Here is a 54,596-nt window from a genome sequence, read left to right as displayed (position 1 = left end):
CTGCCGGCGCGCGACCGTCTCCAACTGCCGGGGGTCAAACAGCGCGCGAGGCTCGGCGACCGCCAGCGCCGCAGCCGGGACGTCCTCGCTGACCAGCGCGGGCAGGTAGGTCGCCTGCTGGTCGGCGTCGCCCCAAAGCGCCAGCGCGGTCGCGACCGCCGCCGGCGCGAGCGCGCCGACGGTCAGACCGGCATCCCCGTGAGCCAGCGTCTCGGCGGCCAGCACCGCGGTCACGGCGGAGCGCTCGCTGATCGCCCCGCCCAGCTCCTCGGGGACGCCGAGCATCGTGAGGCCGAGCTTGTTGGCCTCGGCGAAGATCTCGGTGGCGCCCTCCCCGCGCTCAGCCGCCGCGGCCGCCGGCCGCAGCCGCGCGGACGCGAAGTCGCGCCACGCCTCGACCAGCATCTGCTGCTCGTCGTCGAGCGTGAGGTCGAAGAGCCCGGCACCCGACGACGGGCGCGGGCGGGCCGGACGACCGAGCCGCGTGCCGGCGGCGAAGGTGCGGCCGGCGCGGCCGGCGACCCGGAAGCCGTCACGCGTGGCGCGGTAGAGCACGCGCTCAGCGGGCTTGCGGACGCCGAGGCGGTCGACGACATCGGAGCCCGCGATGCGCGTCAGCGCGCGCAGGCCGAGGCCCATGGAGCGATCGGCGGCGGTCATCGACGGCTACCGTCTTTCTCGACAGCACCGGCCAGCAGCCCGGGCTCGACCGTCGCGATCAGCAGGTTGGCGGCGTCGCGCGCCGGCATCGCCCCCGTGCGCAGCCACCAGCGCGCCAGCGCCTCAGCGGCGGCCATCACCATGACCGAGGTGGCCTCGATGACCGCGCCCGAGCCGGTCCGGCGGTGCGGCGGCATCAGCGCGACGGTGGCCTGCGCCACCATCGCCAGCAGCCGCTCGCGGTAGACGGCCACGGCCGCGGCGATCTCCCCCGACTGCGGCACGGTCTCGTCGAACAACACGCGCCAGGCGTCACGGTCGCGATCGACGAAGTCATAGAAGGCGATGACGCCCAGACGCACGGCCTCGGCCGGCGTGCTCGCACGCTCGACGGCGGCGGCCACCGCGCCGATCAACGCCTCGCCGGCCGGCGCCATGCACGCCTCGTACAGCCGATCCTTGTTGCCGAAATAGGCATACAACAAGGGCTTCTTGACGCCGACCTCCAGCGCGATGTCCTCCATCGTCACCGCGGCGAAGCCACGGCGGGCGAACTGCTCATGGGCCACCCGCAGCACCTGCTCTTCGCGGTCGGCGCGGGATAGGCGACGGCGGGGAATCGCACCCGCGTCGGCCCTCGGTCGGTCATCGGCGCTCGTCATCGAGCCGCGGACCGTAGCGGTTTGTTTATACGTGGGTCAACTGGCCGTTGGCGTTCGGACGACGCCGACGGTCCGTGCGTCTGACTGCTATGGCGCCAGGCGCACCGGCAGCGTCTTGAGCTGGTTGATGAACGGCGACTCCGCGTAGAGCGGCTGGCCGTCGAGCGCCATCTGCGGGAAGCGCGCGAGCGTCTCCTCGATCAGGATCCGCAGCTCGAGCCGCGCCAGCGCGGTCCCGAGGCAGAAGTGCCGACCGCCGGCGCCGAAGGCCTGGTGCTCGGGGTTGCGCGTGACGTCGAAGTGGTCCGGATCCTCGTAGCGCGTCTCGTCGCGGTTGGACGAGACGTACCACATGACCACCTTGTCGCCCTCGCGAATCTCCGCGCCGTTGAGCTCGACATCGCGCGTCGCCGTGCGGCGGAAGTGCGCGAACGCGGGGAACATCCGCAGCGCCTCCTCGACCGCGCTGCCGACCAGCGACGGGTCGTCGAGCAGCAGTTGGCGCTGCGTCGGATCCTCCAGGATCGCGCGCATGCCGCTGCAGTACGTGGCTTTCGTGGAGTCGTTGCCCGCCGCCACGAGCAGGAAGAAGCCCATGACGATCTCGTGCTCTTCCAGCTTCTCGCCGTCGATGTCGGCATGGACGAGGACGCTCATCAGATCCTCGGTCGGGCGCTCGCGGCGCTCGGCGATCAACGCGGCGCAGCGCGCGAAGATCTCGGGCACGTCGCGCTCCATGACCGTCGTGACGCCCTCGGGGTTGAGGTCCGGATCACCCGCGCCCAGCGTCGAGTTCATCAGCCGTGCCCAGATCTCGTCGTCCTCGGGCGCGGTGCCCATGAAGCTGCCGATGACCCGCGCGACGACCGGCTGGGCGACGTCGGTGACGAGGTCGCACGTCTCGCGGCCTTCGAGACGATCAAGCACGTTCTTGGTGATCTCGCGGATCGCCGGCTCGTGCTCGCTGATGCGCTTGGGCGTGAAGCCGCGCTGGAAGAGCGCCTTGAGCCGGTCGTGCTTAGGCGGGTCCATCCCGATGAACATCGCCTGGCTGAGCTCCAGCGGGAGGATCGCGTTGGTCAGCGCCGTGAAGCCGGTCGCCGACGAATAGGTCTCCCAATCGCGGCTGACCGCGTGGACGTCGTCGGCGGTGGTGACCGACCAGAAGCCGGCCTCCTCGGGGTACTCGGTGATCTTCGAGGTCCAGTGCACCGGGCACTGGCCGCGCAGCTGGGAGAACAGCTCGTGGGGCGGCCCGTCCTGCCACTGCTCACGCTCGGTGACGAGCGTCGCTTCGAGGGGGGAAACGGGATCGGCGGACATAGGTTGACACTCTGTCAAATCTGGCGCTCGAACACCAACTCCAGGCCATCGATCTCGTCGTGCTGCTCGCCGATCTCCGTGAAGCCGTAGGCGCCGACCAGCGCCAGCGAGGCCGCGTTGTCGGGGCTGATCGACGCGCGGGCGATCGTGGCGCCATGCGCGCGGGCGTAGACCAGGAGCTCGCCCAGCGCGGCATGCGCGTGGCCGCGGCGCCGGTGTTCGGGAGTGATCCGATAGCCGACCTCGACCATCCCCCGCGGGTCGGGCGGACCGTGGAAGCCGGCGTGGCCGACGACCGTTCCGGCGGCCTCGCCCTCGGCGACGACGACCGCACGCACGAGCCACGGTGCGCAGTCGGGCTCACCGATCATCTGGCCCAGACGCAGCGTCCACAGCCAGGTCTCGGCGAGGAACTCCTCGGGCAGCGCGACGCCGGCAGCAGCGCGGGCACCGTCGAGGTCGCCGGCGATCAGCGGCTGCAGGACCGTCGCGTCCAGGAGCTGCAGGTTGACGGCGGGCGGGGCCATGGCCGCCATCCTCTCCTACCTCTAGGCTGCCGGTGTGGCCTCCGCCCCTGCCGAGACGTTCCTGCTCGTCGACGGGGAGAACATCGATGCGACGCTGGGCGGCAGCCTGCTCGGCCGGCGGCCGGCACCAGAGGAGCGGCCGCGGTGGGACCGCGTGCGCGACTACGGGCGCGCCGTGTGGGACCAACCGGTGCGCGGACTCTTCTTCCTCAACGGCTCCGGGCAGATCCCGATGCCGTTCGTCCAGGCGCTCGACGCGCTGGACTTCCGCCCGGTCCTGCTGAGCGGGCCGGCGGGCGTCAAGGTCGTCGACGTCGCGATTCAGAAGACGCTGGCCGCGCTCGCGCAGCGCGGCCGCGGCGACGTGCTGCTGGCCAGCCACGACGGCGACTTCGCCCCGCAGATCGCCGAGCTGCTGCGCGACGTGGACCGCCGCGTCGGCATCATGGGCTTCCGCGAGTTGATCAGCTCCTCCCTGCAGGAGCTGACCGACGACGGGCTGGAGATCTTCGACCTCGAGGACGACGTCGGGGCGTTCACGGTCGCGCTGCCGCGCCTGCGCGTGATCCCGATCGACCAGTTCGACCCCTGGTCGCTGCTGGCCTGAGGCGCGGCGCGCCCGTCCGCGCGCCGCGCCCCCTGCCGCTCGTTCAGCTTGCGCCGCGGGTGATCGCCTTGCCGCCCGGAGCGACGACGAGCCAGTCGGCGCCGAACGCGTCGCTGCCCTGGCCGTTGTGCTGGCCGACCTTCGTGTCGCCCTTGAACCGGTAGAGCGGGTGGCCGGCGTAGGTGACCTGCGTGGAGCCGTCTGACCGCTTCGTGGTGCCGAGCAGCGACGCCTTGGCCGCCCCGTGCGCCTTCGGCTTGCCCCCGGTGGTGACCGGCGGCCAGGCCGTGGCGCACGCGCCCGAGCACGTGCTCTTGTGGCCGGTGTCGGCCTTCCACAGGTAGACGGTGCGACCCTTGGCGTCGACGAGCATCGTGCCGAGGCCATGGCTGGCCGTGGAGATGGTGGCGGCGCTGGACGTCGCGTAGCCGGCTGACGTCGCCTTGCTGGCGCCTGAGTGGGCGACCGCGGCGACCGCCACCACTGCGAGGGCGAGGATCGCGATGGGGATGATGAGGATGGAGCGCTTCATGGGGACTCCTGGGGAGAGGGAGAGGACCGTCTCCTGCAGAGACCCCGAAGAGCGCCGGACCTTCCCGCTAGGCGCGCACCTCGCCCAGCCCCATGTCGCGCCCGATGATCTCCTTCATGATCTCGTTGGAGCCCGCCCAGATCTTGGTGACGCGCGCGTCCATCCACGCGTGGGCGACCTCGTACTCCTCCATGTAGCCGTAGCCGCCGTGGAGCTGGACGCAGGCGTCGATGACGAGGTTCTGGACCTCGGCGCTCCACCACTTGGCCTTGGCGGCGTCGACGGCCGAGAGCTCGTGCTTGGCGTGCGCGACGACGCACTGGTCGACGAAGGCCTGGGTGACGTCCAGGCGCGTCTGAAGATCGGCGGCGAGGAAGCGCGAGTTCTGGAAGGTGCCGATCGGCCGGCCGAAGGCCTTGCGTGACTTGATGTACTCCAACGTGACCGCAAAGATGTGCTGCGCATGCGCGGTGTTGGAGATCGACGAGCCCAGCCGCTCCTGGGCGAGGTGCTCCATCATGTGGTGAAAGCCGCGGTCGACCTCGCCGATCAGCTGGTCATCGGTCACGCGGACGTTCTCGAAGAAGAGCTCGGCGGTGTCGGCCTCGTGCTGGCCGACCTTGTGGAGCTTGCGCCCGCGCTGGAAGCCCTCCATCCCCTCCTCGATGGCGAAGAGCGAGATGCCGCGGCCCTTCGGGTCGGTCGCGGTGCGGGCTGCGACGATCACCAGACCGGCGTGCGCGCCGTTGGTGATGAAGGTCTTCGAGCCGTTGATGACCCACTCATCGGGGTGGGCGGGATCTCTTTTGGCGGTGGTCTTGAGGCCCTGAAGATCCGAGCCCGCCTCCGGCTCGGTCATGCCGATCGCGGTGATCATCTCGCCGCTGCAGAACTTCGGCAGCCAGCGCTGCTTCTGCTCCTCGGTCGTCAGGCGCGTGAGGTACGGCGCGCAGACGTCGGAGTGGATCGTGAACGACGAGGAGTACGCCATCCCCGCCCGCGAAAGTTCCTCGTTGAAGATCGTGTTGTAGCGGAAGTCAACGTCGCTGCCGCCGTACTGCTCCGGGATCGCCACGCCCAGGAAACCCGCATCACCCGCGGTCTTCCAGACCTCCGCCGGGATCCTCCGCGCCTCCCGAATCTCCTCGGCGCGCGGCAGGATCTCCCGATCCACAAACGCGGCGGCAGACTCGCGAAACAGCTTGTGGTCGTCGTCGAAGAGCGTGCGGGGCAGCGACATGCGGCCGGACTATACGCGCGCGTTCAGGAGATCGATGCGATCTCGTCCGCTAACTCGGCGACGGACTCGAGGATGCGAGAAGGCCGGAACGGGAAGCGCTCGGCGGACTCGCGGGTGGAGACGCCGGTGAGGACCAAGACGGTCTCCAGACCGGCTTCCAGGCCCGAGACGACGTCCGTATCCATGCGGTCGCCGATCATGGCGGTGGTCTCGGAGTGGGCGTCCAGCGCGTTGAGCGCGGAGCGCATCATCAGCGGGTTGGGCTTGCCGACGTAGTAGGGCTCGACGCCGGTGGCCTTGCTGATCAGCGCGGCGACCGAGCCCGTTGCCGGCACCAGGCCGTCGGGGCTCGGGCCCGACGGGTCCGGGTTGGTTGCGATGAAGCGCGCGCCGGCGGCGATCAAGCGGATCGCGTGGGTGATGCGCTCGAAGGAGTACGTGCGGGTCTCGCCGAGCACGACGTAATCGGGATCGCGCTCGGTGAGCGTGTAGCCCGACTGGTGCAGCGCGGTCGTCAGCCCGGCCTCGCCGATGACGTAGGCGGAGCCGCCGGGGCGCTGGTCAACGAGGAACCGCGCGGTCGCCAGCGCGCTGGTCCAGATCGCCTCCTCGGGCACGTCCAGCCCGCTGGCCCGCAGGCGGGCGCTCAGGTCGCGCTGGGTGTAGATGGAGTTGTTGGTCAACACAAGGAACGGAATCGCGCGGTCTCGCAGCGCCGCCAGGAAACGGTCCGCGCCCGGGATCGCGTCCTCCTCGTGGACGAGCACGCCGTCCATGTCCATCAACCAGGACTCGATCGCGCGCCGCGTCATCAAACCCGCTCGAGGAAGGAGCGCACAGCGGCCGAGCAGGCCTCCGGCTCGTCGTCGTAGACGAAGTGCTTGGCACCGCCGACGATCACGAGCTCGGTGTCGGGCAGCTCCTCGGCGAAGCGGTGCGCGCCCGCGACCGGGGCGAACGGATCGTCCTCGCCCCACAGGATCAGCGCGGGTGCGCCGACCGTCGCGAGGTCGTAGTCCTCCAACTCGGAGAACTCGCCGGAGCGGTAGAGCTCCAGCTGGCCGCGCCGCCGCTCGGGCGACCCATAGGCCTTGAAGTACTCGTCGAGGCTGCGGTCGTCCAGGCCCGAGCTCACCGCGCGCAGCATGGCGCCGAAGCCCTCGCGGTCGGTCCCGTCGACGATCTCCTCTCCCTGGCCAGGCGTGCGCATCGCCCGCGCCAGCCCGTGCCACCTGCCGTCAGAGAAGAACCCCGTGTTGCTGATGACCATCGCCCGGATCAGCTCCGGGTGCTCGCATGCCCAGCGCAGGCCGATCAGCCCGCCCCAGTCGTGGACGACCAGCACGACCTCGCCGAGCTCCTGCTCGCGGTGGAAGGCATCGACCGCGTCGACGTGCGCCTGCCACGTGCCCGAGCCGGCGTAGGGCGAGTCGCCGTAGCCGGGCAGGTCGGGCGCTACCGCCTGCCAGCCCGCATCGGCGACGGTCTCCAGCAGGTGGCGCCACATATAGGAGGACTCGGGGTAGCCGTGCAGGCAGAGCACGGTGCCCTTCGGCGCCTGCACCGGCAAGGACTCACGGTAGACGAGCGGCATCGCTGCGCAGCCTACCCGCGACGGGTAAGTTCCCCGCCGTGTCTCGCCTCTCCAAGCCCACCGCCGGCCACGTCTTTCTCGGCGCCGGCCTCCTGCACTTCCTGGTCCCCCGGCACTACGAGGCGATCATGCCCGACTACCTGCCGGCCCACCGCGAGCTGGTCTACGCCAGCGGCGTGGCCGAGGCGGCCGGCGGCGCGGGTCTGCTCAGCAGCTCACCGACGGTGCGCAAGTACTCGGCGTGGTGGCTGGTCGCGACGCTGATCGCCATCTTCCCCGCCAACGTCCACATGGCCGTGCACCCGGAGCGCTACCCGCAGGTCCCGGGCGGGAAGGTCGCGCTCTACGCGCGCCTGCCGCTGCAGCTGCTGTTCGCGAAGTGGGTTCTCGCGACCGCGCGTCGCAAGGGCTAATCCGTCACCTTTGCGGCGCTCGCGCGTTGGAGGGGGTAGATGCGCACGCAACCCACCCCCATCTCCGGCCGGCATCTCCTCGCGCTCGTGTTGTGCGCGCTGGTGCTCGGCGCAGCGTCCGTCCTGATCGGCCACTAGCGCTACCGCAGGAGCAGCGCCACAGCAACGGTCACGCCGAGCGTGATCACGGCGCCGCGCAGCACCGGGTCGGGTAACCGCCGCGCGACGCCCACGCCGATCCGTCCGCCGACCAGCGTCCCCGCGCCGACCACCAGCGTCGAGAGCCACGCGACCGGTCCAAAGAGCGCGACGGCCACCGCGCTGACGACCGCGACCGTCAGCGACAGCACTTGCTTGATCGCGTTGAGCCGCTGCAGCGGCTCCTCCAGCGTCAGCCCCAGCGCGGCGAGCAGGACGATCCCCAGCCCGGCGCCGAAGTAGCCGCCGTAGATCGACGCCACCGCGACCGTCACGGTCAGCCGCGCCGGCGCGCTGCGGTGCTGGACCCGCGTGACCCAGCGCGCCACCAGCGGCTGGATCGCCAGCAGCGCGCACGCCAGCAAGACGAGCCACGGCGCCAGCGCCGAGAACGTGTCGGCAGGTCCGACCAGCAGCAAGGTCGTCCCGACCGCCGCCCCGACGGCGGCCGCGAGCGCCAGCAGTCGGAGCCGCGCCCCCTGGCCCGCCAGCTCGGCCCGCGACGTCGTCGCCGCGCTCAGGTAGCCCGGCAGCGTCGCGACCAGGTTGCTGACGTTGGCGCTCAGCGGCGAGAGCCCGGTGGCCAGCAGCGCCGGGAACGAGACCAGCGACCCGCCGCCCGCGACCGCGTTGATCGCACCCGTCGTCACTCCGGCAGCGGCGAGCAGAGCGACGTCGGCGGCATCCATCGGCGGCGAAGTGTGCCCGAGCACGCCGAGCGGAGCGTTGACGACGGGCGCGATCAACGTCGGCGCGCTCCAACATCCGTCCAGGCCCGGACCCGGCGCCTGTACCGCGTGTGCACGCGACCGACGTCCGGGGCGTGGGCCCCTCCGGACAGCTCGCGCGCAGGCGCGCGCTCGCCGTCGCGCTCGTCGTCTTCGCGACCGTGGCGGGCCTCGGCCTGCTCACCCACAAGGAGACCCCGCTCGCCGTCGATCGCGCCACCGCGATCCGCCTTGCCGCCGCCGCGCCCGAGACCCGTGTCGCGGCCGCGCACGCCGACAGCGTGATGGTCATCCCGATCGACCAGGACTTCGTCAAGGTCACCTGGCTGCGCCACGGCCGCACGACCGCCACGGCCGGCGTCAACCGCGACGGCACCCTCGCCTGGCCGAGCAAGTACAAGAAGATCGCCGGCTACGGCGCCCCGCTCGCCCACGGCCTGCTCCTGCTCGGCGCGCTCACCGCGCTCTTCCTGCTCGCCACGTTGCGCGGCCCGCTGCGCCGCCGCCGGACGCTCGACGCGCTCGCGCTCGCCGCCGCCGTCGTGCCGACCGTCCTCATCGACCGCGGCCTGCTCGCGCTCGGCGAGGGCATGGCCGCGGTGCTGATCGCCTACCTCATCGCCCGCGGCGTTCAGCTCGCGGTGCGTGGCCCGGTGCCCGACGAGGACCACGACGCACCCGTCCTGCTCGAGCGCCTCGCCGCGCACGCAAAGCTGCGCACGCTCTCCCGCCAGGTCGGGCTGCTCTTGCTCTTCATCACGGTGCTGATGACCATCACCTCGACGGGTGTGGTCGACGTCGCCTACGCCAACATGGAGGGCGCCACCGTCCTGCTGGGCGGCCACCTCCCCTACGGCCACATGCCGGCCGACGTGATCCACGGCGACACCTACGGGTTGCCGATCTACGCGATCTACGCGCCGCTCGCGGCGGTCTGGCCGGTGCACAGCGACTGGGACAACGCGATCGGCGCGCTCGTCCTCGGCGCCGGCGCCGCGCTGCTCTGCGCGCTCGGCATGGCCCGCGCCGCCGGCGCGGGCGCTCGCTGGCCCGCCGCGATCGCCGTCCTCGCGCTCCCGGCGTCGCTGATGACCTTCTCCAGCGGCACCAACGACGTGCTGATCGCCGCCGCGCTGATCTGGGCGTTCGCCTGGTGGTCGCGCCCCGCCGCCTCCAGCGCGCTGCTGGCACTTGCCGGCCTGGCGAAGGTCGCGCCGCTGGTCCTGCTGCCGCTCTGGCTGGCGCGCCTGCGCGGAGGCGCGCTGGTGCGCGCGGTGGTCGCCTGTGGCGCTGTCGGCGCGATCGTCCTCGCCGGCCTCGTCGCGCTCGGCGGCCTGCACGGCCCGGGCGACATGGTGCACGCGATGTCCTTCCAGCTCAGCCGCCGTTCGATGATGTCGATCTGGACCGCGTTCGGGATCGAGCCGCTGCAGCCGCTGATGCAGGGCGTCGCGCCGGCGATCGCGCTGGGCGGGGCGACGCTCGTCTGGCTGGACCGCAGCGTTGCAGTCGACCCGCGCCGCGTCGCCGGACTCGTCGCCGCGACGCTCGGCGCGCTCCAGCTGGCGGCCAACCACTGGGCGCCGCTCTACCTCATCTGGCTCGCACCGCCCGCGATGGTCGCGCTGCTCGGCCCGCTCGCTGCCCGCGCGGCCGCCGAGCCCGCCGCGGCGCCAACCAGCGCGCCCGTGTCGCTCGCCGCAGCCGCCTGACAGGACTCGACGTTGCGCCCGCGCCCACATTGGGCAAGGCTGCGGGCATATGGCAACGGACGCACCACGCGGCGGCATCGACCTCGGCGGGACGAAGATCCAGGCGATCGTCGCCAACGCCAAACACCAAGTGCTGGGACAAGCACGACGGCCAACGCCCACTGAGGGCGGGCCGGCGGACGTGATCGCCGCCATGGCCGAGGCGCTCCAGGAGGCGGCCGAAGCGGCGAACGTGGCGCCCGACACGCTGAGCGGGATCGGCGTCGGCGCGCCTGGCGCGATCGACGACGAGGCCGGAACGCTGGCCCGCGCCGGCAACCTCCCCGGCTGGCGTGACCCCTACCCGCTTGCCAAGGAGCTCGGCGCCCGCTTCGGCGGTGTCACCGTCCGGCTCGGCAACGACGTCCAGGTCGCCACCGACGCGGAGTTCACGCTCGGCGCGGCCCGCGAGTTCTCGTCGCTGCTCGGCGTCTTCTGGGGCACGGGCGTCGGCGGCGGGATCGTCCTGGACGGCAAGCCGTGGCTCGGCCGCGGCGCGGCGGGCGAGATCGGCCACATCCCCGTACGCCACCACGGCCTGCAGTGCCCCTGCGGGCGGATGGGCTGCATGGAGGCCTACGCCGGTCGCCGCGCGATGGAGGCCCGGGCGCGCAAAGCGCACAAGGACGGCGAGAAGACCGACCTCTTCAAGATCATGGAGGAGAAGGGCCGCGACCGGCTGACGAGCGGCATCTGGGCGCGCGCGATCGAGCGCGGCGACGAGCTGGCCGAGCAGTTGCTCAACGATGCGGTCGACGCGATCGGCACCGCGGTCGCCTCGGCCTGCAACATCCTGGACCCCGACGCCATCATCATCGGCGGCGGCCTCGGCGTGCGCTTCGGCGAGCCCTATGCCCAGCGCATCTCCGACGCGATGATGCCCCACCTCTTCCACGACGACGACCCGCCGGTGGTGCGGGTCGCCGAGCTCGGCGACCTCGGTGGCGCGCTCGGCGCCGCGCTGCAGGTGCAGGACCGATGAGCGACATGGAGGCCTTGAAGCGCGCGGCGGCGGTGGCCGCGGCCGAAGAGGTCCGCGACGGCATGGTCCTCGGCCTCGGAACGGGCTCGACGGTCGCACACCTGTTGCCGGCGATCGCGGTCCGCGGTCTGCGCGATCTGCGCTGCGTGGCGACGTCGGTCGCGACGGCGGAGCAGGCCGCCTCGCTCGGGATCGTCGTCGAGCCGTTCGACGCCGTCGAGCGCCTGGATCTCGCGATCGACGGCGCCGACCAGATCGCCCCCGACGGCTGGATCGTCAAGGGCGGCGGCGGCGCGCACGTGCGCGAGAAGATCGTCGCCGCGGCGGCCGACCGCTTCGTGGTGATCGCCGACAAGACCAAGGTGGTGGACAAGCTCTCAGCGCCGATTCCGCTGGAGCTGTTGGAGTACGGGTTGCCCGCGACGCTGGCGCGACTGACGCCGTGCGACCTGCGCCCCGGCATGCCGCCGTCGCCCGACGGCAACCTGATCGCCGACTACGCCGGACCCGTCGACGACCCCGCCACGCTGGCGGCGCTGCTCTCGGCCATGCCCGGCGTCGTCGACCATGGCCTCTTTCCGCCCGCGCTGACCGCCGAGATCATCATCGCCACGACCGCCGGCATCGAGCGGCGCGCGCTGCGCTGAGACGAGCGCCGCGCTGGTAGCTTGACGCGATGTCAAACCGCCTGCGCGTCGTGGTCGTTGGAGCCGGCTTCGGCGGCATCGCCGCGGCGATCGAGCTCCAGCGCCAGGGCATCGCCGACGTCACGATCCTCGAGCGCGCCGGCGGACTCGGCGGCACCTGGCGCCACAACACCTATCCGGGCGCGGCCTGCGATGTGCCGAGCCACTTGTACTCCTACTCCTTCGCCCAGCGCACCGACTGGACGCGGCTCTGCTCGCCGCAGCCCGAGATCCTCGCTTATGCCGAAGAGGTCGCACGGCGCCATGGCGTCGACCGGCTCGTCGTCGGCGACACCGAGGTGACGGCCTGCCGCTGGGATACCACGACCGCGACGTGGACGGTGCAGACCGCCGGCAGCAGGAGCTACGAGGCCGACGCCATCGTCCTGGCCACCGGCCAGCTGCACCGGCCGGCACGCCCCGAGATCCCCGGCGCCGAGAGTTTCACCGGACGCCTGATGCACTCGGCCGAGTGGGATCCGGACCTCGACCTGCGCGACCAGCGCGTGGCGGTGATCGGCACCGGGGCGAGCGCTGTGCAGTTCGTTCCCGAAATCGCGCGCGTGGCGCGATCGCTGACCGTCTTTCAGCGCACGGGCAACTGGTTCCTGCCGCGGCGCAATCGGCCCTACCCGCGTGCGTGGCGCGCGGCCGTGGCGCACGTGCCGGGCCTGCAGCGCTGGCGCCGCGCCTTCGTCACGCACTACGGCGAAGCGCTGACCGCGATGATCCGCCACCCCAAGACGCTGGGCCGGATCGGCGCCGCGCGCTCGGCGCTGTTCATGCGCGCGCAGCTGCGCGACCCCGAGCTGCGGCGCAAGGCTTGGCCCGACTACGCCTTCGGCTGCAAGCGGGTCCTGTTCAGCTCGGCCTTCCTGCCGGCGCTGGCGCGCGACAACGTCGAGCTCGTCACCGACGCGATCACAAGCATCGGCCCGGACGGCCCGGTGACCGCGAACGGCCGGACCGTCGAGGTCGACACCATCATCTACGCGACCGGCTTTCGGACCAACGACTTCGTGGCCCCAATGGAGGTCACCGGCACGGACGGCCGCACGCTGCACGAGGCCTGGAGCGGCGGCGCGAGCGCGCACCTCGGGATCACGGTTCCTGGCTTCCCGTCCATGTTCCTCATGTACGGACCCAACACCAACACCTCGGGCGGATCGATCCTCGTCTACCTCGAGGCCCAGGCCGCCTACCTCGCGCAAGCCCTGGCGCTCGTGCGGTCGCGCGGTGGCGCGGCGCTCGACGTCCGGCCCGACGTCGCAGCGCGCTCCGACGGCGAGGTCCAGGGACGCTTCGCGGGTACCGCCTGGACGGCGTGCGACTCGTGGTACCGCGACGGCGGCGGCCGCATCGTCGCCAACTGGCCCGGCTACATGCGCGAGTACGTGCGCGCGACCGCCGCGCTGGATCCGAGCGAGTTCACGGTGGTTAGCGCGCCGGTGGCGGCTCAGCCGGCCGACAGCTTGAGCGGGTAGGGCGTGCTGACCGTGCGGTGCTCAGCGCGGTAGGTGCAACCCCAGCAGCCGCGGCAGCGCCGCCACCGCCGCGGTGAGCGGGTCGGCGCGCCGGCCCGCCGCGGCGGCCTCGTCGCGGCGCGCCAGCGCCGCCCGGATCGCCGAGCCGCCCGCGAAGCGCGCGGGCTCCGGCGGGAAGCGCGCCGGCGGTAGGCCGCCGACGATCGGCAGCGCCGTCAACTCGGACGACACACCGCGTGCGAGGTCCGCGAGCACCTGCCCGCCCAGGTGCGACGGCCCGACGCCGTTGCCGGTGAAGCCGAAGCCGTAGTGCAAGGACTTGAAGCTTCCGAACCACGGCAGGTGCACCGGCGAGACGTCGATCGGCCCGCCCCACGCGTGCGTGAGCTGCACGCCGCGCAGCGCCGGGAGCAGCGCGACGAGGTCGCGCGCGGTCGCGTCCTGAACGCCGGGATCGACGTCGAGCACCGCGCGCCGCCGCGCCCCGTAGCCCATCCGGCCCCCGCCCCAGCCGAAGACGACGCGCCCGTCGCGGGTCGTGCGGAAGTAGTGCAACAACGTGCGGCAGTCGCCGATCCCCTCGCCGCCGGTCCAGCCCAAGGCCTCCAACACCTCCGGGACCGGCTCGGTCGCCACGACGTGCGACGAGGCGACGCTCAGCGCGCGGCGCAGCGGTGCGACGCCCGCGCTCGCGCTGTTGATGGCCAACACGCCGGCGCCGGCGCGCACCACGCCGCCGGCCACGACCCGCGCGACGACGCCACCGGCGCCGTCCTCCACACCGCTGACCCGCGAGTGCTCATGCACCCGCACCCCCACCTCCAGCAGCCGCGCCCGCACTCCGAGCGCCAGCCGCGCCGGGTGCACCGTCGCCGCCGTCGGCCACAGCACGCCCCCGAGGAACCCCGGCGCGTCGCAGACCGCCCGCGCGCCCGCGGCATCGACGACGACCGCCTCCTCCCCACAACCGACCGCGCGCACGGCCGCGACCGACGCGTCCCAGGCGCCCAGCTGCCCCGGCGCCGCGGCAACCTCGAGAAATGGCGCGCGGACGTAGTGCGCGTCGACGCCCTCGGCCTCACACCACGCGCCGATCGCGTCGACCGACGCCGCCGCCGCGTCCGCCACCGCCAGCGCGGCCGAGCGCCCGAACAGCGACTCCAACTCCCCCACGTACTCCCAGAGCCCGTTGACGAATCCACCGTTGCGCCCGCTCGGCCCGTGCCCGCAGACACCGGCCTCGAGGAGCACGACCTCGGCACCCAGCGCCTGCAGCTGCCACGCCGTCCACATCCCGAGGTACCCGCCGCCGATGACCACGACGTCTGCGCGCACGTCGGCGTCCAAGGCCGCGCTCGCCTCCACAGGCCCCGCATCGGCAAGCCAGAACCCCTCGGCGGAACGCTTCATCGGTCGGGACGCTAGCGTCCGCTCATGAGCGTCGCGGCGATCGTGCTGGACCTCGACGGCGTCGTCGTGGACACCGAGGAGGTTTGGGACCGCGAGCGCCGTGCGTACGTGGACGCCCATGGCGGGACGTGGACCGAGAAGGCCACGCGCAAGATGCAGGGCATGAGCTCCGCTGAGTGGGCGGCGTACCTGCGCGACAAGCTCGGCGCGAGCGGTGAGGTCGAGGAGATCTCGGCGGCGGTCGCGGCCGGTGTGGTGAGCGAGATCGAGCGTGAGCTGCCGCTGCTACCGGGCGCGATCCGCGCGATCAACGCGCTGGCCAACGCGTTCCCGCTGGCGCTCGCGTCGTCGGCCAACCGTGAGGTGATCGAGGCGGTCTTGGAAGGGGCCGGCGTCACCGAGCGCTTCGGTGCGATCGTCTCCTCAGAAGAGGTGGCGCACGGCAAGCCGGCGCCCGACGTCTACCTCGAGGCCGCGCGGCGGCTCGGGATCGGTCCGACGCAGTGCGCGGCGGTCGAGGACTCCTCGAACGGGCTGCGCTCGGCGCACGCGGCGGGCATGGTCGTCATCGCGACGCCCAACCACGCGTTCCCGCCGGCCCCCGACGCGCTGGCGCTCGCCACGGTCGTGGTCGACGGGATCAAGGACGTCACACCGGAATTGGTGACGTCCCTGCAGACCCCGTGAGGGTCATTTCATTCGGTAGACAATCCGCCCGCGGGTGAGGTCGTACGGCGAGACCTCGACGCGCACGCGGTCACCGGGCAACACGCGGATGCGGTTACGGCGCATCTTGCCGGCCAGGTGGGCCAGCACCTCATGGTCATCCATGTCCAGCTGGATGCGGAACAGCAGGTTGGGCAGCGACTCAACGACTTCGCCCTCGAGAGCAACCTTGTCTTCTACGGCCATGCGGCCTCCTTCAAGCGTTCGGGTTCGGTGTGCGCGAGAGAGCGACGAAGCGTGCGAGCACGCACCCGGACCATCGCGCGAAGAGGGGCGGGACCCACGCCTGCGCACGGGTGCCCAGACTCATTGTACCCGCATGCGCGCGCGATCCCACCAACCTCTGACCAGGCAGCCTCAGACGGCCGCAGGCGCCAACCGCGCGGCCAGCAGCTGCGCCAACCGCGCGCGATGCGTCCCGGAGCCACCGAGCAGCGCCGCGTCGACCTGCGCGCGCTTGTAGAGCCAGTGCACGTCGGCCTCCCACGTGAAGCCGATGCCGCCGTGGCACTGGATCGCCGCGGCGGTCACGTCGCGGCCACCGTCTGAGGCTGCCGCCTTGGCCAGCGAGGACGCTTCCGGCAGACGCTCCGGCTCCGCATCGGCCGCCCAGGCTGCGAAGTAGGTCGCCGACCGCGCGCCCTCGGTGTCCTTGAGCATCTGCGCGCACTTGTGCGAGACGGCCTGGTAGGCGCCGACCGGCGTGTCGAATTGCTTGCGGTCCTTGACGTAGGCCAGCGTCATCTCCAGCGCACGCTGCGAGACGCCGACCAGCTCGGCCGCGACGACGACCGTCGCGCGGTCGATGCCGGCAGCGCTGTCGCCGCCCAGCGGCTCGCCCTGGGTGGGTGGGGCGTATACCCTCGCGGCGCGGCGCGTCGGGTCGATCGAGTCCACCGGCGCCACATCGGCCTCGGCGCGCGGGAGGATCCGCGCGACCCCGTCGTCGCCGATCAGCACGATGACCGCCGCCGCGTCCGCGTCCCCCACAAGCCCACCGGCGGAACCGAGCGCGCCGGTGATCTCCCCCGACGCCAGCCCCGGCAGCCACGCCGCCTGCTGCTCGGCCGAGCCCGCGGCGCTGATCGCCTCGGCGGCCGTGACGCTCGACAGGAACGGCGAGGCGGCCAGCGCGTAGCCCAGCTCCTCGCTCAGGATCGCCAGCTCGACGGCGCCCAGACCCTGCCCGCCGTGCTCCTCGGCGATCGCGATCCCCGGCCAACCGAGCCCGACGAGCTCCTGCCAGAGGCTGTCGTCATAGGCCTTGCCTTCGGCAGCCTCACGGACCTTGGCGAACGTCGAGCGCGAGCCGAGCAGATCGCGCGCCGTGCGCTTGATCTCATGCTGGTCCTCGGTGAAGTCGAAGTTCATGCCGCCGCTCCCTTCAGGCGCGGGAGGCCCAGAACGCGCTCCGCGACGATGTTCTTGAGGATCTCGGTCGTGCCGCCCTCGATCGTGTTGCCGCGCGAGCGCAGCAGCTCGTAGGCCCAGCGGTTGCCCGTCGTCAGCGCGTCGGCGCCGAGGAGGTCGGCCGCGAACTGCGCCAGCTCCTGGTTGGTCTCCGACCACATCCACTTGGTCAGCGAACCCTCCGGCCCGGGCGTGCCGTACTTCTCGATCGTGGTCAAGCCGCGGTAGGCGGTCAGGCGCAGGATCTCGGCCTTCATGTGCAAGTACCCCAACTTGTCAGCGACGACCGGATCGTCGAGGAGATCGCGCTCGGCGGCCTCCTCGATCAGCTCGTCGAGCAGCTGACGCATCCGCACCTGGAGGAAGAACGCGAGGCCGGAGCGCTCGTTCATCAGCGTCGTCAGCGCGACGCGCCAGCCGTTGCCGACGCCGCCGAGCACGTTCTCGTCCGGGATCCGCGCGTTCTCGATGAAGAGCTCGTTGAACTCCGGCTCCCCCGTGATCTGGACCAGCGGGCGGATCTGCACGCCCTCCTGCTCCATGTCCATCAGGAAGTAGGTCAACCCCTTGTGCTTCGGCGCGTCGAAGTCGGTGCGCGCGACCAACATGCACCACTTGGAGTACTGCGCGCCGGAGGTCCAGACCTTCTGGCCGGTGACAACCCACTCGTCGCCGTCCTTAACGGCCTTGGTCTTCAGCGACGCGAGGTCGGAGCCGGCATCGGGCTCGCTGAAGCCCTGACACCAGATCTCGTCGCCGGTGAGGATCGGCGAGAGGTAGCGATCCTTCTGCTCGTCGGTGCCGAAGGTCATGATCGTCGGTCCGGCCAGCAGGATGCCCAGGACGTTGGCCATCAACGGCCGGCGGGCGCGGCCAAGCTCTTCGAAGAAGATCGCCGACTCGGTCATCGTCGCGCCGCGACCGCCGTACTCGACCGGCCAATGCACGGCCGCGTAGCGGTCCTCGGCCAGCAGGCGCTGCCAGTCGCGGCGCCACGCGTAGCTCGCGTCCTCGCCGACCGGCTCGGCGCCGGGGTCGTTGCGCGCAAACCAGGCGCGCAACTCATCGCGAAACGCGGCCTCAGACGCGGAGAAGGTCAGGTCCATTCCCGCACCGTACGGCGCGGCAGAGAGATTCGCCAGCGCGAGGCGGGTAGGAGAGACTCGGCTCATGTCCGCGACCGTCGCCCCAACCGAGAACCGCCCGCGCATCGCCGTCGTCATGGGCGGCCTGATGCTGGTGATGCTGCTCGCGTCGCTGGACCAGACGATCGTCTCGACCGCGCTCCCGACGATCGTCGGCGACCTCGGCGGCTTGGAGCACCTGTCCTGGGTCGTGACGGCCTACCTGCTCGCGGTGACGGTCGTGACGCCCCTGTACGGCAAGCTCGGCGACCTCTACGGCCGCAAGGTCGTGTTGCAGGCCGCGCTCGTCCTGTTCCTCATCGGCAGCGCGCTCTGCGGGCTGGCGCAGGGCATGACCGAGCTGATCGCCTTCCGCGCGATCCAGGGCCTCGGCGGTGGCGGGCTGATGGTGAGCGCCCAGGCGGCGATCGGCGATGTCGTCGCGCCCAGCGAGCGCGGCAAGTACTCCGGGCTGTTCGGCGCGGTCTTCGGGGTCTCGAGCGTCGCGGGCCCGCTGCTCGGAGGGTTCTTGACCACCAACATCTCGTGGCGGTCGATCTTCTATGTCAACTTGCCGGTCGGCATCGCGGCGTTCTTCGTCCTCGCCAGGACGCTGCCGAGCGTCAAGGAGCGCCGCCAGCACCAGATCGACTACCTCGGCACGCTGCTGCTGGCGATCGGGCTGAGCGCGCTGATCCTCGCGACGACGCTCGGCGGCAACACCTATGACCGGGCCTCGCCCGAGATCGTCGCGATGGGCGTCGTGAGCGTCCTGGCGATCTTCGCGTTCACCCGCGTCGAGCGACGCGCCGCCGAGCCGATCCTGCCGATGTCGCTGTTCCGCAACCGCGTCTTCGTCGTGTGCAGCGCGGTCGGGCTGATCGTCGGCTTCGGCCTCTTCGGCGCGCTGACCTACCTTCCGCTCTTCCAGCAGGTCGTCCGTGGGCTGAGCCCGACGGCCAGCGGCCTGCAGCTGCTGCCCGTCATGGGCGGGTTGTTGGTGTCCTCGATCATCTCGGGCCAGGTCATCACGCGCACCGGCCGCTACAAGGCGTTCCCGATCGCGGGCACGGCGGTCGCCGCACTGGGCATGTGGATGTTGTCGTCCTTGGACGAGTCGACCGGCAGTGGCGTCGCCGCGCTGCACATGCTCGTGCTCGGCTTGGGGCTCGGCATGGTCATGCAGGTGCTCGTCCTGGCGACGCAGAACGCGGTGTCCTACGAGCTGCTCGGCGTGGCGACCTCCGGCGCGACGCTCTTTCGCTCGATCGGCGGCTCGCTGGGCACCGCGATCCTCGGCGCGATCTTCTCCGGGCGTCTGACCGCGGAGCTCGCCGAGAAGCTGCCGCGCGGAGGCGCGGGCGGCGGGACCGAGGGCGGCATCAACCCGGCGCAGATCGAGCGGCTTCCGGGGCCGCTGCACGACGCCTACATCTCGTCCTTCACCGACGCGCTCAACGTGGTGTTCCTCGTCGCCACCGGCGTGATGGTCCTGGCCTTCGTGCTGGCCTGGTTCATCCGCGAGCAGCCGCTGCGCGCGACGGTCGAGACGTCGGCCGGACTGGGCGAGTCGCTCGGCGCGCCGGTCGACACCGACTCGCTGCGCGAGGTCACCCGTGGGCTCACGCGGCTCGTTGGCCGCGAGCGCACGCTGGAGTTCATCGCCAACGCCACGCGCCACGCGGGCGTCGAGCTGGACCCCGGTCCGGCGTGGCTGCTCCTGCACGCAGGGGCGCCGGACGCGCCCGACGATCTGCGCGAGATCCGTGACCGGCCGCACGTCGACGCCGCGCGCTTCGACGTGGCGCTCTCGACGCTGACCGCCGAGGGCGCAATCGGCGAAGACGGGCACGTCACCCCGGCCGGCCACGCGCTGCGCGATCAGCTCGTCGCGGCGCGCACCGACTGCCTGCGCGCGCTGATCGCCGAGTGGCAGCCCGACGAGCACCCCGAGCTCGACCCCCTGCTGCACCGTCTGGCCGAGGCGCTCGACCAGCCGACCGCCGTGGGTTGAGGTCCGCCAACCGTGGGGATACGGGGCGGTATGAAACGCCTTCTTGCTCTCCTCCTGGCGGTCGGCGGCCTCGCCGCGGCCGCCCCGGTCGCCGGCGCCGCCGATGCGACCGACACGGTCCCGGCGCCGCAGCCGATCCTCATCAAGCTCGGCGACACGCCGCTGGTCCAGCTCTCCGACGGTGGCGGCGGTCTGCCCTACCTCGGATCCACCACGTCCTACAACGCGGGCGCGCTCACCCAGGTCCTGACCCAGTACCACGACTCCGGCGTCTATGACGCAGAGCTGGCGCAGATCGACGCTGTCGCCGCCCGGTGGATCTCCGGTGAGCGCCACCAGCGCGCGATCGCGGGGCGCAAGCACGGCTCCAAGGCCCGGGCCCGCGCCCGCGCGGCACACCATGGTGGTGGCGATCGTCGCGGCGGCCAGAAGTGGTGGAACAAGAAGCAGGCGATCGTCTTCGACGTCGACGAGACCGTGTTGTCCAACTACTCCGCGATCGTCGCCGACGGCTTCGTCTACGGCCCCAAGTCGCAGGCCGAGGCCGTTGACGAGATCGGCGTCGCGATCAAGCCGTCGCTCGACCTGTACAAGTTGGCCCGCTCCAAGGGCATCACGGTGTTCTTCATCACCGGCCGGCCCGAGGCCCAGCGCGCGCCGACCGAGGACAACCTCAAGCGCGAGGGCTTCACCGACTACCAGCAGGCGATCCTCAAGCCCGCGGGCTTCACCGGCACGACCGTGGCCTACAAGTCGGGCGCACGCGCCGCGATCGAGCAGCAGGGCTACCACATCGTCGCCTCCGTGGGCGATCAGTACAGCGACCTGGCGGGCGGCCACGAGGACCGCGCGTTCAAGCTGCCCAACCCGTTCTATTACCTCCCGTAGGACGACCTTTGGCTGTCGGTGCCGGAGCGCAGCGCTCCGGCGCCGAGGCCAAAAAGCGCGGTGAGCATGGCGACCACGACGAAGGCCGCCGGCAGCGAAGCGACGTCGGCGATTGCACCGATCGCGCCCGGCGCCGCCAGGCCCGCACCATAGGCGACCGTCGCGACCGCGGCGATGCCCTGGCCGGCGTGCGGCACCGCGCGGCCACCGGCGGCGAAGGCGAGCGGGACCACGGTCGCGATCCCCAGGCCGATGAGCGCGAAGCCCGGGATGCCGAGCAGCGGCGTGCGTGCGACGACGACCAGCAGCGCGCCCGCCGTGGCGACGGCGGCCCCTGTGCGAACGGTGTGGATCGCCCCGAAGCGCGCGATCACGCGATCACCGGTCAGTCGCCCGGTCGCCATCGCCAGCGCGAAGCCCGTGTAGGCGGCGGCCGCGGTCGCGGCGCCCGTGCCCATGACGTCGCGCAGGTAGACGGCGCACCAGTCAGCGCTCGCGCCCTCGGCAAAGACCGCGCAGAAGCCGACGACGCCGATCAGCAGGACGGGGCGCGACGGCCAGGCCAGCCGTGGCGGATCGTGCACCGGAGGGGCGGCGGGCAGCTGCCGTGCGGCGAGCTGCCCTGCCACGACCAAGATGATGGCCATGGTCCCGAGATGGATCCGCGCGTCGAGATCGGCGTGAGCGGCCAGCACGCCGATCGCCGACCCCACGATCCCGCCGACGCTCCACGCGCCGTGCAGGCCGGACATGATCGGGCGGCCGAGGTGCTCCTCGATCGCCAGCCCTTGCGTGTTCATCGCAATGTCGGCCATCCCGGCCAGGGCGCCGTAAGCCAGCAGCGCGACGCAGAGCCAGCCGAAGGAGGGCGCGAGCGCGGGAAGCGCGAGGGACGCGGCGAACAGGGCGATGAGCACCCGCGTGACGGTTCGGCCGCTGTAACGGTGCACGAGCGCGCCGGTGGCTGGCATCGCCAGCAGCGCGCCCAGTGCCGGGACCAGCAGCGCCAGCCCGAGCGCGCCCGCGCTCAGCCCGAGCCGCTCGCGGATCCACGGGATCCGCGTGGCGAAGCTGCCGTTGACGGCGCCGTGGACGACGAAGACCGCCGCGACGGCGACGTGGCTTCGATCAGTTGTTGTTGCGCGCGCAATCATCGGCTACAGTTGCTATGGCAATTACCGCTTCCTACCCCGCTTGGACATGACCTCCCCTCTCGTCTACCAGGAGCGCCCGGCTGCCGCTGACGCGGCAGGCCTGCTCGTCCTGCACCACGGCCGCGGCGCCGACGAGCACGATCTGCTCGGCCTCGCCGATGTGCTGGACCCGGCGCGCCGGCTGCACGTCGTCACGCCCGGCGGCCCGCTGACGATCCCGGGCTGGCCGGGCAAGCACTGGTACACGGTCCCGCGCGTCGGCTTCCCCGATCCAGACACGTTCTTCGCGGCGCACGCCAAGCTCGCGGGGTTCCACGACGGCTTGTGGAAGCGCACCGGCCTGACGCCGGCCCAGACCGTCTTCGGCGGGTTCTCCATGGGGTCGGTCATGTCCTATGCCTTGGGCTTGGACCCAGCGCGGCCCGCACCCGCCGGCATCCTCGCGTTCTCGGGGTTCATCCCGACCGTCGACGGCTGGACGCCCGATGTCGCCGGCCGCGCCGCGACCGGCCTGCGCGCCTTCATCGCCCACGGTCGCAACGACCAAGTCATGGACATCGCCTTCGCCCGCCAAGCGCGCGACCTGCTCGCGACCGGCGGCGTGCCGGTCGAATACCACGAGTCCGACGCCGGCCATCACATCGATCCCCAGCACGTGCCGGCAGCCGTCACCTGGCTGGCGCAGACGCTGCCATGAGCGGCTGGACGCAGCAGGAGGCAGACGCCTGGATCGGGCTGCTGGAGACCCACAAGCAGCTGACCCGCGCGCTGGACGCCGAGCTCGACGCCGCACACGGGCTCGGCCTCAGCACGCTGGAGCTGCTCAGCCGCTTGGTGGCCGCGGGTGAGGCGTGGCCGCGGCTGTCGACGCTCGCGCGTGAGAGCGGGCTGAGCCTCTCGCGCGTGTCTCGTCACATGGACGCGCTGGAGCGTCGCGGGTTGGTGCAGCGGCGCCGGTGCGCCACGGACTCGCGCGCGGTCGAGGCGCACCTGACCGACGCGGGCGCCGCGCTGGTCGCCGACGCCGAGGCCGCGCATGCGGCGGCGGTCCGTGAGCGCTTCTTCGCCCAGCTCAGCGACGAGGAGGCCGCGACGCTCGCGCGAGTCTTCCGACGCTTTGCCCCGCGCGCTGCTGAGGCGTGCGCAGCGGTTCCGGCTGAGCGGTCCTCCTAGAGCTCAGCGGGAAACTGCGCGAGCGCCCACTCCGCGGTGAGCTCGTCGCGCGTGTACGGCCGGCCGGCGATCAACACGTACTCGCCGGTGCTCGCAACGGCGATGCACGCTAGCGCGCGCTCTGGCGCGCTGACGCTCGACGTCAGATCCGTGCAACGCTCATCATTGTTGCGCATCTCCGCTGCGCGGGGTATTAAGCTCACCTTGACCAAATCCTCAGTTTCTGCGCACGATCGGGCCCCGCCCCATCCGCCGCCTCGAGGAGCCCCCGCATGCCCGACTTCCTGTCCGACGCCGACATCGCCGCCAACGGCATCGAGGTGGCCGAGATCCAAGGCAACATCCTCGCCGGCTTCAACAAGGACCACGAGGCGCTGGTCTTCGTGCGCTTTGGCGACATCGGCGAGGCCAAGGCCTGGCTGGGTCATCTCGCCAACCGCGTCGCGACCTCGGCGGAGGTGATCGCCTTCAACCGTCTGTTCAAGGCCGTGCAGGGCCGCCGCAACGACCGTGATGACACCGACACGGTCCAGGCGACGTGGATCAACGTCGCGGTGACCAATTCCGGGCTGGTCGCCCTCGGCGAGGCCGATGACGGCATGGACCCGTCCTTCATCGCGGGGATGGCCAACCGCGCGCCCGACCTCGGCGACGACGGCGAGGCCGCGCCAGGCGGCTGGGTCGTCGGGCGCGCGCCCGACGAGGTCCACGCGGTCTTGATCATCGCGTCGGATCGCCGCGACGACTTGCACCGCGCGATCGCCCATGAACTCCAGCGCCTCGCCGGCCACGGCGTCTCGGTGGTCTTCGTGCAGGAGGGCCACACCCGCAGCGACGATCCCGGCCACGAGCACTTCGGCTACAAGGACGGCATCTCCCAGCCCGGCCTGCGCGGCGTCCACCAACCCAATCCCGCCGACCCCGAGCAGGGCGATCTCGGGTCCGATCTGCTGGAGCTCGGCGAGTTCGTGCTCGGCTACCAGACGCAACCCGGCGTCGCGGTTGCGCCGCCGCCAACCGACGGCTATCCCGCACCCGCACCACCGACCGAGGGCGCGCCCTCGACGTCCGGCCCGGGCTGGACCAAGAACGGGTCCTACTACGTCTTCCGGCGCCTGCGCCAGGATGTCCCATCGTTCCAGGAGGGGATCACGGCGGCGGCCGCCGCGATCGGGGTGAGCGACGACGCGATGGGCGCGATCGTCGTCGGGCGCTACAAGAGCGGCGCGCCGCTGGAGGTCACAGGCCGCGTGGCGACCGACCCGTTCGCACCGACCGGCGACGACATCAACCAGTTCGAGTACAAGGCCAGCGACGCCGACGGCCACGTCGTCCCGCACGCGTCGCACATCCGCAAGACCTACCCGCGCGACGCCGACACGCCCGGCGGCGGCGAGGACGACACACAGCGCCACCGCCTCCTGCGGCGCGGCATTCCGTACGGGCAGTCCTACCGGCACGGCTCGCCGATCGATGGTCCGAACGGCCGCGACGCGGCGTTCCCGCTCGACCGCGGATTGCTCTTTCAGTGCTACGGACGCTCGATCGTCGATCAGTTCGAGTTCGTCACGCGACTCTGGGTCAACAACCCTGCGTTCACCAACGCGGTCGACGGGGTCGACGGTGTCCTGAGCAGCGGAGCGATGGACGTGCCGGTCGGCCACTCGGTCACGCTGCAGCGCTTCGTGACGGCGACGGGCGGTGAGTACTTCTTCTCGCCGTCGGTGACGGGCCTGCGCCACCTGGCGGGGATCAACGCCTGATTTACTGGCGAGCATCGCGACCTCGTATGACGCCGTCATCGTCGGCGGCGGGCACAACGGCCTCGTCGCCGCCGCCTATCTCGCACGGGCCGGGCGCCGCGTGTTGTTGCTCGAGCGCCGCGATGAGCTGGGCGGTGCGGCGGTCTCGGAGGTGGCGTTCCCGGGCGTAGATGCGCGCCTGTCGCGCTACTCGTACCTGGTGAGCCTGCTGCCGCGGGCCATCATCGACGAGCTCGGGCTCGACGTGCGGCTGGTGCGGCGACGGGTGTCGTCCTACACGCCGGATCCACGCGTCGGTGGGAGGCGTGGGCTGCTGGTCGACGCAGGCGACGGCGCCGCGACGCGCGCGTCGTTTGCACGGGTGACGGGTGACTCGCGTGAGCTGGCGGCGTGGGAGGCGCTGTATGCGCGCACGGGGCGGGTGGCGCGGAAGGTCTTCCCCACGCTGGCCGAGCCCCTGCGCTCGCGCGCCGAGCTGCGTCGGCTGGTTGACGACGAGGAGGCCTGGCGCATGCTGTTCGAGGAGCCGCTGGGCGTGATGCTCGCGCGCGAGTTCGACGATGACTTGGTCGCGGGGGTCGTCCTCACCGATGCGCTGATCGGGACGTTTGCGGGCGCCGACGATGTGGATCTGCGACAGAACCGCTGCTTCCTGTACCACGTGATCGGCGGCGGGACGGGTGACTGGGATGTGCCGGTGGGCGGGATGGGCGCGGTGACGGACGCGCTGGCGCATGCCGCGCGCGCGGCTGGTGCGGAGTTGGTCACCGGTGCCGAGGTGGTGGCCATCGATGGGGATGCGACCGCCGTGGTCGTGCGTGATGCCGACGGCGCCGAGCGGACGATCGCCGCGGGACAGGTGTTGGTCAACGCGGCGCCGGTGGAGCTGGATCGGCTGCTGGGACGTGTGTCGGTCGGAGCGGCACCCGAGGGCGCGCAGTTGAAGGTCAACCTGTTGTTGTCGCGGTTGCCCCGGCTGCGTGATGCGTCGGTGGCGCCCGAGCAGGCCTTCGCAGGAACGTTCCACGTCAACGAGACGGCGACGCAGCTCCAGCGCGCCTACGAGGAGGCGGCCGCGGGTCGCATCCCGACGCTGCCGCCGTGCGAGACCTATTGCCACTCGCTGACCGACCCCACCATCTTGGGTGACGAGCTGCGCGCCGCGGGCGTGCAAACGTTGACGCTGTTCGGGCTGCACATGCCGGCGCGGCTGTTCGCGGGCGGAGACGGCACAGCCGCGCGCGATGCGGCGCTGGCGGCCACGTTGCGCTCGCTGGACAGCGTCCTGGATGAGCCGCTGGACGACGTGCTGCTGCGCGACCCCGACGGCGCGCCGTGCCTGGAGGTCCGCACGCCGCGCGACCTCGAAGATGAGCTGCGCATGCCCGGCGGCAACATCTTCCATCGCGATCTCGCATGGCCGTTTGCCGAGCGCGAGGACGAGGTCGGCACGTGGGGCGTGGAGACCGACGTGCCGCACGTGCTGCTCTGCGGCGCGGGCGCCCGCCGCGGCGGCGGCGTCTCCGGCATCCCGGGCCGCAATGCGGCGATGGCCGTGCTGGGCGGCGTTTAGCCGAGCAGCTCGGCGGCAAGCGCCGGATGCGCGTCCAGCAGGCGCGAGAGCGTGCGGGCCAGCTCGGCGTCGACGAAGACCCCGACGCGATTGCCGTCGCGCGTCGGCTCGTTCCACGTGCGCGCGAGCGCCAGGACGTCCGGATCGACCGTGGCCGCGGCCTCCGGCCCGATGACCTGGTCGCGCAGCGCGCTCCACGCGCCCTCAGAGATCCACAGCGGCTCCAGCAGTCCCATGCCGTAAGCGTAGGGAGACAGCGATACTGCCCGCATGCCCGAGCCCGCGTTCACCGGCTTCCCCCGCGCCACCTTCACCTGGTTCTCCGGGTTGGAGACCGACAACTCCAAGGCCTGGTTCACCGCCCATCGCGACACGTATGACAACTCCGTGCGCGGTCAACTGGATGCGTTGTTGGAGGAGTTGGCCGACGAGCTCGGCGGCCGCGTCAAGCTCTTTCGCCAGCACCGCGACACACGCTTCTCCCGCGACAAGTCTCCGTACAAGACCACCACCTACGGCGTGATCGCCGACCGGCCCGACGGCGAGGCATCGCTCTACGCGCAGCTGTCCTCGGGCGGGCTGTTCGCGGGCACCGGCTACTACCAGCTCGCCAGCGACCAGCTCACGCGCTTCCGCGAAGCAGTCGCTGATGACGACAGCGGTCCCGAGCTCGAGCGCATCCTCGACACCGTCCGCGCCGCCGGCCTCGAGACCTGGGGCGAGTCACTCAAGACCGCTCCTCGCGGCTTCCCCCGCGACCACCCACGCGTGACGCTCCTGCGTCACAAGCTCCTGATCGCCGGCCGCCGCCTCCAACCCCACGGCCGCTCCGGCCTCACCCGCGACGCCACACTGAACTTCACCCGCGACACCTGGGCCGCCTGCACGCCCATGACCACTTGGCTCGACCGCAACGTCAGCGTCAGCGCGTTGCCCCCGCCGCCCCGCCGCTGACGAGCCGCAGAGGGGAGAATGTAAGGATTTCAAAGGGGAGAAAGGAAACGGCGACCGAGAACTTGTAGCGTAGATGGCCGAGAATTTGTAGCGTAAACAGCCGAGAAACTGTAGCGTAGACCCTGTGCCACCGAGTCCCGGCTATCACCGTCGCATCGTCGATGGCGAGTTAGACGCCTACCTGGCGTCTGCGCCCAACGTCGCCGTCGCCATCGCTCTCGAAGGCGCTCGAGCGATTGGCAAGACCTCGTCGGCGGTCGAGCGCGCCGCCACCTCCTACGAGCTCGACGACGAGTCGCATCTCGCAATCGTCTCGGCCGACATCGACCTGGCGCTCTCGCAGCCCGCGCCAGTGCTCATCGACGAGTGGCAGCACCATCCCCCGGTCTGGGACCGCGTCCGTCGCGCGGTCGATCGCCACGACCCGCCGGGGCCGTTTCTCCTCACCGGCTCGGTCGCACCCAAGGGCACGGGCATGCACACCGGTGCCGGCCGCATCATCGCGTTGCGGATGCGACCGCTGACGCTCACGGAGCGTTGGCCGGGCAACGCGACCGTCAGCCTGCGGGAGCTGCTGGGCGGCGAGCGGCCGGCGGTCAAGGGCACCAGCCCGTTCGGGTTGACCGACTACGTGGAAGAGCTGTTCGCATCGGGCTTCCCTGGCTTGCGCAGCCTCCCTGCGAACCTGCGACAGGCGCAGCTGGACGGGTATCTGCAGCGGGTGATCGACCGAGACTTCCCGGAGCTCGGCCATCAGCCGCGCAATCCGGCAGCGCTGCGGCGGTGGATGACCGCGTACGCGGCAGCGACCGCCACGACGGCCAGTTGGGAGAAGGTGCGCGACGCGGCCACGGGCGGCGAGTCGGAGAAGCCCGCGCGAACGACGGTGATGCCCTACCGCGACGTGCTAGAGCGCCTGTACGTGCTCGACCCACTGCCGGGCTGGAAGCCGACGCGCAACCACATCGCCCGCCTGACCGAACCGTCCAAGCACCACCTTGCCGATCCGGCACTCGCGACGGCGCTGCTAGGGCTAACACCTCAGGGCCTGCTGGCCGGCGATGAGCCGGCCGGAGCCGCGCATCGCGACGGGAGCTTCCTCGGCTCGCTCTTCGAGTCGCTTGTCACCCAGTCGGTGCGCGTCTACGCCCAGGCAGCCGGCGCCTCGGTCGGCCATCTGCGCTCCTATGCCGGCGAGCGCGAGATCGACCTCATCGTCGAGCGCGGCGACGGCCGCGTCATCGCGATCGAGGTCAAACTGCGCTCCACCGCCAGCGACCACGACGTCACGCACCTTCGCTGGCTGCGTGAGCAGTTCGGCCCGGACCTGCTCGACGCCGTCGTCATCACCTCCGGCACCGAGGCCTACCGCCGCGCTGACGGCATCGCGGTCATTCCTGCGGCGCTGCTGGGGCCGTAATCTTGATCTTCCCGACGTCACGGTGGACTCGGCAAGGATCGATGCCACGAGGATGCGGGCGCCACCTTGCGCGCCCTGCGACTACGGCCGCTTCGACGCTCGTGCTGTTGCCTTCGTTGCCGAACGGCGACCGGCCTTGGACGCCGGAAGGCTTTCGGCGAGTTGCCGGAGCGATTTTGCGACATCGATCCACGCCTGGTCTCGGTTGGGCCACGTGGTGACCGGCCGAGCATCGCGCGGCACCGCCTGCAGGCGACCCAGCGGAGAACGCTCCCAGTCGGTCGGACGGATGATCACCGGAACGACGCGCTTGGTTCCGCGATCGTGACCCTCTAGGGCAGTATGCATCTCGCGCTCGTAGCAGTACTCGGAAGCGAGGAAATCCGGGCTGACGAGGCACAGGACGATCTGCGCATCCGCGAGTCGCTCGTCGATCTCCTCCGACCAATCGTCGCTCGCGACGATCCGCCGGTCGTACCAGGTCTCGATCACTCCTTGCTTCTTGAGACCCGCGAGATGCGTCGACAGGCGCTTCATGAGGCGTTCGTCCTGATGCGAGTATGAGACGAAGACCCGAACCGGGCCGCCGGCAGAAGGCGTCGTCAACTCGACTCCGACCCAAGTCGTCTGGATGCGATCCGGGAGAGCTTCCCTTCTTTCCTCGCCGCGCGTTCAGCCTGAAGCCGGATCGCGGCCGCGATCTCGGAGTCATTCCTCAACTCCTGGATCCACTGCTCGAGCCTCGGTCGAACGAACTCGGCGACGGATTCGCCGTCGAGCCACGCAGCCGCGGCAAGCACGTCGAAGTCTTCATTCCGAACGCGGATATTCAGCTGGCGATAGTCAGAGGCCATAGCAACGCAAGTCCGATATTTGCTAGCGGAAAATCCGCGAGCGAGTATTCGCTAGTGAATAGAGTATTGCCTTCACAGGAAATCGCAAGGGGGCTGCGACGTCAGGCGTGAACGAAGCGAACCCCGACTCCTCAACCGGGAGGAGCCGGGGTTCGACCTTCATGCAATAGGTGGCCGACCGAGGAATAGGAGCGAAAAGCCGAACCAGAAGAAGAACCGGCGTCCTGAGCCGTCCCGATGTCCGGCTGCCAGGCAGCAAACGCTGCAAGCAGGCTAGTTGGCTCAGCCTCGATGACCTCGTCGTCCGCGCCGACCTCGATCCGCTGCCAGACCCAGCGATTCAACGCACGCCGCTGGACGGGCGTCGCATAGCGGTAGAAGTAGTGCGGGTCGGACAAAAGGGCGATCGCCGCTTGCAGTTGCCCCTCGAACTCCTCGGCCGCACCTTCGGAGTGCTCCACGATGGCAGCCACAGCCGCGTGCTGTTCGCGGAGTTCGGCCTGCTCGTGCTCGAAGACCGTGTCTGAGATCAGGTCCTTGTAGTAGAGCTCAAGCAACTTCTGCTGCTTGGTTTCGACGTCGCGGATGCGACGCTTATGGCGAGCAATCTCCTTGTCGGCAACCTCGGCCCGCTCTTTGGAGTACTGCGCGAGGTCACGACGAATCGTCTCGATTGTCTCCGGTCGCAGTCGCACGGTCGCCCACAGGTCCTCGATCCGCTCCTCAACGACGTCCACCCGGGAGTGGGCTGCGGGGCACATCACGTTCGTGCGCCGCCGGCTGGCCCGATTGACGCACGAGAAGTACTCGTAGTGCTGACCGTTGCGCCCGCGATGGCGACCGAACAGCAAACGCCCCTTGCACAGCTCGCATACGACCGTGCCACGCAGATAGTGCTCGTGCTTGCTAGCTCGCTCGCCCTTGCGGTGGGCAGCCACATTGACTTGGACTTGCTGGAACGTCTCGGCGGTGACGAGAGCATCGTGGCGACCAACAACACGCTTCCCGAGATAGGGGACGATGCCCGTGTAGTACTCGTTCGTCAGCAAGCGATGTATGGACGACACGCCGAGCGCCTTTGCTGGTCGCTTAAGACTCGGCCTCGTCGTGAGCCCAAGTGCCGCCATGTGCGCGGTCAACGCAATCAAGGTCCACTCTCCGGTGGCATATAGCTCGAAAGCCATCGTCACCAACGGCGCACGCTCCTCGTCAAGTTCGACGGTGCGAATGTCCTGATGGCCGATCATCGTCCGGACCGGCACGTAGCCAACGGGCGGTGCATACGGCGTGCCGCCGTTAGCGTGCTTCTGAGTCAGACCCTTCTTGACCTCGTTCGCCAGGTTGTTGGAGTAGTACTCGGCGAACGTCGCCAGCATCCCGTGCATGAGCTGACCCGCTGGCGTAGCGTCGATGTTCTCCGTCGCAGAGATCAGCGCGGTGTTCATCGCCACAAGCCGCTGATACAGCTGCGCGTCATCGAGACGATTGCGGGCCAGCCGGTCGACCTTATGGACGATGAGCGCCTCCACCCTAAGCACCGATAGCTCGACCATCATCTGCTGGAGCACTGGCCGGTTGTCGCTACGCGCGGATTCGGCACGCTCCACATAGACCTTTGCGACGCGCAGACCTCGATCTTCTGCGATTCGCTGGCAGGCCTTCACCTGAGCCGGGATCGAGTAGCCGTCGTCATCACCGTCACGACCGAGCTGGCCGGTGCTGGAGACGCGGACATAGATCGCCGCTGAGCCTGCAAGACCTGATGTCCCGTCTCGCTCTTTTAGTTGTTGTTCTTCGTTCATATTCCTCCTTTCGGTTAACCATTCTCTCGTTAAAGTCATTGTTAATCAACTTGATATTTGTCGAGCAGACCGACCCAGCGAGTTGCTGAGTCGGTCTGCTGCTAGGCCATCAGGTGAGGGTGTCAAGACCCTGCTGAATGCCTGCCTTGCGCTCGGTAGCGCTGGCCTTGAGCGCGTCGTATTCGGCCTTGGCCTCGTCGCTTCGGTGTTTTGCCGCTTCGACCTCGGCGTCGACCTGCTCGATGGCTCGCTCGAACACACGCCGTGCGTCAGACCGCGCGTCCTCCGGCGTGGTCTCCCGTCGCCGCGTCCGTGACGGTCGATCGGGATTTTGGTTCTTCGACCACGTGTAGAACAGGCCGCGAATCGAGTTGGTGGGCTGGCCGTACTCCTCGGCCAGCTTCTTGAACGCGTCGGCCTTTGAGGTGCCGGCGGCGATCATCTCCTCAACGCGCGTATAGACCGTCTCGGCCTTCGTCATGGATTCCTCCTTGCTGTGAGATGGCTGATCGGCCAGCAGAAAGACCGAAGCCCTTCCACCGGCCGCACAGCCATCCCGGCGCTCACGCAGCATCCTGTTCCAGCTCATATCCGGCTCGTGCTCGCGCGACCTGGGCGTATCGCGGAGCCAGCTCGATGCCGAGCCCGTCGCGTCTCAGAGCGCGTGCGGCTCTTAAAGTGCTTCCGCTGCCGACGAACGGATCGAGCACCAAGCCGGGCCGGGTCGCGGCCTCGCACCCACATGGCACCAGCGGCCTCGGCTGCGCCTGTCCATCAACTTGCTTTACCGGCTCGGTCGACCGACGCCACGGCTGGCCGCACTTGATGCACACATGCTCTGGGCAGGTGGCGAGGATCGGGCGACGGACGAGCGATTCGGGGAACGTCGCAAAGTGGCCGCCGGTGTTGCGGCCGGGTGGCAGCGACCAGACATCGGTCGGGTTTCTTCCGAGCGGGTGGCCGGTTCGGCCCTCGGCGCTCATCTTGGCAAGCCCGATGCGTGGTCCCGCTAGATCGCCGAGCACGGCGATTGGGGTCACGACTACGGCACCGGCCTGCTTGGGGCGCAGGCTGCTTTTGAGCGGTAGCCGGATCGGGTCCAAGTCATAGAAGTAGCGCCCCTGCTTGACGAGGTGGTAGACGAACTCGTAGCCGTTGGTCAGGCGGTCGGCGATCGGGCTGGGTAACGGCGTTGTCTTGGCCCAGATCGTGCGGTTCCTGATGATCCAGCCGTCGGCCTGGAGCGCGAGCACAAGCCGCTCGGGACCGAGCAGCAGCGACTTGGCGGCGGCCCCGTACTTCGGATGCTTGGAGTAAGAGTCCGACACGTTGAGCCAGAAGCTCCCGGTTGGCACGAGCACCCGGTGAGCCTCAGCCGCCACGCGCCGTAGTCCTTCGACCCATCCCTCGACGTGTGCTTCCTGGCCGAGCTCCTTGGGACCGGCGTCATAGCTTCTGAGCCGAAAGTACGGCGGAGAGGTCACCACGCAGTCCACCGACTCGGGCGCCAGTGTTGCTAGGACGGACGCGGCGTCGCCTTCGAGGACGACGTTACGCGGCGTCACGCGTGCGCCTCCGAGGTGAGCAGTGGCACCAGCGCCTCGTGTGTCGTCACCACATGAATCCGTTTCGTCTCACCGTCGAGACGGTCGATGGCACTACTGAGCACCCCAGCACGACGCACATCCGGCACCGCCCAGATCACGCGCGGATACACGCCCTCACGCCGCTGTTCCTCGCCCGAACGGTAGTGCTGGCGATAGCGCTTCAACTTGGCCGCGATCGTGCCAACCGCTTCCGTCGCCCTGTCGATCTCAACGAACCAGCGGTCCTCATCGACCCGCCCGGCGCCGAGCCGCAGGAACAGGTCGGGCTTGAGCACGACCGGCGCACCCATGAGGCCGAGGAACGGTCGCCAGCAGGTCGGCTCGGTCTGCACCTCGATGAGGTCAAGCGCCCCAGTCGCCTGGGCTTCGTGGAGTAATACCACCGCCTCGGAGATCGCCAGAGCATGGGCGACGTAGCGCTCACCGGGAACGCCGGCCCGCTTGCCATCGAACCCGATCCGCGACAGCAGTCGATGTCCGGCCGCACCGACCACGTAGACAAAACCTTCGCTACCGGCCCGCACCCCACCCCGACGACCATCCGTCCGATCCAGCACTCGCCAGGCAACCAATCGGGATAGGGCCCGACGAGCAGCCCGGGCCGCACTCTCGTCTTCAGGCCAGAACCGGCGCCGGAGCTGATTACCGCTAACCAGCCTGAGGCTCTGGACGAACAGCAGGACGTCACGGTCGAGATCGAGCAGGTCGCGGTCGATGCGGTCAAGACGCTGCCGGGAGATACGAGACATGGGCGAGGGAACGGCCGAGTCTTTCGCCATCCTTACCGGCGCAGAACCGGCCTCAGACCGGGCATTTCGTGGCGCTCCACTCGACGCGAGCGGACGAGCCAGCGGACTCACGACATCCTCCGTCGTCGCCCGATCGAGGACGCCTCGTCACTAGCGATATCGCCAGCTGGGCCCTCATCTTCGGTGACAGGCGCGGGAGCGCCATAGGCATCTGCCGAACGATCTCGAATGCTCTCGGCCATACCGGTCTCCTGCGGCCAAGGCAGCGAGCGTCCGGTGACCACCGCCACGTGACTGCCAGCGCCGACGCCAATCCGTGCGCCGACCTCGAACGGTCCAAGCGCCTGGACATCTCGCTCGCTCAAGCCCGGCATCTCACGCGCCAGCCGCTTGGCTTCATCCGCTCCTGCCCGGAAGGTGAGGAGCGTGGCTGCGTTCCCTAGGAGCGCCGCCCGGGTCCCTTCAGGAATCCGGGCCAGGCTCTGGACGCCGACGGTGACGCCTGCACCGAGTCCTCGGGAGCGTTCGAGCAAAGCTTCCAGGCCCACGGGAAGAGCCGCCACCGTCGTCAACTCGTCCAAGTAGATGAACAACGGATGACGCTCGTTGGCCGGGATCGCAGAGCGAGCCTCGATGGCGCTCCAAACCTCGTACATCAGGATGGCACCCAGCAGGCGCGCCGCCGGTTCGCCGATGCGCCCCGGGGCCAGTGAAACCAATAGCCACTTGCGAGCGGCCAGAAGCTGCCCCACGTCGACGGTCGCTTGCGGCGACGCCAGCACCGCCCGAATGGCCGGCCGTGAGACGAGCGCGGTGACCTTCGACATGGGGGACTGGACATGCTCGATTTGAGCAGCCGTGCTTAACGCATCAAAGGCCGCCCACTGCGACCGCACGTAGGGATCGCTGACGCGGGCAATTGCCTGCCGTCGGAATGAGGCGTCCCCAAACAATCGCCCCACATCGGCGAGCGTTGCATTCGGGACCTCAGCCAGGGTGCGTAACGCCAAACGGCCATATACCTCGGTGCGGATTCCCGTCGAACTCTTGAACAGCGCCGACAGTGCGCCGAGCAAGACATCGGACCGCAAGTCCGGGTCCCCGACACCCAGCACATCGAGCGCCGGGCTCGGACGCGCGTCAGCCGGGTCGATAACCACGATCCGATCGGCGTCACGCGGGTCAACGCGTCGCAGCAGGTCCTCGATGAGGTCGTGCTTGGGATCGATCACGACACCGCCATGTCCCGCGCGAATGTCGCTGAGGATGCTGCGCCCGATCAGCGAGCTCTTGCCCGATCCGGTGGGACCGACCACCGCCATGTGGTGGCGTGCGGCTTCGGGACTGAGCGCAACGGGTCGCTCGCCTCGGTTGTCGCGTCCGATGAAGATGACGCGGCCAGTTCGGGGAACGCCGGCCGGAACCGGACGTTCACGTACGCCACCGAGTTCAAGGCCAGGTACTAGCTCATCACCGAGCGGCCACCCCAGGATCGGAAGCAACTCGCCGAGACTGAGCCAACCGCTCGATCGCGTTACCCGCGGCAGGCCGCTGAGACTGCGGCCGCGCGCATCACTGGTCGCCTTTACGACGCCGACTCGGTTCTCTCGGGCGTGAACAGCACTCACAACGCCATGAGCCAGTTGTCGGGCACGAGTCCGGCTCGCCGCATGGACGAGCAGAAGTCCAGAGACTTGGAAGCCCGTGCTGGACACCTTGCGCTGCCAGAGCCGTACGGCAGCTTTGTCCTCCTGGCTATCGTTTCCGTCGGCCGGACTCCAGGTTCGCGGTCGCGACGGCATGACGGCCCAACGAAGCACCATCTCCTCACCGCTACGTAGCTGGGTGAATCCGGCGAGCACGGAACGTGAGCCGTGCTCGATCTCCCCCTCATGCAAGACCAGCGGCGTCGGTACGAACAGCTTGATCGCGTACCGAGACAACCCACTCGGGGCATCGTCCGTCTCAAGCCGGATGCCCGGAAGGGCTGCGGCCAGGCCACCCGCAACCACCTCACGCAGATCATCGGATATGAGCAGAGCGTGCGAGATGCGGCGCTCCCGTCCCCGCACCTCGAAGACCATCTCCTGTCGCCAACCCAGACCGGACAGACCGCGCAGCGCCGCCATCGCCCCACTGGACTCCGTACCGAGAGGGAAGCGAACACCGAGACGTACGCGACCGGCGCGCATCTCGGCCGCTCGCCGGGTTTCGTAGGCAGCCACAGCCGCCACCAGACCCGCCCCACCGCAGACGGCGAGTGCCGCCGGGACAAGCTCGGCGCTCATGAGGACGCCGCCTTTCGCCCCTGCCGCTCGTCCCGTTCCTGCTGCTCGCGTCGGCGCTTCTCCTCCACCTGGCGCTTCGCCATCGTCCAGAAAATGAACGAGACGGTCGAAGCGTCCAGTTCCTTCCTGGGCACTCCCTTCACCCTGATTCGTCGTGCCATATGTTCAAACACCTCCTTTCTCGTTAATCGTCTCTAGTCCACTGCGCCGCCTGCGCTTGTTGATGTACTTATTGTCAGCTGCGCGAGGGTGTTCGGTCTTTGTTCGCCCGAGCGAAAATGCGGCCAGGAATAAGCGGCTTCGCTGGGACTTCGTACAGCGGCCAGCTACCAGCGATCCGTCCACGCCCAAATCACCCGCAGCGCGCCGATCACGACCGCCGCTACGAGCACCAGCGGCACCAGACGCGAAAGAAGGCAGACGAGCGTCGGCCCGAAAACGAGGAGGGCGACGAGCAACCACACGATGCTGGTGGTGTTCATCGCTCCTCCCACGCCTCCCCATCGATGTAGTCGGTATCTCGGGCTGCGAAGCGACCAGGGCCAGGACGCCGGCCGTCTGCGTATCGCTGCTCAGCAACGATGCGTCCCATCTCATGGGCGGCCGACAAGGCGATGCCATTGATCTGGTCACGGGCGGCTTGGCGCTGGTACTCGTGTTGGAACGTGAGCCGCCGTAGCTGATGCCGCCAGTACCAGCGCTCATACAGCCGACGTCGAATACCCATACCTACTGCCCGGCCTGTCGCACGACGTCGGCGATGGCGAAGGTCGCGGTGTCGGTGATAAGGCGCACGCGAGCTTCGAGCAACGGGTTGGCGCTGCCACAAACGAGGCCGAACTCCGTGGCGCTGAGAAAGCCGACCGCCGCCTGCCCCTGACTTGCCGCATCCGCGACACGCTGAATCTGAAGCGCATCGGCACGGCGGTCGACCATCGCTCGCATTTCCTGCCGTTCGAGTTGGCGACCGACCTGCTTCTGAACGCGCCGCGACGGGAGTTGCCCTCCCGCGCGGATAGGCAGATTGCTCATGTAGCCGGGCCTCCCCGGTGGTCCTCGACCAGAGCCGCAACCCGAGCGGGAGCAAGTCCGTTGTCGGTGGCTACTGCCGCGATTGCTGCCGAGTCGCTCAGACCGAGCCGAACGAAGCGGGTTACTTGGGCCTCAAGAACAGCTGCGATTTCTCGCGGAGTGAGGGGTGGGTCGTGCATGAGTGCCTCCTGTGTTGGGCTAGACCGGACAACCCGGCTGCCAGGAGTGCGAAGATTTCCGTGCCTCAGTCGCGGACCTCAAGGTTCCTCGCGAGGAACCCACTTGCTATGCCAGCGCCCGATCTACCTCTCTCGACAGACGCGTTGGGCGTGTTCGAGCGCACGCTCGCGCGCCTACATGAAATAGCGCTCAAGCCCGCCCCAATCATTCGCGATGGGATCGCTGAGGCGTTGCAGGAGTTTTCAGAGCTTCCAGTATTCGTGCTAAGTGGCCGCGAGTCGGAGTCGCTTGCCGACGAGTTGCTCTCACTCGTGGATGCGCGTCCTGAATCGGCGCGGAAGGCTCTTCGACTCACTTTTGCGCTAGACCGGCCCAGGCTGAGCCTGACGAGGCGACGTAAGCTCTGGTGGCCTAAGGGCGGTGGCACGATAGTTCGGCTGGCCGAGATCGAGCATGTCTCCGGATTGCTGTTCGCGCTACTTGCCGCCAGCAGCACAACGCCGTCCGACGAGATGGGCGTACTTAGCGGCTTTGCGCTTCGCTGGGTAGAGCTGCGTCTCAAGATGGATCATCGAGGCGTCGTCCCAGAGATCACCATTTACGCGGATTGCGTGCGAGACACTGATCGTGTTCTCGCCCTACCCCTCCCAGAGGAGTTTGCAGGGCTTGCTGACTGTACTGTCACTATTCGCGATAATTCACCGCGAGGTGCAGAGGAACCCTTTGGCCCTCAGGCCGAGCGTGAGGGAGCCGATGTGGTCGGGTCGTTCTTGACAAACCAATCGTCACCGGCACACGGCGTTCAGTGTGTCCTAGGTCTGACCCGTTCCTATACCGCTGGAATGAAGGTCCGACTCGTTTTGTCGACCGACCGCAACTACACGCCCCTCGTCCGTGAGGAGGTGCGACGGCTGTGGTGGCGCGGCAGAGGGACGGAGTTAATAGTCAACCTCATCGTGACCACACCACCCGGGACACTGTTCACGTGGGCAACTGGATGGGTCCGGCCCAACGACGCAGGCGCCGGAGCTGCTGCTAGGGACATGGTCGAGGTCCAGCGACTTTCCAAGGATGCAGACGGCAACCCCTGCAATTGGCTGGGGTACGCGTGGCCCATGACCCCTGTGCCGTACGGATATACCTGCGAGCTGGAATGGGAGTATCTCGCAGACAAGCAGCGAAAGAACCGTTGACTTAGGTGGTCAGTTGTGGTATAACTTATGTTGCTAGCTGGCGTTGTTGCTCTCGCCCGGATGCTGAGTGATCTCGGCATCCGGGCCAAGGACAACAACGAAAGGACCCAATGCCCGCCGTCAACAAGGTCGTCGACACGACGTACTGGATTTGGGACGGACCAAGCAATCGCGGTCCGGGTAGCGAGCCAGTCATTCTGGTCGCACGCTCGTGGCGCGTCGGTGACATACACGGGCACGCTGTGCTGTGCGCCTACCTTCCTGTGGGCGAGTCCTCGCCCACAGATTTGACCGCCCAGACGATGCTCATGCCCGAGCCCGAGGATTTCGCCGAGGCAATCGGTAGCGGTCGCGCGAGACTCATCGGACGGGAATCCGCCGATCATAGATAGTGACTTCTTGGGTTCGCCACGATCTCGCCGGGCACCCCAGGCCCAGCAGGTCACCGACGAGCAACAAGCTCGTCGGTGACCTGCACCAACGCAATCATCAACGTCGCCCTGTCACAGCTACGTTAACCGCTGAACTTCGGCGTGACCGTCGACCGACAGGGCAGCGAGTCTCCCGTACCGCTGGACGCGAGTTGCTCCGGCACCGTCCCGGCCGCCACGATCGTTTTTCCTACGCAGGCGATCACCCGCGGGCCACCAACCCGGATGTCGGGATCAGCGCCGTAGGTGAAGGAGTCCCCACCGAGCAACAGCGTCGGAATACGCAGCACGCTGTGCTGGCCGAGGGTGGCGGCGCTCGGCGACGGATCGTTGGGCGAGATCGCATCCTCGAAGATCACCCACATCGTGAAGTCGTGCGGGGTGTTCGGCTCGACCTCGCCAAGGTCGACCACCTGACTGAGACCGCCGTCGCCGCACTCGGGCCCCTCGGAGTAGTTCATCAGGAACTCTGTGGCGTAGGCCGGATAGCCAGCATCCCGATTGAAGTCCGACAACTCGACGTGCGCGGCCAGGCTGGAGGTGACGGTAGTTCGCAGGTCCAGCCGAGCAACCATCGCACGGCCGCCAGCTGCACCCGAGCAACTCGCCAGCGCTTCCTGATCTGCGTCTGAGCCGCCGAGGGTAGTGGCCCTGTCGAAGTGGCCAAGAACCTGCGCGCGGTCTCCACCTTGGCCCTTGACCGTGATCACGAAGTCGGGACTTGCGAAGCTAACCCCGCTGGAGCTCGGCGAGGCTGAGTCCTGACTCGGATCGGGCGTCGAGTCCTCGCTGGCCGTGGGGTTCTTCTGCAAGCCAGCTGCCACACACCGCGGGTCGATGGGGCCGTGACTGCAAATCTCCTTAGCGAGCGCACCGCACGCCGGCCCCTCCCCTGGCCGCGCTTCGGTGATGCACGGTCCCTTCTCGGCCTGCGCCTTTGAGTCTGTCGACCCACAGGCCACGAGACCGAGCGCCGCCACCACAAGAGCCGCGGCCACGATCGTTCGCCACAGCTGTCGCTGCGTAGCGCCCACAGGGCGCCACTCCTTCATACGCATTCGAGTTCCTCGCTCGCTCCGATAGGGCTCAGGCGACGAGGCATTGAGACCACTCGCCGATCCAAAGCATCGGATATATCCGATGGACGGATTCGAGTCAAATCGCCAGCGTGCCGAACAGTGGCCGCCCAGACCCCATCCCCGCGCTCGCTCGGTGCTGCGGTACGGGCTAGGCGCCAGGCCAAAGACATGACGCTCGAAGCCCTCGCCGACGCCGCCGGCATGAACGTCACCTACGTCTCAGACATCGAGCGTGGTCGCGGCAATCCCAGCATCGGGAAGCTCGGCGACCTCGCCGCCGTCTTCGAGATGCGCGTCTCGGCCTTGATCGCCGAGGCCGAAGACCGCCCCGAGCAGTAGACACTCCCCGCCGGGCTCGGGTCCGGGCACTTTGACCAACACCGGCCAGCGGCGGCACCTTGCCGGGCCATGTCTTTTCGACCCCCGCCCGGCCCATGAACACCCACCGCTGGTGCGACGGCTGCCACGACGAGATGTCGCTCGATCAGCCGGTGGCAACCCTCGAGGTAGCCGGCCCCGATGACCCTGACCAAGCCAGACCCCTGGGGCACTACTGCCCACGGTGCTGGCGCAGGCTCTCGGCCGCCATCGAAGCCATCGAAGAACTGCTCGACCGACACGACGACGCCCATCTTCAATAGGCCCGTCGACCCATGCACATCACCCGAGAAGAACGCGACGCACTCTGGGACCTGCTCGTCAGCGACCTCATGAGCATCGGCGACCTCGCACTCGTCCTCTCCCGCGGCGACGAAGACGCCGCCCAACGCCTACACCAACGCCACACCCAAGACGTCCGCCTGCTTGACCACATCGGCTGGCAACGAACCCACCACGGCCAGACCTTCGACCTCCCCGTCGAACGCGACGACGAACTCGCCCACACAATCCAACGCCTCGCAACGTCTGCGGCCTCAGCACTCGCCGATGCACTCAGAGGCATCGACTTCGACTCGCTACAACGACTCGCCGCCGTATGCCGCACCGGAGCACGAGCCACGCCACGCGCCTGAGTTAGCAACGCGCGGGTCAACTCATTTGCACCCGTACCGGCGACCCGTCCCGTAACCCTGCGCCTCGATAGCTCCTGTCCTTGCAAGCTTGGACAGAAGCCGAGACCACCGACGTGCCCCGACGTCAATGGCAAGCGCTTCCGCGATCTCAGCCCGCGACGCCAGCCTTCCATAATCGTGTAGGAAGGCCAGCACCGCTGCTGCGTCAATCGGGGGCCGCTCGGACTGGCGCGAGACCCGCTCAGGCGGACTTGCGGGCGATGCCTGAATCCTGCTCACGAGGCGGCCGATCCGATCCATTTCTGCTCCCGACAGGGCCGCCAAGAGGGTCTGAACCCGGGCACAAAGAAACCCGGCCTCCACTTTGGAGACCGGGTTTCGTCCTTCTTGAAATTGGTGGAGACGGTGGGAATTGAACCCACGTCCGCAATCGCGTACGAACGGCTTCTACGAGCGTAGTCGGCACTCTGATCTCGTCTCCCACTCGCCTTGCCGACGGGGTTGTGGGGGACCAGCCTCCTGAAGATGTCCCCGGATTGACAGAGGCGGATCGCCCCGGGTAAGCCGACATGTTGATTCCGGACACCTAGCGGCCGGCAGGCCAGGACCGAAACCTCACCTACCTAGTCAGAGACTAAGCAGCGAGGGCGTACTCGTGAGAGTCCGCACATATGGTTTTCCCGGTGTTTTACGAGGCCTCCGGGACCTCGGCTCGCGACCATCCGTACGGAACCGACCACGTCGAAGCCTGTCGTCCCCGTGTGGATGTGTCGCTCACGAGTGTAGCCGCACACCCAAGACGCGGACACGCTTGCGCGTCGCCGGGTGGGTGCGGTCGGGGCGATCGGTCATCTCGAGCTTCGCGCAGACGCGCAGCGAGCGCTCGTTCTCCGGGTCGACGATCGCCAGGATCTCCTCGATCGCGTGCTCCTCGAAGCCGAAGGCTAGAGCGGCGCCCGCAGCTTCGGTCGCGTAGCCCCGCCCCCACGCGCCGCGGGCCAGCCGCCAGCCGACCTCGACCGCCGGCAGCACCGACGGCAGGAACATCGGCACCGTCAGGCCGCAGAAGCCGAGCAGCCGCTCCTCGACGTCGTCGCGCGCGCTCAGCGCCCAGAGCCCGAAGCCGCGCGTCTCCCACTCGCGCTCGAAGCGCACGATCAGGTCGTCGCTCAACCCGCGACCGAGGACTGCGCCGGTCCCGATGAAGCGCATCACCTCGGGATCGGCGTTGATCGCCGCGAAGGGCTCACGATCCTCCACCCGCCAACGGCGTAGAACCAGGCGATCGGTGAAGCGCGACGTCACGGCAAAAGGAGACGCAGGACCGGTCCGTGTCCGAGGACCTGCTCGCTCTCGCGCCCCGAGAGGCGGCGGTGAACGGCGGGTGGCGCGGCCTCGCACCTCGCGGCCTCGCTCTTGCGCGGATCCGGTCCCGCGTCTTGTCAGCGAAGGTACGCCTCCCCGCTGGCGGAAGTCAACACCGCGGGCGCACAAGGTCCGCAACGTCGGCGCAATATCGTGGGCGCATGACCACGACCGCACCCGAGAACGTCGCCTGGGACCTCGAGCCGCTCGTCGACGGCGAGGGCGAAGCCGGCGCCGACCGCCTGCTCGCCGAGGCCGACCGCCGCGCCGGCGCCTTCGCCGCCGCCCACGCCGGCAAGGTCTCACAGCTCGACGGCCCCGGCCTCGCCGCCGCGGTGCAGGAGCTGGGCGACCTCTCCGAGCTCGTCGGCCGCGCCGGCTCCTACGCGATGCTGCGCTTCTCCGTCGACACCGCCGACCCCGCCAACGGCGCGCTGCTGCAGCGCGTCCAGGAGCGCGGCACGGCAATCGAGACCCAGCTGCTGTTCTTCGACCTCGAGTGGGCCGAGCTGAGCGACGAGCGCGCCGAAGAGCTGCTCGCCGCCGACGGCCTGGACCGGGCGCGCCACCACCTGCGCACCGCCCGCCGCTACCGCCCGCACCTCCTCACCGAGGCCGAGGAGAAGATCATGGCCGAGAAGTCGGTCAGCGGCAGCGATGCGTGGTCGCGGCTGTTCTCCGAGGTCACGAGCGCGATCAAGGTGGAGCTCGACGGCGAGGACGAGCCCGTGGCGCTGGACGTCGCGCTTTCGCGCCTGATGTCCCCGGACCGCGCGCTACGAGCCCACGTCGCCGAGCGCGTGAGCGCCGCGCTGGAGCCGACGCTGCGCATCCGCGGCTACATCTTCAACACGCTGATGGGCGACAAGGCCACCGACGATCGCCTGCGCGCCTACCCGTCGTGGATCTCGTCGCGCAACCTCGCCAACGAGGCCAGCGACGAGTCGGTCGGCGCGCTGGTGCAGGCCGTCCGCGAGGCCTATGAGATCCCGCGCCGCTGGTATCGCCTCAAGGCGCGCCTGCTCGGCGTCGACCGCCTCGCCGACTACGACCGCATGGCCTCGGTCGGCGTCGAGGAGGAGAAGTCCTATGGCTGGGAGGAGGCCAAGTCCATCGTCTTGGACTCCTTCGGCGACTTCTCCGACGTGCTCGCCGACGGCGCCCGCCGCTTCTTCGACGAGGAGTGGATCGACGCACCGGTCCGCCCCGCCAAGCGCGGCGGCGCGTTCTGCGCCTACACCGTCCCAAGTGTCCACCCCTATGTGATGCTCAACTACACCGCGCAGCGACGCGATGTGCTCACGCTCGCCCACGAGCTCGGCCATGGCCTGCACGCCTACCTCGCCCAGGAGCGCGGCGTCTTCGAGCAGCACACGCCGCTGACGCTGGCCGAGACCGCCTCGGTCTTCGGCGAGACGCTCGTCTTCGCGCGGCTGCTCGACGCCGCCGAGACCCCGGAGTCGCGGCTGGCGCTGCTGGCCGAGAACATCGAGGGCTCGATCGCCACCGTCTTCCGGCAGGTCGCGATGAACCAGTTCGAGGACCTCGTCCACACCGCGCGGCGCACGGAGGGCGAGCTGAGCGTCGACCGCATCAGCGAGCTGTGGAAGCAGTCCCAGGAGGAGTTGCTCGGCGACGCCGTCGAGGTCACCGACGGCTACAAGACGTGGTGGTCCTACGTCCCGCACTTCATCGGGAGCCCGGGCTACGTGTACGCCTACGCTTACGGCCAGCTGCTGGCGCTGAGCGTCTACGGCAAGTACCTCGCAGAAGGCGAGAGCTTCGTGCCCAAGTACCTCGAGTTGCTCAGCGCGGGCGGGTCGAAGTCGCCGGAGGAGCTGGCGGCGATCGCCGGCCTCGACCTCGCAGACCCCGGCTTCTGGCGCGCCGGCCTGGACCTCGTCAAGAACCAGCTCGAGCTGGCCGAGGCCGCGGCCGAAGAGGTTCTGGCTGGACGAGGGTGAGGCTCGACTCGACATCGGCGCCACCGTCAAGACGGACCGAGCTCGAAAACGACGCCGCCGATCTCGACCTACACTCAGAGGCGTGACCGACGATCGCTGGATCCCACCCAGCGCCCCTGCCTCCGATCCGCCGCTGAGCACCAACGCCCCCGCGTCACCGGAGGGTCTGGGCCCGGCTCAGGCGCCGCGCCGCGGGCTGCTCAGCCGGCTCGGGGGCGTCGGCGTCGCGATCGCCGCGTTCTTCGGCAAGATCAAGCTCGTCCTGATCGCGCTGACCAAGGTGAAGTTCCTGGTCACCGCGGGCTCGATGGCCGTCTCGATCGTCGCCTACGCGTCGATCTGGGGCTGGAAGTTCGGTGTCGGCTTCGTGCTGCTGTTGCTCGTGCACGAGTACGGCCATGTGATCCAACTGCGACGTGAAGGGGTCAAGGACGTCAGCGCGCCGCTGTTCATCCCGTTCATGGGCGCGCTGATCTGGGCCAAGTCGCTCGGCGGTGACGCGGCGGCCGAGGCCCGCACCGGCCTCGCGGGGCCGATCCTGGGCTCGGTCGGCGCGCTGGCGTGCCTGATCGTCTACGCCTTCACCGGCGAGGACTTCTGGCGTGCGCTGGCCTACACGGGGTTCTTCCTCAACCTGTTCAACCTGCTGCCAATCAGCCCGCTGGACGGCGGGCGTGCGGCGGCGGCGCTGAGCCCCTGGGTCTGGCTGCTCGGGGTCTTCGGGATGGTCGTCCTGGTGTTGACGATCCCGAACCCGATCATCATCCTGATCGCCGTCGTCTCGATCTACCAGACCTACAACCGCTTCAAGCAGTTCCGCTCGGCAGATCCGGCGGTGCGCGAGTACTACGCGATCGAGCGCCGCCAGCGGATCATGATCGGCGCGACCTACCTGCTGCTGATCGTGGTGCTGGCCGGCGCGCTGTCGGCGACGCACCTGGAACGCACGTTGTAGGACTCGCTCAGCGGCCGGCGTCGCGCAGGGCGCGCTGAACGTCGCGCTCCTGGTCCTTGCGCTTCAGCGACTCGCGCTTGTCGAAGCGGTCCTTGCCCTTGGCCAGCGCGATCTCGACCTTGGCGCGCGAGTCCTTGAAGTACAGGCGCGTCGGGACGAGCGTCAGGCCGCGCTCGACCGTGCGGCCGGAGATGGCGTCGATCTCGCGGCGGTTGAGCAGCAGCTTGCGCGGACGCTCGGGCTCGTGGTTGTCGCGCGACGCCGGGGCGTAGGGCGGGATGTGCACGTTGTAGAGCCAGATCTCGCCATCGCGGATCGAGGCGAAGCCGTCCTTGAGCTGGGCGCCGGACTCGCGCAGGGCCTTGACCTCGGTTCCTTGCAGCACGAGACCCGCCTCGTACTTGTCGAGGAACTCGTACTTGTGTGACGCCGTGCGATTGCTCGCGATGTCACCCGGTGCCACCTTGCGCTTTTTGCCCTTGGCCATGCGGCATCGAGTCTAGGTGGTGCTCGCAGAACGGCACGAGCTCGGCCGCGACGCCGGTTGGGTCGGTGGTGTGCGGCACGTGGCCGGAGTCGAAGACCACCAGGCGCGCGTCGGGGATCAACTCGGCGACGCGGCGGCCGAGCTTCAGCGGGATCACCGGGTCGTGGCGGCCCCAGAGGACGAGTGTCGGGGCGGTGATCGCCTTGGCCTCGTCGCGCAGGTCGTGCTCGGGCGAGGCGAAGCTGCGCCACAGCTCGGTGACGGCGCGCAGGCCCGGGTCCTGGCGGGTCGTGGCGACGCCGGTGTCGCGGGCGCGGCGGTCGGCGTCGGTGCGTGCCCGCATGTAGCGGGCCGAGAAGGCGGGGTAGATCCGGCGCAGGAACCACGGTTGGGCCATCAGCGCGCAGAAGGCGCGCACGTGCGGCGGGCGGCCGCCGAAGCCGCCGCCGTCGATGAAGACCAGGCCCTTGACCAGCTCGGGCCGGCGGGCGGCGAGGCGCCCGGCAGCGAAGCCGCCGACCGAGTTGCCGACGACGACGGCGCCCTCGGGCGCGAGCCGCTCCACGAGCTCCTCGGCGATGCCGGCGAAGCGCATGGCGGTCGCCGGCCCGTCGCCGAGCGGCGACTCGCCGTGGCCGGGCCAGTCAAGCGCGATCGTGCGCACATCATCAGGCAGCAGCGCACGCAGCTCGTCGAAGTCGTGGTGGTCGTGAGCGCCGCTGGGCAGCAGGACGATCGCGGGGCCATCGCCGCGCTCGTCATAGGCGACGGGGCCGGAGGAGGTGTCGAGGAGGGGCATGGTCAGCATTATGACCGACCGGTCAGTCATCGTCAATGACCGATCGGTCGGAACCCTCGACCACCCTCAGAAAGGGGTCTGACCCCTGACCGATCGGTCATGTAGGCTCGAGGCGGTGTTATCGCTCACCCACCCCACCGCAGAGGTGCTTCTGGATGCCGGCATCGCCGTGGCCGAGGAGCACGGGCTGACCGGGCTGAGCGTCAACCGCGTCGTCGCCGAGGCGGGTCTGGCCAAGGGCACGTTCTACGTGCACTTCGCCGATCGCGACGCGTTCGTCGACGCGCTACACGCGCGCTTCCACGCCGAGGTCGACGTCGCCGTCGGCGCGGCGGTCGACGGCGTTCCGGCCGGACCCGAGCGGCTGGTCCGCGGCGCCGAGGCCTACCTCGACGTCTGTCTGCGTGATCGGGCCGTCAAGGCGCTGGCGCTCGAGGCACGCACCGACCCGGACCTCTCCGCGCTGATGGCCACCCGCCACGAGCGCTTCGCGGCCGTCGCGGTCCCGAGCTTCAAAGCGATGGGCTGGCCCGACGCGACCGCCGCCGCGCAGCTGCTGGCCGCGATGACCGCCGAGATCGCCGTGCGCGAGCTCGACGCCGGCAAGCGCCTGCCGGCCGCGCGGCGCGCGCTGCGCCACTACCTCGATCCGGGTCGCTAGAAGCTGTTCATGGCAGCTCTGATCGACCCGGATCGCCGCTAGGCCGGCGTCGGCGGCGCGACGTCGAGCTCGACCCGCCCGCGCGGCGCCTCGATCTTGCGGACGACCACGCGCACGGCATCGCCGATGCGGATTGTCGAGCCCGACTCCTCGCCGATCAGGATCGTGCCGACCTCGTTGAGCTCCCACCAATCGCCGCGCAGCTTGCGCGCAGGCAGGAAGCCCTCGTAGCCGTCTCCGAAGACCACGAACGCGCCGGCCCCGACCAACCCCACCACCTCGCCGTCGAACGCCGCAGGCAGCCGACCCTCGAAGAGCTCGCGCTCCAGCAGGAAGGCGCGGGCGACATCGTCGGCCGCACGCTCGATCTGCATCGCATCGCGCTCGCGACCCGACGTCCATTCGGCGGCCTCCTCGAGCGTGTTCGCGCGCGGCGCCTCCTCCCTACCGCCGACGGCGCTCAGCAGCGCACGGTGACAGACGAGGTCGGGATAGCGGCGGATCGGCGAGGTGAAGTGCGTGTAGGCGGAGGAGTGCAGGCCGGCGTGGCCCTTGTTCTCGGGCGAGTAGCGCGCCTGCTTGAGCGAGCGCAGCACCAGCGACGTCAGGCCGAGCCGGCCGCGACCGTCGCGGCGGCGGACCTCCGCGGCCACCAGTTGCGACGCGGCCGCGATGATGCCTGCGGCATCTCCCGGCGCGATGTTCTCCGGGGCCGGAGGTGTCGGCACGCCGAGCGTCTCCAACTGCTCCAACAAGCGCTCGGCCGCCGCCGGCTCCGGCCGCTCGTGGATCCGGTAGAGCGCCGGCACGTCACGCTCACTCAACAGCCGCGCGACCGCCTCGTTGGCCGCGATCATCAGGTGCTCGATCAGCTGATGGGACTCGGTCTGCACCGAGCCCACCGCGGACGCCACATGGCCGGCGCGATCGAAGGCGAAGTCCGGCTCTGAGGACTCGACGGCCAGCGCGCCCGTTGCGTCGCGGCGCTCGCGCAGCGCAGCCGACGCGGCGCGCGCAGCGGCCAGCGGCGCCGCCCACGGCTCCGCCGCCTCCTCCTCGCCCGCGAAGATCCGGTCGACGCGGTCGTAGTCCAACCGCTCGTCGCTCCGGATCCGTGAGCGATAGAAGGCGCTACGCACCACATCCGCTCCATCGAGATCCAGCTCGACCGTGACGGCCAGCCGCTCCTGCCCCGGAACCAACGAGCAGGCGCCGTTGGACAACACCTCGGGCAGCATCGGCTCGACCGCGCCCGGCACGTAGACCGACGTCCCGCGCCGGTAGGCCTCGCGATCGACCGGCGAGCCCGGGCGGACAAAAGCACTTACGTCGGCGATGTGCACCCAGATCCGCCACTGGTCGGGGCGGGCGGGATCGATCTCCTCGGCGCTGATCGCATCGTCGAAGTCCTTCGCCGAGGACGGATCGATCGTGAACGTCGCCAGCGAGCGCAGGTCGCGCCGGGTGGGTGGGTCCGAGTCGGTTGCCTCCACCCGCTCCACCGCCTCCTTGGCCGCTCGCTCGACGCCCGGCGGGAACGCGCGCCGCAGCCCGCGGTCGTGCATCAGCGCCTCGATCACATCGCGCGCCACATCGGGCTTCCCAAGAACCCGCGCGATCTTCGCGTGCCCCTTGGCGCGGCCACCGCTGCGGACGAGCACGAGCTCCCCCGGCCGCCCGTTGCGCCCCGGATCGACCGGGATGCTCTGGCGTCCGCGCGTGTCGAAGAACGGCTCGGCGACGACCAGGCGCCCGCGCTTGGCCAGGACCCCGACGGTGAAGCGCTCACCGCTCCCGTCGGCGCCCGCGCTGCCGTGCTCGCGCGGTGGCCGCCGCCCCTGGCGCGGGCCGCCCCGCGGACTCATGCCTTCGCGGCCAGCACGTCGAGGGCCTTGTCGAGCCCCTCGTCGACCTTGGGCGTCTTCGGGTTGTCGGCAGCCGCCACATCCGGCGTCAGCCCGCTGCCCGTCGACACGCCCGCTCCACCGAGGTTGCGCCCCGACGGCAGGAAGTACTGCCCCGCGGTGATGTCCAGCGCGCCGCCGTTGGAGAGCTCCAAGACCTCCTGGAACACGCCCTTGCCGAACGTGCGCGTGCCGACGAGCGTCGCCCGCTTGCGGTCCTGCAACGCGCCCGCGACGATCTCCGCCGCGCTGGCGCTGTTGCGGTCGACCAGGACCACGAGCGGCGTCTTCGGCGCGATCGGATCGCCGACCGCGCTGAGCGTCTTGGACGGCACCGAGCGCCCCTTGGTCGTGACGATCTTGCCGTCTGACAGGAAGGCGCTGGCCACCAGTTGCGCCTCGGTGACCAGGCCGCCCGGGTTGTCGCGCAGGTCGAAGACGATGCCCTTGGCCCCGCCCTTCAAGGCCTTGCGCAGCGCGGCGTCAAGCTCGCCGTGCGCGCCGGAGGAGAACTGATCGAGACGGACCACGGCGTACTTCTTGCCCTTGATCGTCCGCGTCGACGACGTGACTGCCGGGACCGAGATCGTGTCACGCTGCAGCGTGACGTCGCGGCGCTTGCCGTCGCGGCTGACCGTCAGCTTGACGTCGGTCCCGATGTGGCCCTGGATCAGCGCGACGGCCGCGTCGCTGCTCTTGTCCCGCAAGGACTGGCCGTTGACCCCGACGATGACGTCGCCGAGCGCGAGCTTGGCGCGCTTGGCCGGCGAGCCGTCATAGACCTCGACGATCCGCAGGCCGCCGGCGGCATGCGTGATCTGCACGCCGATCCCCGCGAACTCCCCGCTCTGCTGGAGCTGGAACTTGGCGTAGGACTTGGGATCGAAGTAGTTGGAGAACCGGTCGTCGAGCGAGCTGACGATGCCCGCGATCGCCTTGTTGGCGAGATCCTTCTTGGGGATCTTGCGGTAGTACGTGTCGTTGACGGTGTCGATCGCCTCGTTGACGACGCGGGTGTCCTGATCGCCGACCAGCGGGTCGCGCAGGAAGCCCGGCAGTGCGGACGGGTGGCCGCCGAGGTAGATCCCGGCGCAGAGCAGGATCAGGCAGAGGACCAGTGAGGCGACGGCACGGCGGATCATGTGCCAGACAGGCTAGGGCTGTCGCTGCAGATGCTCGACCAGCAAGGCGTTCACACGCTCGGGCTCGTCGTGGTGGACCCAGTGGCTGGCGTTGGGCAGCCGCTCGACGCGGACGTCGGGTACCAGACGCGGGTCGGGGTCGGCCATCTCGGCCAGCAGGTGACGATCCTGCTCGCCCCAGATGACGAGCGTCGGCGCCGCGATCGGCGTGAACTGCGCCTGGGCGCGGCGCGGCGACTGGCGCAGCGCGGCGCGGTAGTAGTCGATCGGCCCCTTCAGCCCGCCGAGACCCATCAGCGCGGCCTCGGAACGTGAGATGTCCTCCGCGGTATAGGCGCCCGGCTTGGCGTCCTTGTAGAGGCCCTCCAGCGCACGTCGCCCGCCTCGACGCAGCAGCCGCTCGGGCAGCCACGGGATCTGGAAGAAGAACATGTACCAGCTGCGTCGCAGCTGCCGGAACGAGGTGCGCAGCGTGTGCAGCATCCGCTCGGGATGCGGGACGTTGAGCGCCACCAGGCGATCGACCTGCTCGGGGTGGAACGTCGCGGTGCCCCAGGCGACGGCCGCACCCCAATCGTGGCCGACGACGTGTGCGCGCTCCTCGCCGAGCTCGGTGATCAGCCCGGCGATGTCGGCGGCCAGGAGCTCCATGCGGTAGTCCTGCCAGCGCGGCGGCTTGTCGGACTGCGCGTAGCCGCGCATGTCGGGCGCGACGACCCGGAAGCCGGCCTCCACCAGTGCCGGGATCTGATGGCGCCACGTCCACCAGAACTCGGGAAAGCCGTGCAGCAGCACGACCAGCGGCCCCTCGCCCGCCTCGACGTAATGCAGGCGCACGCCGTTGACCGTGACGTACTTGTCCTGGAGCTCCATCCCGGCAGCCTATGGGGCGGCGGGGCTCAGACGCGCAGGAACTTGCGCAGCGAGAGGCTCGAGCCGATCGCGCTCACGCCGACGCTGGCCACCAGCAGGACGATCGCCAGCAGCGCGAAGCCGATCGTCTGCGGCGCGGCGATCAGCGCGAAGTCCGACGCCAGCGGGTCCAGGAAGGCGACCTTGCCGATGCCGAGCAGCAGCACCGCGACGATGCCGCCGAGTGCCCCGAGGACGATGCCCTCGATCACGAACGGCCAGCGGATGAACGAGTCAGTCGCGCCCACGAGCTTCATGACCTCGACCTCGCGCCGGCGCGAGAAGAGGCTCAACCTGATGGTGTTGGAGATCAGCAGGATCGAGGCGATGATCAACAGCACCGCGAGGCCGCCCATGGCGAGCTTCACCACGCGCGTGGCGGTGAGGATCTTGGTGGTCTCGTCCTTGCGGTTCTTGACCTGATCGATGGCGCCGTCGATGGGCATCCTCCCACCCGCGGCCGTGGTCGTGGTCAGCGCATCACGCAGCGCGCCCACGTTGTCGGGCTTGTCGGGCGTCACGCGGAAGGTGTCGGGCAGCGGGTTGGTCCCGAGCAACTCATAGGCCTCGGGGTTGCGCTTCTTCTCCTGCGCATAAGCCTGGGCCTTGGAGACGTACTGGACCTTGCCGACGTGGTCGGTGCGGCCGAGCAGCGCCTGCACGCGGCTGACGTCCTGCTTGGTCGCGTCCTTCTTGAGGTAGACGTCGACGAGCACGCGACCACGTACCTCGTTGGCAGCGCCCGTGGTCGCCTGGACGACCGGGATGAAGACGCCGAGGACGAGCACCGTGACGAGCACCGAGGCCATGGCGGCGAAGGAGGGAATGGCGTTCCGCGAGATCGAGCGGAACGCCTCCTTGATGAAGAAAGCGGGCTTCATAATGGACTACTCGCTCGGGAAGATATCGTCGAAGTCGCCGCTGTCACGCTCGCGCTCGGTGCGCGCACGCCGCGGCTCCGGCGACGGCTCGCGCAGCAGCGCGCCGAACTCGGCGGTGTTGATGTCGGTCGGCGCGTCGTAGCCGGCGTTGTCCTCATCGCGGACGAGGCGCCCCTGGTGAAGCTCCAGCACGCGGCGGCGCATGCGGTCGACCATCGTCGCGTCGTGCGTGGCGACGAGCACGGTCGTCCCGGTGCGGTTGATGCGGTAGAGCAGCTGCATGATCCCGACCGACGTCTCGGGATCGAGGTTGCCGGTCGGCTCGTCGGCCAGCAGCAGCGGCGGGTGGTTGACGAACGCGCGCGCCACGGCGACGCGCTGCTGCTCGCCACCGCTCAGCTGATCGGGGTAGGAGTGCAACTTGGTCGCCAGGCCGGTGAGGCGCAGGATGTCGGGGACCTTGGCGCGGATCTCCTTGCGCCCCTGGCCGGTGACCTGCAGCGCGTAGGCGACGTTGTCGTACACCGTGCGGTCGGGCAACAGCTTGAAGTCCTGGAAGACGATCCCGATGTTGCGGCGGTAGAACGGGACCTTCTTGCGCGTGATCTCGGCGAGGTCGCGGCCGGCGACCCGAATCGTGCCCGAGGTCGGCTCGACCTCCTTGATCAGGAGCCTCATCAACGTGGACTTGCCCGAGCCCGTGGACCCGACCAGGAAGACGAACTCGCCTCGCTGGATCGAGAACGACGCGGTCTCGAGCCCGCCGTTGGTGGGCCCGTAGGACTTGGTCACGCCGCGGAACTCGATGACCGACGGCGCCCGATCCTGCGGCCCCGCCTTGCGCTCCAGCTCCGCCTTGTGGCGTTCAACGATCGCCATGGTCTGACTGACGTTAGCTCCGTGGGCGCCGATCCCTGCCGGTGCACGGCCGCGTGCAAGCCCGTGGGTCGCGCGGCGAACGTCCCCGCGCGGCCCACTAGATTGCGTGGGGTGCCCACCATCACCAGCGAGACCCTCGCCAACGGCCTGCCGCTGCACCGCGTCGCCCTGCCAGGGACGCGCGCGGTCACGATCCTCGTCGCCTTCGACGCCGGTGCCCGCACCGAGCGCCTCGACGAGAACGGCATGGCGCACTTCCTCGAGCACCTCGTCTTCAAGGGCGGCGAGAAGTACGACCACTACAAGAAGGTCAACGAGACGGCCGAGCGCATGGGCGGCACGCTCAACGCCTACACCTCGCACGACCTCGTCGCATTCCACATCACCGTGCGTGCCGAGGCGGCGCTGGAGGCCATCGACCTGCTGACCGACTTCGTCGGCCGCCCGCTGCTGGACGCCGAGGAGCTCGACCGCGAGCGCGGCGTCGTCATCCAGGAGATCCAGCGTTACAAGGACCAGCCGTCGGCCGTCGCCGAGGAGCTCATCGACAAGGCCGCGTTCGGTGAGCATCCGCTTGGGCGCACGGTCCTGGGTCCCGAGGAGCACCTGCGCAGCTTCAGCCGCGAGGGCATCGTCGCCTTCCGCGAGCGCCGCTGGGCCGGTGAGCGTGGCGGTGCGTTCATCGTCGGCAACGTCGACCACGTGCCGGCGAATGGTGAGGTCGGCGCCTTGTTCGAGCGCTTCCCGACGCTGGGCGCCCCGTCGGCCTACGAGCCGACGCCGGTGCTCCAACTCGACAAGCTCGTCGAGCGCCGCGACTCCAACCAGTCGCACCTGCGGTTGATGTACGCACCGGCGGTCGATGCCACCGACCCGGCCCAGCGCGCCGCGCTGACGATCTACTCGACGCTGCTCGGCGGCTCGATGGGCTCGCGCCTGTTTGACGAGATCCGCGAGCAGCGCGGCCTCTGCTACTCGGTCTACTCGATCGACCACGCGCTCTCCGACGCCGCGATCCTGCAGCTCGGCGCCGGCCTGGAGTCCTCCAAGACGGCCGAGGCCTACGCGCGCATGCGCGCGATCGTGGCCGAGCTGCACGCCGACGGTCCGACCGAGGAGGAGGTCGAGCGTGCGCGCGCCTATGCCGCGGGCCGCCGCGTCCTGGCCTTCGAGAACACCAACGCGGTCGCGCGCTTCGCCGCCACCCAGGCGATCGTCTTCGGCGAGGACATCGACCCCGACCGGGCGATCGACGCGCTGGACGCGGTCACTTTCGACGACGTGGCAGCTGTAGCCCGCAAGGTCGATCCCGAAGCGGCGGCCGTTGCGTGCGTCGGACCGCACGACGAGGACGAGTTCTAGGCTTTGGCAACGCTCCGGCCGAGAGCTTCTTCGCCTCCCGTCAAACCCAGCCTGACTCAGT

General features: G+C 69.5%; 57 protein-coding genes and 1 other RNA gene (1 of these 58 running past the window's edge). 23 read left to right on the top strand and 35 right to left on the bottom strand.

What is annotated here, in order from left to right:
• From VGO10_RS14785 to VGO10_RS14770, 4 genes are all read right to left on the bottom strand, one after another.
• Nucleotides 1–639, bottom strand: the beginning of a protein-coding gene (locus VGO10_RS14785) for an acyl-CoA dehydrogenase family protein (protein ID WP_349258947.1). Its footprint begins 657 nt before the window's first position; 639 of the gene's 1,296 nt are visible here — the first part of the coding sequence; its start codon is at nt 637–639; its stop codon lies off the left edge, out of view.
• Between the two features lie 17 nt (nt 640–656).
• Entirely contained in the window at nt 657–1,322 is a 666-nt protein-coding gene (locus VGO10_RS14780; RefSeq protein ID WP_327469644.1) for a helix-turn-helix domain-containing protein, read from the bottom strand.
• Between the two features lie 87 nt (nt 1,323–1,409).
• Nucleotides 1,410–2,645 carry a cytochrome P450 gene (locus VGO10_RS14775; RefSeq protein ID WP_327469642.1) on the bottom strand — a complete coding sequence of 412 codons (1,236 nt, stop codon included), beginning with the start codon at nt 2,643–2,645 and terminating at the stop codon, nt 1,410–1,412.
• Nucleotides 2,646–2,659: 14 nt separating this feature from the next.
• Nucleotides 2,660–3,172 carry a GNAT family N-acetyltransferase gene (locus VGO10_RS14770; RefSeq protein ID WP_327469640.1) on the bottom strand — a complete coding sequence of 171 codons (513 nt, stop codon included), beginning with the start codon at nt 3,170–3,172 and terminating at the stop codon, nt 2,660–2,662.
• A 34-nt stretch (nt 3,173–3,206) separates the two neighbouring features.
• On the opposite strand from VGO10_RS14770, the gene VGO10_RS14765 reads away from it, so the two are divergent.
• Complete coding sequence (locus VGO10_RS14765; protein WP_327469635.1) at nt 3,207–3,779, top strand: hypothetical protein; 573 nt, start codon at nt 3,207–3,209, stop codon at nt 3,777–3,779.
• A gap of 43 nt (nt 3,780–3,822) precedes the next feature.
• On the opposite strand, the gene VGO10_RS14760 is transcribed toward VGO10_RS14765, so the two are convergent.
• The 4 genes from VGO10_RS14760 to VGO10_RS14745 all read right to left on the bottom strand — a co-directional run bounded on the left by VGO10_RS14760 (nt 3,823) and on the right by VGO10_RS14745 (nt 7,145).
• Nucleotides 3,823–4,311 carry a hypothetical protein gene (locus VGO10_RS14760; RefSeq protein WP_327469633.1) on the bottom strand — a complete coding sequence of 163 codons (489 nt, stop codon included), beginning with the start codon at nt 4,309–4,311 and terminating at the stop codon, nt 3,823–3,825.
• Nucleotides 4,312–4,378: 67 nt separating this feature from the next.
• On the bottom strand, nt 4,379–5,545 hold the full coding sequence (locus VGO10_RS14755; protein WP_349258946.1) for an acyl-CoA dehydrogenase family protein: 1,167 nt from the start codon (nt 5,543–5,545) through the stop codon (nt 4,379–4,381).
• A 29-nt stretch (nt 5,546–5,574) separates the two neighbouring features.
• Entirely contained in the window at nt 5,575–6,363 is a 789-nt protein-coding gene (locus tag VGO10_RS14750; protein WP_327469629.1) for an HAD-IIA family hydrolase, read from the bottom strand.
• Nucleotides 6,363–7,145: an alpha/beta fold hydrolase gene (locus tag VGO10_RS14745; protein WP_327469627.1), complete on the bottom strand. Its 783-nt coding sequence runs from the start codon at nt 7,143–7,145 to the stop codon at nt 6,363–6,365. Before VGO10_RS14745 ends, VGO10_RS14750 begins: the two co-directional genes overlap by 1 nt.
• 38 nt (nt 7,146–7,183) lie before the next feature.
• On the opposite strand from VGO10_RS14745, the gene VGO10_RS14740 reads away from it, so the two are divergent.
• Complete coding sequence (locus VGO10_RS14740) at nt 7,184–7,558, top strand: hypothetical protein (protein WP_327469625.1); 375 nt, start codon at nt 7,184–7,186, stop codon at nt 7,556–7,558.
• 140 nt (nt 7,559–7,698) lie between these two features.
• Here VGO10_RS14740 and VGO10_RS14735 read toward each other — a convergent pair whose 3' ends face one another.
• The gene (locus VGO10_RS14735; protein WP_327469623.1) at nt 7,699–8,445 is read right to left on the bottom strand and encodes a sulfite exporter TauE/SafE family protein; all 747 of its coding nucleotides are present in this window, start codon (nt 8,443–8,445) and stop codon (nt 7,699–7,701) included.
• Nucleotides 8,446–8,579: 134 nt separating this feature from the next.
• Here VGO10_RS14735 and VGO10_RS14730 point away from each other — a divergent pair, with 134 nt between their 5' ends.
• Genes VGO10_RS14730 through VGO10_RS14715 form a run of 4 tightly spaced genes read left to right on the top strand, consistent with a single transcriptional unit; the run spans nt 8,580 to nt 13,387 of the window.
• Entirely contained in the window at nt 8,580–10,196 is a 1,617-nt protein-coding gene (locus VGO10_RS14730; RefSeq protein WP_327469621.1) for a hypothetical protein, read from the top strand.
• A gap of 49 nt (nt 10,197–10,245) precedes the next feature.
• Nucleotides 10,246–11,217, top strand: coding sequence for an ROK family protein (locus VGO10_RS14725; RefSeq protein ID WP_327469620.1), 972 nt, complete (start codon nt 10,246–10,248; stop codon nt 11,215–11,217).
• Nucleotides 11,214–11,864 (top strand): ribose-5-phosphate isomerase RpiA, encoded by a 651-nt coding sequence (gene rpiA, locus VGO10_RS14720; protein ID WP_327469619.1) that lies wholly within the window; start codon nt 11,214–11,216, stop codon nt 11,862–11,864. The genes VGO10_RS14725 and rpiA overlap by 4 nt, the downstream gene beginning before the upstream one ends.
• A 29-nt stretch (nt 11,865–11,893) precedes the next feature.
• Nucleotides 11,894–13,387, top strand: a complete 1,494-nt coding sequence (locus tag VGO10_RS14715; RefSeq protein ID WP_327469618.1) for an NAD(P)/FAD-dependent oxidoreductase — start codon at nt 11,894–11,896, stop codon at nt 13,385–13,387.
• Nucleotides 13,388–13,408: 21 nt separating this feature from the next.
• On the opposite strand, the gene VGO10_RS14710 is transcribed toward VGO10_RS14715, so the two are convergent.
• The gene (locus VGO10_RS14710) at nt 13,409–14,797 is read right to left on the bottom strand and encodes an FAD-dependent oxidoreductase (protein ID WP_327469615.1); all 1,389 of its coding nucleotides are present in this window, start codon (nt 14,795–14,797) and stop codon (nt 13,409–13,411) included.
• A 24-nt stretch (nt 14,798–14,821) separates the two neighbouring features.
• Between VGO10_RS14710 and VGO10_RS14705 the strand changes: the two genes are divergently transcribed.
• Nucleotides 14,822–15,484: an HAD family phosphatase gene (locus tag VGO10_RS14705; RefSeq protein WP_327469613.1), complete on the top strand. Its 663-nt coding sequence runs from the start codon at nt 14,822–14,824 to the stop codon at nt 15,482–15,484.
• Nucleotides 15,485–15,487: 3 nt separating this feature from the next.
• On the opposite strand, the gene infA is transcribed toward VGO10_RS14705, so the two are convergent.
• The 3 genes from infA to VGO10_RS14690 form a co-directional block, all read right to left on the bottom strand.
• Nucleotides 15,488–15,709: a translation initiation factor IF-1 gene (gene infA, locus VGO10_RS14700; RefSeq protein WP_027006585.1), complete on the bottom strand. Its 222-nt coding sequence runs from the start codon at nt 15,707–15,709 to the stop codon at nt 15,488–15,490.
• Between the two features lie 171 nt (nt 15,710–15,880).
• On the bottom strand, nt 15,881–16,894 hold the full coding sequence (locus VGO10_RS14695; protein ID WP_327469601.1) for an acyl-CoA dehydrogenase family protein: 1,014 nt from the start codon (nt 16,892–16,894) through the stop codon (nt 15,881–15,883).
• Nucleotides 16,891–18,039, bottom strand: coding sequence for an acyl-CoA dehydrogenase family protein (locus VGO10_RS14690; RefSeq protein ID WP_327469599.1), 1,149 nt, complete (start codon nt 18,037–18,039; stop codon nt 16,891–16,893). The genes VGO10_RS14695 and VGO10_RS14690 overlap by 4 nt, the downstream gene beginning before the upstream one ends.
• A gap of 64 nt (nt 18,040–18,103) precedes the next feature.
• Here VGO10_RS14690 and VGO10_RS14685 point away from each other — a divergent pair, with 64 nt between their 5' ends.
• Entirely contained in the window at nt 18,104–20,071 is a 1,968-nt protein-coding gene (locus tag VGO10_RS14685) for an MDR family MFS transporter (protein WP_327469596.1), read from the top strand.
• Nucleotides 20,072–20,101: 30 nt separating this feature from the next.
• Entirely contained in the window at nt 20,102–20,959 is an 858-nt protein-coding gene (locus VGO10_RS14680; RefSeq protein WP_327469594.1) for an HAD family acid phosphatase, read from the top strand.
• Here the strand turns inward: VGO10_RS14680 and VGO10_RS14675 are convergent.
• Nucleotides 20,947–22,113, bottom strand: coding sequence for an MFS transporter (locus VGO10_RS14675; protein ID WP_327469592.1), 1,167 nt, complete (start codon nt 22,111–22,113; stop codon nt 20,947–20,949). The genes VGO10_RS14680 and VGO10_RS14675 overlap by 13 nt on opposite strands.
• Before the next feature lie 46 nt (nt 22,114–22,159).
• Here VGO10_RS14675 and VGO10_RS14670 point away from each other — a divergent pair, with 46 nt between their 5' ends.
• Both VGO10_RS14670 and VGO10_RS14665 read left to right on the top strand, forming a co-directional pair.
• On the top strand, nt 22,160–22,810 hold the full coding sequence (locus VGO10_RS14670) for a phospholipase (RefSeq protein ID WP_327469590.1): 651 nt from the start codon (nt 22,160–22,162) through the stop codon (nt 22,808–22,810).
• Nucleotides 22,807–23,286 (top strand): MarR family winged helix-turn-helix transcriptional regulator, encoded by a 480-nt coding sequence (locus VGO10_RS14665; protein WP_327469588.1) that lies wholly within the window; start codon nt 22,807–22,809, stop codon nt 23,284–23,286. Before VGO10_RS14670 ends, VGO10_RS14665 begins: the two co-directional genes overlap by 4 nt.
• Here the strand turns inward: VGO10_RS14665 and VGO10_RS14660 are convergent.
• Nucleotides 23,283–23,489: a hypothetical protein gene (locus VGO10_RS14660; protein ID WP_327469586.1), complete on the bottom strand. Its 207-nt coding sequence runs from the start codon at nt 23,487–23,489 to the stop codon at nt 23,283–23,285. The genes VGO10_RS14665 and VGO10_RS14660 overlap by 4 nt on opposite strands.
• A 69-nt stretch (nt 23,490–23,558) precedes the next feature.
• Here VGO10_RS14660 and VGO10_RS14655 point away from each other — a divergent pair, with 69 nt between their 5' ends.
• Both VGO10_RS14655 and VGO10_RS14650 read left to right on the top strand, forming a co-directional pair.
• Complete coding sequence (locus VGO10_RS14655; RefSeq protein WP_327469584.1) at nt 23,559–25,049, top strand: Dyp-type peroxidase; 1,491 nt, start codon at nt 23,559–23,561, stop codon at nt 25,047–25,049.
• 4 nt (nt 25,050–25,053) lie between these two features.
• On the top strand, nt 25,054–26,622 hold the full coding sequence (locus VGO10_RS14650; RefSeq protein ID WP_327469777.1) for an NAD(P)/FAD-dependent oxidoreductase: 1,569 nt from the start codon (nt 25,054–25,056) through the stop codon (nt 26,620–26,622).
• Here VGO10_RS14650 and VGO10_RS14645 read toward each other — a convergent pair.
• The gene (locus tag VGO10_RS14645) at nt 26,619–26,858 is read right to left on the bottom strand and encodes a hypothetical protein (RefSeq protein ID WP_327469582.1); all 240 of its coding nucleotides are present in this window, start codon (nt 26,856–26,858) and stop codon (nt 26,619–26,621) included. The two genes, VGO10_RS14650 and VGO10_RS14645, sit on opposite strands and share 4 nt — an antisense overlap.
• A gap of 34 nt (nt 26,859–26,892) precedes the next feature.
• On the opposite strand from VGO10_RS14645, the gene VGO10_RS14640 reads away from it, so the two are divergent.
• Together VGO10_RS14640 and VGO10_RS14635 are read left to right on the top strand one after the other, a co-directional pair.
• On the top strand, nt 26,893–27,576 hold the full coding sequence (locus VGO10_RS14640) for a DUF2461 domain-containing protein (RefSeq protein WP_327469580.1): 684 nt from the start codon (nt 26,893–26,895) through the stop codon (nt 27,574–27,576).
• A gap of 124 nt (nt 27,577–27,700) precedes the next feature.
• Nucleotides 27,701–28,996, top strand: a complete 1,296-nt coding sequence (locus tag VGO10_RS14635; RefSeq protein WP_327469578.1) for an ATP-binding protein — start codon at nt 27,701–27,703, stop codon at nt 28,994–28,996.
• A gap of 81 nt (nt 28,997–29,077) precedes the next feature.
• Here the strand turns inward: VGO10_RS14635 and VGO10_RS14630 are convergent, their stop codons facing one another.
• The 9 genes from VGO10_RS14630 to VGO10_RS14590 form a co-directional block, all read right to left on the bottom strand.
• The gene (locus VGO10_RS14630) at nt 29,078–29,602 is read right to left on the bottom strand and encodes a toll/interleukin-1 receptor domain-containing protein (protein ID WP_327469576.1); all 525 of its coding nucleotides are present in this window, start codon (nt 29,600–29,602) and stop codon (nt 29,078–29,080) included.
• Nucleotides 29,599–29,850, bottom strand: a complete 252-nt coding sequence (locus tag VGO10_RS14625; protein WP_327469574.1) for a hypothetical protein — start codon at nt 29,848–29,850, stop codon at nt 29,599–29,601. The genes VGO10_RS14630 and VGO10_RS14625 overlap by 4 nt, the downstream gene beginning before the upstream one ends.
• A 131-nt stretch (nt 29,851–29,981) precedes the next feature.
• The gene (locus tag VGO10_RS14620; RefSeq protein ID WP_327469572.1) at nt 29,982–31,652 is read right to left on the bottom strand and encodes a recombinase family protein; all 1,671 of its coding nucleotides are present in this window, start codon (nt 31,650–31,652) and stop codon (nt 29,982–29,984) included.
• Between the two features lie 109 nt (nt 31,653–31,761).
• Nucleotides 31,762–32,226, bottom strand: a complete 465-nt coding sequence (locus tag VGO10_RS14615) for a hypothetical protein (protein WP_327469570.1) — start codon at nt 32,224–32,226, stop codon at nt 31,762–31,764.
• The gene (locus VGO10_RS14610; RefSeq protein ID WP_327469775.1) at nt 32,216–33,136 is read right to left on the bottom strand and encodes a site-specific DNA-methyltransferase; all 921 of its coding nucleotides are present in this window, start codon (nt 33,134–33,136) and stop codon (nt 32,216–32,218) included. The genes VGO10_RS14615 and VGO10_RS14610 overlap by 11 nt, the downstream gene beginning before the upstream one ends.
• 77 nt (nt 33,137–33,213) lie before the next feature.
• Nucleotides 33,214–34,008, bottom strand: coding sequence for a replication-relaxation family protein (locus tag VGO10_RS14605; protein WP_327469568.1), 795 nt, complete (start codon nt 34,006–34,008; stop codon nt 33,214–33,216).
• A 107-nt stretch (nt 34,009–34,115) separates the two neighbouring features.
• Nucleotides 34,116–36,296: a type IV secretory system conjugative DNA transfer family protein gene (locus VGO10_RS14600; protein WP_327469566.1), complete on the bottom strand. Its 2,181-nt coding sequence runs from the start codon at nt 36,294–36,296 to the stop codon at nt 34,116–34,118.
• 326 nt (nt 36,297–36,622) lie between these two features.
• The gene (locus tag VGO10_RS14595; protein WP_327469564.1) at nt 36,623–36,778 is read right to left on the bottom strand and encodes a hypothetical protein; all 156 of its coding nucleotides are present in this window, start codon (nt 36,776–36,778) and stop codon (nt 36,623–36,625) included.
• Between the two features lie 247 nt (nt 36,779–37,025).
• A complete protein-coding gene (locus tag VGO10_RS14590) occupies nt 37,026–37,232 on the bottom strand; it encodes a hypothetical protein (RefSeq protein WP_327469562.1) in 207 nt (68 codons plus the stop codon).
• 425 nt (nt 37,233–37,657) lie between these two features.
• Here VGO10_RS14590 and VGO10_RS14585 point away from each other — a divergent pair, with 425 nt between their 5' ends.
• On the top strand, nt 37,658–38,701 hold the full coding sequence (locus VGO10_RS14585) for a hypothetical protein (RefSeq protein WP_327469560.1): 1,044 nt from the start codon (nt 37,658–37,660) through the stop codon (nt 38,699–38,701).
• Between the two features lie 514 nt (nt 38,702–39,215).
• Here VGO10_RS14585 and VGO10_RS14580 read toward each other — a convergent pair.
• Nucleotides 39,216–39,842 carry a hypothetical protein gene (locus VGO10_RS14580; protein WP_327469558.1) on the bottom strand — a complete coding sequence of 209 codons (627 nt, stop codon included), beginning with the start codon at nt 39,840–39,842 and terminating at the stop codon, nt 39,216–39,218.
• A gap of 468 nt (nt 39,843–40,310) precedes the next feature.
• On the opposite strand from VGO10_RS14580, the gene VGO10_RS14575 reads away from it, so the two are divergent.
• The 3 genes from VGO10_RS14575 (at nt 40,311) to VGO10_RS14565 (ending at nt 41,224) form a co-directional block, all read left to right on the top strand.
• Complete coding sequence (locus VGO10_RS14575) at nt 40,311–40,550, top strand: helix-turn-helix transcriptional regulator (RefSeq protein WP_327469556.1); 240 nt, start codon at nt 40,311–40,313, stop codon at nt 40,548–40,550.
• Between the two features lie 95 nt (nt 40,551–40,645).
• Nucleotides 40,646–40,852 (top strand): hypothetical protein, encoded by a 207-nt coding sequence (locus VGO10_RS14570; protein WP_327469554.1) that lies wholly within the window; start codon nt 40,646–40,648, stop codon nt 40,850–40,852.
• A 12-nt stretch (nt 40,853–40,864) separates the two neighbouring features.
• On the top strand, nt 40,865–41,224 hold the full coding sequence (locus tag VGO10_RS14565) for a hypothetical protein (protein ID WP_327469552.1): 360 nt from the start codon (nt 40,865–40,867) through the stop codon (nt 41,222–41,224).
• Nucleotides 41,225–41,618: 394 nt separating this feature from the next.
• Here the strand turns inward: VGO10_RS14565 and ssrA are convergent.
• Nucleotides 41,619–41,983, bottom strand: a transfer-messenger RNA (tmRNA) gene (ssrA, locus tag VGO10_RS14560).
• 15 nt (nt 41,984–41,998) lie between these two features.
• A complete protein-coding gene (locus VGO10_RS14555) occupies nt 41,999–42,529 on the bottom strand; it encodes a GNAT family N-acetyltransferase (protein WP_327469550.1) in 531 nt (176 codons plus the stop codon).
• Nucleotides 42,530–42,750: 221 nt separating this feature from the next.
• Here VGO10_RS14555 and VGO10_RS14550 point away from each other — a divergent pair, with 221 nt between their 5' ends.
• The gene (locus VGO10_RS14550) at nt 42,751–44,553 is read left to right on the top strand and encodes a M3 family oligoendopeptidase (RefSeq protein ID WP_327469548.1); all 1,803 of its coding nucleotides are present in this window, start codon (nt 42,751–42,753) and stop codon (nt 44,551–44,553) included.
• 82 nt (nt 44,554–44,635) lie between these two features.
• Entirely contained in the window at nt 44,636–45,508 is an 873-nt protein-coding gene (locus tag VGO10_RS14545; RefSeq protein ID WP_327469546.1) for a site-2 protease family protein, read from the top strand.
• A gap of 7 nt (nt 45,509–45,515) precedes the next feature.
• Here VGO10_RS14545 and smpB read toward each other — a convergent pair whose 3' ends face one another.
• Nucleotides 45,516–45,995 carry an SsrA-binding protein SmpB gene (gene smpB, locus VGO10_RS14540; RefSeq protein ID WP_327469544.1) on the bottom strand — a complete coding sequence of 160 codons (480 nt, stop codon included), beginning with the start codon at nt 45,993–45,995 and terminating at the stop codon, nt 45,516–45,518.
• Nucleotides 45,958–46,794 carry an alpha/beta hydrolase gene (locus VGO10_RS14535; RefSeq protein ID WP_327469542.1) on the bottom strand — a complete coding sequence of 279 codons (837 nt, stop codon included), beginning with the start codon at nt 46,792–46,794 and terminating at the stop codon, nt 45,958–45,960. Before VGO10_RS14535 ends, smpB begins: the two co-directional genes overlap by 38 nt.
• A gap of 115 nt (nt 46,795–46,909) precedes the next feature.
• Here VGO10_RS14535 and VGO10_RS14530 point away from each other — a divergent pair, with 115 nt between their 5' ends.
• A complete protein-coding gene (locus tag VGO10_RS14530) occupies nt 46,910–47,455 on the top strand; it encodes a helix-turn-helix domain-containing protein (RefSeq protein WP_327469539.1) in 546 nt (181 codons plus the stop codon).
• 38 nt (nt 47,456–47,493) lie between these two features.
• On the opposite strand, the gene VGO10_RS14525 is transcribed toward VGO10_RS14530, so the two are convergent.
• Genes VGO10_RS14525 through ftsE form a run of 5 tightly spaced genes read right to left on the bottom strand, consistent with a single transcriptional unit; the run spans nt 47,494 to nt 53,173 of the window.
• A complete protein-coding gene (locus tag VGO10_RS14525) occupies nt 47,494–49,320 on the bottom strand; it encodes a ribonuclease R family protein (protein WP_327469537.1) in 1,827 nt (608 codons plus the stop codon).
• The gene (locus VGO10_RS14520; RefSeq protein ID WP_327469535.1) at nt 49,317–50,501 is read right to left on the bottom strand and encodes a S41 family peptidase; all 1,185 of its coding nucleotides are present in this window, start codon (nt 50,499–50,501) and stop codon (nt 49,317–49,319) included. The genes VGO10_RS14525 and VGO10_RS14520 overlap by 4 nt, the downstream gene beginning before the upstream one ends.
• A gap of 12 nt (nt 50,502–50,513) precedes the next feature.
• Nucleotides 50,514–51,374: an alpha/beta hydrolase gene (locus VGO10_RS14515; RefSeq protein WP_327469533.1), complete on the bottom strand. Its 861-nt coding sequence runs from the start codon at nt 51,372–51,374 to the stop codon at nt 50,514–50,516.
• Nucleotides 51,375–51,400: 26 nt separating this feature from the next.
• The gene (gene ftsX / locus VGO10_RS14510; protein WP_327469531.1) at nt 51,401–52,294 is read right to left on the bottom strand and encodes a permease-like cell division protein FtsX; all 894 of its coding nucleotides are present in this window, start codon (nt 52,292–52,294) and stop codon (nt 51,401–51,403) included.
• Nucleotides 52,295–52,300: 6 nt separating this feature from the next.
• A complete protein-coding gene (ftsE, locus tag VGO10_RS14505) occupies nt 52,301–53,173 on the bottom strand; it encodes a cell division ATP-binding protein FtsE (RefSeq protein ID WP_327469529.1) in 873 nt (290 codons plus the stop codon).
• A 111-nt stretch (nt 53,174–53,284) separates the two neighbouring features.
• Here ftsE and VGO10_RS14500 point away from each other — a divergent pair, with 111 nt between their 5' ends.
• Nucleotides 53,285–54,535, top strand: a complete 1,251-nt coding sequence (locus VGO10_RS14500; RefSeq protein ID WP_327469527.1) for a pitrilysin family protein — start codon at nt 53,285–53,287, stop codon at nt 54,533–54,535.
• Nucleotides 54,536–54,596: the final 61 nt, after the last annotated feature.

Source organism: Baekduia sp. (assembly GCF_035996765.1).
Lineage (GTDB): Bacteria > Actinomycetota > Thermoleophilia > Solirubrobacterales > Solirubrobacteraceae > Baekduia.
The sequence above is the reverse complement of the archived record's forward strand: the minus strand, read 5'-3'. Positions and strand labels throughout refer to the sequence as shown.

What these genes read in the sequence shown, in the direction of transcription:
- VGO10_RS14780 (WP_327469644.1), bottom strand. Translation starts at nt 1,322, where the DNA reads ATGACGAGCGCCGATGACCGACCGAGGGCCGACGCGGGTGCGATTCCC.
- VGO10_RS14775 (WP_327469642.1), bottom strand. Translation starts at nt 2,645, where the DNA reads ATGTCCGCCGATCCCGTTTCCCCCCTCGAAGCGACGCTCGTCACCGAG.
- VGO10_RS14770 (WP_327469640.1), bottom strand. Translation starts at nt 3,172, where the DNA reads ATGGCCCCGCCCGCCGTCAACCTGCAGCTCCTGGACGCGACGGTCCTG.
- VGO10_RS14760 (WP_327469633.1), bottom strand. Translation starts at nt 4,311, where the DNA reads ATGAAGCGCTCCATCCTCATCATCCCCATCGCGATCCTCGCCCTCGCA.
- VGO10_RS14750 (WP_327469629.1), bottom strand. Translation starts at nt 6,363, where the DNA reads ATGACGCGGCGCGCGATCGAGTCCTGGTTGATGGACATGGACGGCGTG.
- VGO10_RS14745 (WP_327469627.1), bottom strand. Translation starts at nt 7,145, where the DNA reads ATGCCGCTCGTCTACCGTGAGTCCTTGCCGGTGCAGGCGCCGAAGGGC.
- VGO10_RS14735 (WP_327469623.1), bottom strand. Translation starts at nt 8,445, where the DNA reads ATGGATGCCGCCGACGTCGCTCTGCTCGCCGCTGCCGGAGTGACGACG.
- VGO10_RS14725 (WP_327469620.1), top strand. Translation starts at nt 10,246, where the DNA reads ATGGCAACGGACGCACCACGCGGCGGCATCGACCTCGGCGGGACGAAG.
- rpiA (WP_327469619.1), top strand. Translation starts at nt 11,214, where the DNA reads ATGAGCGACATGGAGGCCTTGAAGCGCGCGGCGGCGGTGGCCGCGGCC.
- VGO10_RS14715 (WP_327469618.1), top strand. Translation starts at nt 11,894, where the DNA reads ATGTCAAACCGCCTGCGCGTCGTGGTCGTTGGAGCCGGCTTCGGCGGC.
- VGO10_RS14710 (WP_327469615.1), bottom strand. Translation starts at nt 14,797, where the DNA reads ATGAAGCGTTCCGCCGAGGGGTTCTGGCTTGCCGATGCGGGGCCTGTG.
- VGO10_RS14705 (WP_327469613.1), top strand. Translation starts at nt 14,822, where the DNA reads ATGAGCGTCGCGGCGATCGTGCTGGACCTCGACGGCGTCGTCGTGGAC.
- infA (WP_027006585.1), bottom strand. Translation starts at nt 15,709, where the DNA reads ATGGCCGTAGAAGACAAGGTTGCTCTCGAGGGCGAAGTCGTTGAGTCG.
- VGO10_RS14695 (WP_327469601.1), bottom strand. Translation starts at nt 16,894, where the DNA reads ATGAACTTCGACTTCACCGAGGACCAGCATGAGATCAAGCGCACGGCG.
- VGO10_RS14690 (WP_327469599.1), bottom strand. Translation starts at nt 18,039, where the DNA reads ATGGACCTGACCTTCTCCGCGTCTGAGGCCGCGTTTCGCGATGAGTTG.
- VGO10_RS14685 (WP_327469596.1), top strand. Translation starts at nt 18,104, where the DNA reads ATGTCCGCGACCGTCGCCCCAACCGAGAACCGCCCGCGCATCGCCGTC.
- VGO10_RS14680 (WP_327469594.1), top strand. Translation starts at nt 20,102, where the DNA reads ATGAAACGCCTTCTTGCTCTCCTCCTGGCGGTCGGCGGCCTCGCCGCG.
- VGO10_RS14675 (WP_327469592.1), bottom strand. Translation starts at nt 22,113, where the DNA reads ATGATTGCGCGCGCAACAACAACTGATCGAAGCCACGTCGCCGTCGCG.
- VGO10_RS14670 (WP_327469590.1), top strand. Translation starts at nt 22,160, where the DNA reads ATGACCTCCCCTCTCGTCTACCAGGAGCGCCCGGCTGCCGCTGACGCG.
- VGO10_RS14665 (WP_327469588.1), top strand. Translation starts at nt 22,807, where the DNA reads ATGAGCGGCTGGACGCAGCAGGAGGCAGACGCCTGGATCGGGCTGCTG.
- VGO10_RS14655 (WP_327469584.1), top strand. Translation starts at nt 23,559, where the DNA reads ATGCCCGACTTCCTGTCCGACGCCGACATCGCCGCCAACGGCATCGAG.
- VGO10_RS14645 (WP_327469582.1), bottom strand. Translation starts at nt 26,858, where the DNA reads ATGGGACTGCTGGAGCCGCTGTGGATCTCTGAGGGCGCGTGGAGCGCG.
- VGO10_RS14640 (WP_327469580.1), top strand. Translation starts at nt 26,893, where the DNA reads ATGCCCGAGCCCGCGTTCACCGGCTTCCCCCGCGCCACCTTCACCTGG.
- VGO10_RS14625 (WP_327469574.1), bottom strand. Translation starts at nt 29,850, where the DNA reads ATGGCCTCTGACTATCGCCAGCTGAATATCCGCGTTCGGAATGAAGAC.
- VGO10_RS14620 (WP_327469572.1), bottom strand. Translation starts at nt 31,652, where the DNA reads ATGAACGAAGAACAACAACTAAAAGAGCGAGACGGGACATCAGGTCTT.
- VGO10_RS14615 (WP_327469570.1), bottom strand. Translation starts at nt 32,226, where the DNA reads ATGCTGCGTGAGCGCCGGGATGGCTGTGCGGCCGGTGGAAGGGCTTCG.
- VGO10_RS14605 (WP_327469568.1), bottom strand. Translation starts at nt 34,008, where the DNA reads ATGTCTCGTATCTCCCGGCAGCGTCTTGACCGCATCGACCGCGACCTG.
- VGO10_RS14600 (WP_327469566.1), bottom strand. Translation starts at nt 36,296, where the DNA reads ATGAGCGCCGAGCTTGTCCCGGCGGCACTCGCCGTCTGCGGTGGGGCG.
- VGO10_RS14595 (WP_327469564.1), bottom strand. Translation starts at nt 36,778, where the DNA reads ATGAACACCACCAGCATCGTGTGGTTGCTCGTCGCCCTCCTCGTTTTC.
- VGO10_RS14590 (WP_327469562.1), bottom strand. Translation starts at nt 37,232, where the DNA reads ATGGTCGACCGCCGTGCCGATGCGCTTCAGATTCAGCGTGTCGCGGAT.
- VGO10_RS14570 (WP_327469554.1), top strand. Translation starts at nt 40,646, where the DNA reads ATGAACACCCACCGCTGGTGCGACGGCTGCCACGACGAGATGTCGCTC.
- VGO10_RS14565 (WP_327469552.1), top strand. Translation starts at nt 40,865, where the DNA reads ATGCACATCACCCGAGAAGAACGCGACGCACTCTGGGACCTGCTCGTC.
- VGO10_RS14550 (WP_327469548.1), top strand. Translation starts at nt 42,751, where the DNA reads ATGACCACGACCGCACCCGAGAACGTCGCCTGGGACCTCGAGCCGCTC.
- smpB (WP_327469544.1), bottom strand. Translation starts at nt 45,995, where the DNA reads ATGGCCAAGGGCAAAAAGCGCAAGGTGGCACCGGGTGACATCGCGAGC.
- VGO10_RS14535 (WP_327469542.1), bottom strand. Translation starts at nt 46,794, where the DNA reads ATGCCCCTCCTCGACACCTCCTCCGGCCCCGTCGCCTATGACGAGCGC.
- VGO10_RS14525 (WP_327469537.1), bottom strand. Translation starts at nt 49,320, where the DNA reads ATGAGTCCGCGGGGCGGCCCGCGCCAGGGGCGGCGGCCACCGCGCGAG.
- VGO10_RS14520 (WP_327469535.1), bottom strand. Translation starts at nt 50,501, where the DNA reads ATGATCCGCCGTGCCGTCGCCTCACTGGTCCTCTGCCTGATCCTGCTC.
- VGO10_RS14515 (WP_327469533.1), bottom strand. Translation starts at nt 51,374, where the DNA reads ATGGAGCTCCAGGACAAGTACGTCACGGTCAACGGCGTGCGCCTGCAT.
- ftsX (WP_327469531.1), bottom strand. Translation starts at nt 52,294, where the DNA reads ATGAAGCCCGCTTTCTTCATCAAGGAGGCGTTCCGCTCGATCTCGCGG.
- ftsE (WP_327469529.1), bottom strand. Translation starts at nt 53,173, where the DNA reads ATGGCGATCGTTGAACGCCACAAGGCGGAGCTGGAGCGCAAGGCGGGG.